Source organism: Bordetella genomosp. 13 (genome assembly GCF_002119665.1).
GTDB lineage: Bacteria > Pseudomonadota > Gammaproteobacteria > Burkholderiales > Burkholderiaceae_B > Bordetella.
This window is the reverse complement of the sequence record NZ_CP021111.1, coordinates 283126-338717: the sequence shown is the minus strand read 5'-3', so window position 1 is coordinate 338717 and position 55592 is coordinate 283126. Positions and strand designations below refer to the sequence as shown.

Sequence of the window (55592 nt, the reverse complement as noted above, 5' to 3'; positions counted from 1 at the left end):
CACGCCCTTGCCCTCGATGTGCGCCGCCGCACCCAGCAACGCGCCTATCGTCACCACGCCGGTGCCGCCCACGCCCGCCACCACCAGCCGGTACGCGCCGCCGTCCGGAATCACGGCGGGCTGCGCGGCCGGCGCCTCTTCCAGCGCGGGCGCCCCATCATGCCGGCGCGCCTTGCGCGGCTTCGCGCCTTCGGCCGTGACGAAGCTGGGGCAGAAGCCTTCCACGCACGAATAGTCCTTGTTGCACGAAGACTGATTGATGCGCCGCTTGGTGCCCATGGGCGTATCCAGCGGCTCCACCGACAGGCAGTTCGACTGCACCGAGCAGTCTCCGCAACCCTCGCACACCGCGGCATTGATGAAGGCGCGCCGCGGCGGGTCGGGATACTCGCCGCGCTTGCGGCGCCGCCGCTTCTCGGTCGCGCAGGTCTGGTCGTAGATCAGCACCGTGGTGCCCTTCACGTCCCGCAATACGCGCTGCACTTCGTCCAGCGAGCGGCGGTGATGTACCTGAATGCCCGCCGGCAGCGCCAGCGCGCCGATGTACTTGTCGGGCTCGTCCGTCACCACCACGGTTTGCGCCACGCCTTCGGCCTGCACCTGCGCGGCGATCTGGGGCACCGTCAGCGTGCCGTCGACGGGCTGGCCGCCGGTCATGGCCACCGCGTCGTTGTAGAGAATCTTGTAGGTGATGCTGGCGTGCGCCGCCACGGCGGCGCGTATCGCCAGCAGCCCGGAGTGGAAGTACGTGCCGTCGCCCAGGTTGGCGAAGATGTGCTTCTCGGACGTGAAGTCCTTCTGGCCCAGCCACGCCACGCCTTCGCCGCCCATCTGGCTGAAGGTGTCGGTATTGCGGTCCATCCACATCGCCATGTAGTGGCAGCCTATGCCGGCCACCGCGCGCGACCCCTCGGGCACGCGGGTGGACGTGTTGTGCGGACAGCCCGAGCAGAACCAGGGCTTGCGCTCTTCCACCAGCGTGGGCCGGTTGGCCTCGCGCTCCTTGGCGTCCAGCACGGCCAGCCGCGCGGCCAGGCGCGCGCGCAGCGCCTCGGGCAGGTCGGCGCGATCCAGGCGCGCGGCGATGGCGCGCGCGATGCGCGCCGGCGACAGTTCATGGCGCGCCGGCAGCAGCCATTCGCCGCGCGGCGTGGACCATTCGCCGCCGCCGTGCTCGCGCTCGTCGAACTTGCCGTAGATGCGCGGCCGCACGTCGTCGCGCCAGTTGTACAACTCTTCCTTCAACGCGTATTCGAGGATCTGCCGCTTCTCCTCCACCACCAGGATCTCCTTCAGCCCCGTGGCGAAAGATCGCGCGTCCTGCGCGTCCAGCGGCCAGATGCAGCCGACCTTCATCAGGCGGATGCCGGCGGCCTTGCAGGCCTCGTCGTCCAGCCCCAGGTCCTGCAGCGCCTGCCGAACGTCCAGATACGCCTTGCCGGCCGTCATGATGCCGAAGCGCGCATCCGGGCTGTCGAGCACCACGCGGTTCAGCCGGTTGGCGCGCACATAGGCCAGCGCGGCATACCACTTGTGATCCAGCAGGCGGGCCTCTTGCGCCAGCGGCGTATCCGGCCAACGAATGTTCAAGCCATCGGGCGGCAGCGCGTCCTGCGGCAGTACGACCTGCACGCGCGCGGGGTCCACCTCCACCGAGGCGCTGGATTCCACCACGTCGGTCACGCACTTCATGGCGACCCACAAGCCGGTGTAGCGGCTCATGGCCCAGCCGTGCAGTCCGTAGTCCAGGTATTCCTGCACGTTGGACGGATACAGCACCGGTATGCCGCTGGCGATCAGCACGTGTTCGGACTGATGCGCCACCGACGAGGACTTCGCCGCGTGGTCGTCGCCGGCCAGCAACAGTACGCCGCCATGCGCCGCGGTGCCCGCCGAGTTGGCGTGCTTCAACACATCCACCGACCGGTCCACGCCGGGCCCCTTGCCGTACCACATGCCGAACACGCCGTCGCGCGTGGCGCCCGGGAAGAGGCCCAGCTGCTGGGTGCCCCACACCGCGGTGGCCGCCAGGTCTTCGTTCAGGCCGGGCTGGAACACCACGTCGTGCGACTCGAGATGCCGCTTCGCCTTCCACAGGGCAAGGTCCAGCCCCCCCAGCGGCGAACCCCGGTACCCGGACACATAGCCGGCCGTGTTCAGGCCGGCCTGTCTGTCGCGCGACTTCTGCAGCAGGGGCAGGCGCACCAGCGCCTGCGTGCCGCTCAGATAGACGCGCCCCGTCTGGAGGCTGTACTTGTCGTCCAGGCTCAGGCCCTGGTCGTAAGTCGTGGCGGCTAGGGGGGTGTCCATGCTCGTGTCTCCTCGTCATGACGGCTTTTGCCGGCAGTGTAGGAACACGGTTGCCCATCGTATATTCATATGTTCAGGTACCTGATATATGGAAAACGCATGAGCAAGGACGTCAGCCTGCGCCAGCTGCGCTACTTCGCGGCGGCCGCCCGCACGGGCCGCCTGTCCATGGCCGCGGCCGACGAGCACGTATCGCAGTCGGCCGTCACCAACGCCATACTCTCGCTGGAGGCGCAGCTGGGCGTGCGCCTGTTCGACCGCCACGCGCACGGCGTCACGCTGACGCCCGAGGGTCACAACTTCCATCAGCGCGTGCGCGAGGTGCTGGACACGTTGAACGACGCGCTGCGCGAACCCGGCTTCCAGCGCTATGCGCTGCGCGGATCGGTGCGCCTCGCCGCCTCGTACACGATGCTGGGCTATTTCCTGCCCGAGCTGCTGGCGCGCTTCCGGCGCCGCTATCCCGACATCGTGCTCGACCTGATCGACATGGACCGCCCCGATATCGAGGCCGCCGTGGCCAGCGGCGACGTGGAGCTGGGCGTGGCGCTGATCTCGAACATGGAGAAGCGCGCGCGCTTCGGCCATCACGTGCTGGTGAAGTCGCGGCGACAGTTGTGGGCGGCGTCCGGCCATCCCCTGCTGTCGCTGCCCGCCCCCACGCTGGCGGACATCGGGGCGTATCCCTACATCCTGCTCGAGATGGACGAGGGCGAGCGATCGACCCTTGGGTATTGGCAGGCGCACGGCCTGAAGCCGGACATCGCCTTCCGCACCCGTTCGATGGAAGCGCTGCGCGGGCTGGTGGCGCACGGTTTCGGCATCACCGTACTGTCCGACATGGTCTACCGGCCGTGGTCGCTGGAAGGCAAGAAGATCGAGGCGGCTCCGCTGGCCGACGCCGTTCCGCCCATGGAAGCGGGACTGATCTGGCATGCACGCGCCGCGCTGGCCAAGCCCGCCAACGCCTTCCGGCAATTCATGATCCACGCGTGCGGCGGCTGAGGCGCCGTGCATCGCGCCGCCGACGCGCCATGGCGCCGGATCAGCCCAGCTTGCCCAGCAGCTCGATCAGCTGGCGCCGCTGCGCCGCGGTCAGGCCCGCGCTGATGCGCGCGTCGTGCTCGCGCACGGCTTTGGTGATGGCGGCCAGCGCCCGCCTGCCGGCGGCCGTCACCGTCAGCGCATAGGCGCGCCGATCGGCCTCGGTGTCGCGGCGCTCGGCCATGCCCAACGCCTGGAGCTGGTCCACGATCTGCACCGCGCCAGATCGCGCGATGCCCAGCGCTCGGGCCAGATCGGTCAGTTTCATGCCGTCGTTCTCGGCGATCAAAGTCAGCGCGGAGAACCGCTGCGGCGTGATGTTCCACGGCTCGAGCGCGGCCATGAAGTCCTCGTAGATCAGGATCTGCGCGCGGCGGATCGCATATCCCACGAGATCGTCCAGCGCGCCATAACGCAGGCCCGGGACATGAGGTTCGAAGTGCTCGCCGCGGGCAGCGGGACGGCGTGGGCGCAAGGCGGGAGTCCTGGACATAGGGAATCTTGGAGTGGGGTGTCTACCCTAACGCGCACACGCCTGTTCGCGCCAGCGATTTCGGGAAAACCCCGGCGATGCGCACCGGCTATTTAGTTATGATGCATAACAAATTAGCAAAACCACCCATCGAAGGGAACCGGAGCAGACATCATGCACATCGCCATCGCCGGCGCAGGCATCGGCGGGCTCACGCTCGCGCTGATGCTGCATCAGCGCGGCATCGACTGCCGCATCTACGAAAGCGTCCAGGAGCTGCGCCCTCTGGGCGTGGGGATCAACCTGCTGCCGCATGCGGTCGACGAACTGGAGCAACTGGACCTGGCCCATGCCCTGCGCGGCATGGCCATCGAGACCGCCGCGCTGCACTACTACAACAAGCATGGCCAGCCGATCTGGCAGGAACCGCGGGGCCTGGCGGCCGGCTATCCCGTGCCGCAGTATTCGGTGCATCGCGGTGAGTTTCAGATGCTGCTGGCCGAGGCCGTCAGGCAGCGGCTGGGGCCGCAGGCCATCGTCACCGGCGTGGCGCTGGAGGGCGCCCGCAACGATGGGGACCAGGCCGTAGCCGGTCTGCGCCGACGCAATGAGCCCGGCCTGCTGGAAGTGCGCGCGGACGCGCTGGTGGGCGCGGACGGGATCCATTCCGCCCTGCGCCGGCAGTTCTACCCCAGCGGCGACGAGCCCCGCTTCTCGGGCCGCATGCTGTGGCGGGCCGTCACCGAGGCCCCGCCGTATCTCGATGGCCGCACCATGTTCATGGCCGGCCACCAGGACCAGAAGTTCGTCTGCTACCCCATCTCCGAGCCCTTGCGCCGCGAGGGCCGGTCGCGCATCAACTGGATCGCGGAACTGGCCGTGCCCGACGGCAAGCTGCCCGCGACGGACTGGAACAGGCTGGTCGACGGGTCGGTCTTCGCGGCGCGCTTCGCCGACTGGCGCTGGGACTGGATCGACATACCGGCCATCATCGACGGCGCCCATGCCATCTACGAATTCCCGCTGGTCGATCGCGACCCGCTGCCGCGCTGGACTCGCGGTCGCCTGACGCTGCTGGGCGACGCGGCGCACCCCATGTATCCCATCGGCTCCAACGGGTCGGCCCAGGCTATCCTGGACGCACGCTGCCTGGCCGACTGCCTGGCGCAGTCGCAGGCCGGCGCATTGCGCTCCATCGAGACTGCGCTGCTGGAGTACGAGGCGCTGCGGCTGCCGCCCACTGCGGGCATCGTGCTGCGCAACCGGCTCAACGGCCCCGAGCAGGTCATGCAGATGGCCGAAGAGCGCGCGCCGCAGGGATTCGCGCACGTCCACGACGTCATCCCGCAAGAGGAGCTGCAGGCGGTCTCGCTGCGCTACAAGCGCCTGGCGGGCTTCGACCCCGCCGCGCTGCGCGCCCGCCGCGGAGAGCGCGCATGAGCCCCACGGACCGCTGCACGTACTCCGGCCCGACGCCGGCACTGGAGCACCTGGCCACGGTCGTGGTGCAGGTCGACCCGCCGCAGGAAGTGGGCGTCACCCCGCAGGGCAGGCGCAGGGTCATTCCCATCGTCGGCGGCACGGTGCGCGGCGCCCTGCTCAACGGCCGCGTGCTGCCTGGCGGCGCGGACTTCCAGTTGATCCGCAGCCCCACCTTCACCGACATCCACGCGCGCTATGTCATCGAGACCGACGAAGGCCATCGCGTGTATGTGGAGAACACCGGCATCCGGACAGGATCGGCGGAGGACATCGCCCGACTGGCACGCGGAGAACCGGTCGATCCGGCGCGCATCTACTTCCGCAGCTACCCGCGCTTCGAGACCGCCGCGCCCGAGCTGGCCTGGCTGAACGAGCATCTGTTCGTGGGAACCGGCGCGCGCTACCCCGACCGCGTCGAACTGAATTTTTTCCGCCTGGGCTGAAGCGGACGCCAGGCAGCGCCAGCGGCGCCGCATTCACTCCGCACACAAGACACGACCAAGGACCGAGGAGACAACCATGTCCGTCACGTTGCGCCGCCTGCTGGGCGGCCTGATACCCGCCGTATCGCTCTGCCTGCCGCTGCTGGGCTCTCCCGCCGCCGCGGAGCCTTATCCGCAAGGCCCGGTGCGACTGAACGTGGGCTTTCCGCCCGGCACCGGCCCCGACATCGTCGCCCGCACGCTGGCCCAGCACCTGGGCGCGCGGCTGGGCGAGAGCATCGTGGTCGAGAACAAGGTCGGCGCCGGCGGCCAGATCGCGGCCCAGTCGGTGGCGCGCGCGACGCCCGACGGACAGACGCTGCTGCTGGGGGAGGTTGGCTCCATCAGCATTGCGCCCGCCACGTACAACAATCTGAACTACGAGCCCGCGCGCGACTTCGCGCCGATCTCGGAAGTGGTGCGCGCCGACTTCGTGCTGGTCGTGCCGACCGCCGCGCCTCACGCGGACCTGGCGGCCTTCGTATCCGCCGGCAAGGCAGCGCGGGATCGCGTCAACTTCGCCACCTTCGGCGCGGGCACGCCGGGTCACTTCGGCGCGGAACTGTTCGCCCGGGAAGCGGGGCTGCAGATCGAGCCGGTGCACTATCGGTCCACGGGCGACGCCATCAGCGCACTGGCCTCGAACAGCGTCCAGGCCGCGTTCGTGACGACCGCGCTGGCGGCGCCGCAAGTGCAGGGCGGCAAGCTGCGCGCGCTGGCCACCACAGGCGCGCGGCGCTCGCCGGCCTTGCCCGACGTGCCCACGTTCGCCGAGCGCGGCATGCCCGCCATCGACTTCGGCGCATGGTTCGCATTGTTCGCGCCCGCCGGCACGCCCGATGCCGTACTGGACAGGCTGCAGGCCGACAGCGCCGCCGCGCTGCGCGAGCCCGCCGCGGCGCGTACGCTGGGCGATGCCGGATTCGTGGTGGTCGGCGGCGACCGCGCCGCCATGCGCCAACTGATGGAGCAGGAATCGAAGCGCTGGACGGACGTCGTCCGGGCAACTGGCTTCAAGGCGAATTGATCGTCGAAGGGCAGGTGCGAGCGCGCCTGCCCTTCAAAGCCCGCAGGCCGCTACCCACTGGCGGAACTGCGCCAGTTCGCGCGAGTGCCGCTTGTACGGATCCTGCGGCACCACGAAGTAATAGCTCTCGTCGCCCAGGTCCACACTGAGGCCGAACGGCGTGACCAGGCGGCCCTCGTCCAGCTCGCGCTGCACCATGGCCTTCTGGGATATCGCCACGCCATAGCCTTCCAGCGCGGCCTCGTACGCGAGCACGGACGATTCGTAATGCATGCCGCGGCCGTCGACCAGGTGAGGCACGCCGGCCGCGCGCAGCCAGATCTGCCAGTAGTCCGGCCGCGCCATGGTGTGCAGCAGGATCTGATCGGCAAGGTCGGCCGGCGTGCGCAGATGCCGCAGCTTCTCGGGCGTGCACACCGGTATCAGCTCGTTCGGCATGATCTTGTAGCTGAGCAGGCCCTTCCAGCGTCCGTTGCCCATGACGATGCCCGCGTCCACGTCTTCGCGTTCGAAGTCGGGCGGAATCAGCGACGTGTTGAGCTTCACGTCGATGTCGGGATAGTGCTGGTGGAAACTGGACAGACGGGGCATCAGCCAGCGCATGGCCACGCTGTGCGGCGCCTTGATGTGGAAGACCTTGCGGCGCGAGCGCTCCGCCAGGCCCGTCGTGGCACGCAGGATGCCGGCGAACGAACGCGCGATGTCGGCGTGGTATTCGCGGCCGGCCTCGGTAAGCACGATGCGCCGGTGCTGCCGCAGGAACAGCCGCATGCCCACGTGCTCTTCGAGCAGGCGTATCTGGCGGCTGACCGCGGCAGGCGTGACGCACAGTTCGGCCGCCGCCTCGGTGATGCTGCCCAGCCGGCCAGTGACGTCGAACGCCCGCAGCGCGTTCAAGGGAGGGAGGCCGTCCATCGGCTGGGCCCTGCGTTCACTTTACAAAAACTTAAGTGTGCCACAGATAAAGTTGGTTGAAAGGCGCCCCCGGTCATCGCACCATCCCTGGCAAAGCACCGCGACGTGATACGCGGGCTGGCAAACCTGGCAAGGGGAAAAGGCATGATCAGCAAGTTGTGGAAGGCCATCGCTTCGGTATGTTCGGTGGCGTGCGTCGGCATGGCGGCACAAGGGGCGGCGCAGGCTCAGCCCGCGTTTCCGCAGAAACCGGTAAGCATCGTGGTGCCCACCACGCCCGGCGGGACGGCCGACATCGTGGCCCGCCTGGTGGGACCCAAGCTGGCCCAGATCTGGGGGCAGCCCGTGGTCATCGAGAACAAGCCCGGCGCCGGCACCTTCATCGGATCGGACTACGTGGCCCGCGCCCAGCCCGACGGCCACACCCTGTTGCTTACCTTCAGCGAGCTGGCCACGCTGCCGTCGCTGAACAAGAACGTGAAGCTCGACGTGGTCTCGGGATTCACGCGCATCGGCCGCATCGGCAGCCTGCCGGTGGTGGTGCTGTCGCATCCCTCGGTGAAGGCCCAGAACATGCAGGAGCTGCTGGCCCTGCTGCGCGCCAATCCGGGCAAGTACACCTACTCGTCCAACGGCTCCGGCTCGGCGCTGCAGCTGTACACCGAGATCTTCCGCCGCGAGGCTGAGGTCGACATCATGCACGTGCCCTATCGCGGCGCGCTGGAGGCATCGCTGGCGGCGCTGTCCGGCGAAGTCAACCTGCTGGTGCAGTTCGCCAACGGCAACGTCATCAACTACATCACCAGCGGCAAGCTGCGCGCCTATGCGGTGGCCTCGCCGCAGCGCCTGGAGAAGCTGCCCGACGTGCCGTCGGCGCCGGAAGTCGGCCTGCCGGGCTTCCGCCTGGATGCGTGGTATGGCCTGTTCGGGCCGGCCGGCATGTCGAACGACCTGGTCCAGAAGCTCAACGACGACCTCAAGAAGGCCATGGCCTTCCCGGACGTGCAGGAGCGCCTGGGCGGCATGAACATGCTGCTGCAGCCCGGCACCCCTGAAGAGTTCGACACGTTCTTCAAGGCCGAATACACCCGCTGGGCCGAAGTCATCAAAGACGCCGGCATCGAAAGCAACCACTGAACGCAACACCGAAACACTCCGGAGCGAGACGTTGAGCTACGACCCCGCAACCCATGCTGGCCTGACTTTCTTCGATGCGCGCCAGCGCTTTCTCGACGGCGCCGACACGCCGCGCGACTACCTCGAACGCTGTCTCGAGACCATCGCCGAACGCGAGCCCGTGCTGCGCGGCTGGGTGACCCTGAACGAGGCGGGCGCGCGGCAGGCGGCCGACGAATCGTCGCGCCGCTATCGCGAAGGCCGGTCCTTGTCGCACGTCGACGGCATGCCCGTCGGCATCAAGGACCTGATCGAAACCAAGGACATGCCCACGCAGATGGGCTGCGAGGCGTACCGCGGCAACTTCCCGAAGAACGACAGCGCCGTCGTGCGCGCGCTGCGCGACGCGGGCGCGCTGATCCTGGGCAAGACGGTGACCACGGCCCTGGGCTTCCTGGATCCCGGCCCGACCACTAACGCGTTCGATCCTCGTCGCACGCCCGGCGGATCGTCCAGCGGCTCAGCCGCGGTGGTGGGCGCCGGCATGGTGCCGATGGCGGTGGGCTCGCAGCTGGTGGGTTCGGTGCTGCGTCCCGCGAGCTACAACGCCAACTGGGCGCTCAAGCCCACCTTCGGCGCGCTGAACCGCGGCGAGCGCCTCGGCTACAGCCAGTCGCATATCGGCATCCACGCGAACTCGGCGCAGGACATGTGGCATGCGGCCGCCGAGATCGCGCTGCGCGTGGGCGGCGATCCCGGCCATCCCGGCCTGTACGGACCGCTGGAACTACCCGACGCCAAGGCGCCGCGCCGACTGGCCGCCCTGCATACCGAAGGCTGGGCCCGCGCCGACGACGCCGCGAAAGAGGCGTTCGAACAGCTCGTGACGAAGCTGAGAAAAGCCGGCGTCGAAGTGGTTCAACGCTCGGACAACGCCCTGGTGGAACTGCTGGAGCAGGCCATCGCCGAGGCCTCCGCGCTGTCGCTGCGCCTGATTTCGTGGGAACAGCACTGGTCGCTCGAGAACCTGGTGGAGCAGCACCCGGGCACGCTGGGTCCGAGCCTGGTCCGGCAACTGGAGTCCGGCCGGCAGATGACCCTGCAGGCCTACCGCGACTGCCTGCTGCAGCGCGAGCATGCGCGGCAGCGTCTGGCCGCCCTGGCGCCGCACTTCGACGCGTGCCTCACGCTGAGCGCCTGCGGCGCCGCGCCCATCGCGGCCGAGGCGCTGAAGACCAGGTTCCCGACGGGGGACGTCGCCTTCGCCTGCGCATCATCGCTGCTGGGCGCGCCGGCCGTCACGGCGCCGGTGTTGCAGGCCGAGGGCCTGCCGCTGGGCGCGCAGGTGCTGGGTTTCGCACACCAGGACGCTGAGGTGACGGCGATCGCGCGCTGGCTGGGCGGCTTCGCGCGCGGCGGCGCGGCGGACTGAGGCTCGCCAAGAGCGCTTCGGCCAGTCATTCCAGGCCGAAGCCCCGCGCGGCAGGCCCAAGGCCCAGTTCCTGAGAGCAATACCCCTGCGGCGCCCGATGTCCTAGAATAGACGTTCACTAGGAGCTTTTGCCATGGGCGCAGTCCTTTCTCCCATCGTCTCGGAGTTCGAGACTGAAGAACATGCGGTCAGCTATGACCGCTGGTTCCGCGCGAAGGTACAAACCAGCCTGGCCGACCCACGCCCGAGCATTCCACATGACGAAGTGATGGCCCGCATGGATGCCATCATCAACGCCGCAGAAGAGAATCGTCAGCAGGGCCAAAAAGGCTAAAGAACGGCCCTATACGCAGTCGTGACGGCATTCTCGCTAATGCCATGTATCGCAAACACGACTAAGCAATCGCATGCTGAAAATCTCCTGGCGTCCGACGGCCACCGATGACTTGGCGGAAATCGTCGCCTTTATTGCCGAGCACAGCGTGCAGGCTGCACGTACCATCAGGCAGCGCATCGAAAGCGCCGTGCTGCCGCTGGCTGAACACCCGTACCTGTATCGCTCTGGCCGCGTGCCGGGCACGCGAGAGCTCGTCGCGCATCCCAACTACGTTGTGGTCTACCGCGTCACCGACACAGCAGTCGAGGTAGTCAACGTCTTGCACTCGCGCCAGGAATACCCCTGAACGTTGGCTAGCTAGACAGTTCGGTCTGTCGGTCAAGCCCCGCGGGGCACGTTCAACGTTTCGGTCAAGCGGCGCCCTTAGCGGCTTCAGTGGGCGGTGCGGGTCGATTCCCTTTCCACGATCTCGAAGCCTACGTCGATCACGGGCTGGCTGACCGCCTGGCCCGCGAATCGCGCCATCAGCAGGCCTGCCGCCAGTTCGCCGATGCGCGCGCCGTCGATGTGCACTGTCGTCAGCGACGGTGCCAGGTGCGCGGAAAAATCAGCGCCGCCGAAGCCGCATACCGCCAGGTCCTCGGGCACGCGCCGTCCCTGTACGCGCGCCTCGGTCAGGACGCCCTCGGCCAGGCCATCCGAGCTGCAGCAAATGGCCTGCACGTCCGGCACGCTGGCCAGCAGTTCGGCACAGGCGCGCCGACCCGATGCGACGTTGCTGGGAGCGGGCACGGTCGCCGTCGGCACCTGCCCCATCACGGACCGGAAGCCTTCGGCGCGCAGCATCGCGCGCCGGTCGTCGCCGGTGGCCAGGGCGACCCGGGTCCATCCCTTCTGCAGAAAGTATTCGGCCACCGCCCGGCCCACCTGGTGATGCGAGAAACCCACCACCATGTCCAGCGGATCGTCGACGGATTCCCAAGTCTCGACCACCGGGATATCCGACTGGCGCAGGCGCCGCGCGGCGGGGGAATCGCCCAGCATCCCCGCCACGACCACGCCGTCCACGCGGCGGCCGATCATCGCGTCCAGCAGCGCGGCCTCGCGCCCCCGGTCGTAGCCCGCCTGGCCCAGGATCAGCTGGTACCCTTCGCGGTCCAGGGCCGCCGTCAACGCTTGGATGGTGGGCAGGAACTGTGGCACCGAGATGATCGGCACCAACGCGGCGACGGTGCGGCTGCGGCGCGTCTTCAGCCCGCCGGCCAGCAGATTGGGCACATAGCCCACCGCGGCGGCGACTTCCTGCACGCGTTCGGCGGTCGCCTGCGACACACGGCCCGGATTGCTCAACGCCCGGGACGCGGTGATCAAGGACACGCCGGCTGCGCGGGCGACGTCGTGCAGGGTGATGGATTTGCTTTTCATGGGCGATGCGTAGAGCCAGGGTTTTCCCCAGCTTTGAACCGAAGGATGGACAACGTTATCCTAACTCTACCGAGTCGATTGCGGCAGTGGTAAGCCCCGGATTCTCCGGTCAGGCTCATCACCAGGCAAGCCAAGCGCTTGCGCCGTGCCAGACCGGTCTTTTATTTGCCCTCGACGGATAACGTTGTCCATCCCATGGACCGGACCGCGGAGACAACCTGGACTTCCCGCCATGAACACTGAATCCCCCGCCGATCGCATCGCCTGGATGCGGATCTCGTCCTGCTACCTGCCCCTGGCCACCCCCATCAGCGACGCCAAGGTGTTCACCGGCCGCCAGAAGCCGATGACCGAGGTCGCCATGCTGTTCGTCGAACTCCAGACCGAGAACGGCGACGAGGGCTTCGGCCTCAGCTACTCGAAGCGCGCGGGCGGCCCCGGCCAGTTCGCGCACGCCAAGGAGATCGCGCCCGTGCTGATCGGCGAAGACCCCAGCGACATCGGCCGCCTGTGGACGAAACTGTGCTGGGCGGGCGCCTCGGTGGGCCGCAGCGGCATGTCCACCCAGACCATCGCCGCTTTCGACGTGGCGCTGTACGACCTGAAGGCGCGCCGCGCCAACCTGCCGCTGGCCAAGCTGCTGGGCGCCTATCGAGATTCCGTGGCCTGCTACAACACGTCCGGCGGCTTCCTGCACACCCCGCTGGAGCAACTGCTGGTCAACGCCAGCGCCTCGCGCGAGCGCGGCATCGGCGGCATCAAGCTGAAGGTCGGCCATCCCGATCACCAGCACGACCTGAAGCGCGTCGAGGCCGTGCGCAAGCACCTGGGCGACGACGCGCCGCTGATGGTCGACGCGAACCAGCAATGGAACCGTCCCGCCGCGCAGCGCATGTGCCGCATCTTCGAACAGTTCAACCTGGTCTGGATCGAAGAGCCGCTGGACGCCTATGACCACGAGGGCCACGCCGCCCTGGCCACGACCTTCGACACGCCCATCGCCACCGGAGAGATGCTGACCAGCGCGGCCGAGCACTTCGATCTGATCCGCCATCGCGGCGCGGACTTCATCCAGCCCGACGCGCCGCGCGTGGGGGGCATCACGCCCTTCCTGAAGATTCTCGGCCAGGCGGAGCAGGCCGGCTGCATGCTGGCCCCGCACTTCGCCATGGAACTACACGTGCACCTGGCCGCCATCTATCCCACCGAACCGTGGGTGGAACATTTCGACTGGCTCGAGCCGCTGTTCAACGAGCGCCTCGAGATCCGCGACGGCCGCATGCTGGTGCCCAAGCGCCCCGGCCTGGGCCTGTCGCTGAGCGAACAGGCTCGCCACTGGACCCGCGAGCAGGCCGAGGTCGGCAAGCGGGCATGAGCATGAGCTCGCCAGAGCCGTCTCGAAGGCGAATGCCGGCGTGCGCAGCACGAAGGCTTCTTGATAAGCCCGCCGAGCCGCTTCTGCCTTGCGTCGCCCTCCACGAGGGGGCGGCGCTTGCCTGACCCGGGCGGCGCGCGGCGCCGCCCTCCCTTGCAACCGGCGCGCAGACGCCGCCATCGAAAACACCGGAGACACAGATGAAACGACTGCTAAGCACGTTGACGCTCGGCCTGGCCACCACCATGGCGCTTCCCGCCCTGGCGCAAACAGCCGGCAACTGGCCTTCCAAGCCCGTCACCTTCCTGGTGCCGTTCCCGCCGGGCGGCTCCACCGACCTCATCTCGCGCACCGTCGGCGCGAAGCTGCAGGAGAAGCTGGGCGGCACCTTCGTCACCGAGAATCGCCCGGGGGCCGGCGGCACCGTGGGCACGGCCCAGGCCAAGCGCGCCGCGCCGGACGGCAGCACCATCCTGGTATCGTCGCTGGGCCCGTTCGTGATCGGCCCGCACCTGGTGAAGGAAACCGGCTACGACCCGCTGAAGGACTTCGACTACATCACCGTCGCGGTGCAGGCGCCGAACGTGCTGGTGGTAAACGCCAACTCGAAGCTGAACTCGGTGCAGGACGTGCTGGCCGCGCTCAAAAGCGCCGATGGCCTGACCTTCGCGTCGGCCGGCAACGGCACCTCGGATCACCTGACGGCAGAACTGTTCTGGCAAGAGACCAATACCAAGGGCACGCACGTGCCCTACAAGGGCGGCGCCCCGGCCATCATCGACCTGTTGGGCGGCCAGGTGGATGCCAGCTTCAGCAACATCAACACCTGCCTCACCCACGTGCAGTCCGGCAAGCTGCGCGCGCTCGCGGTCACCAGCGCCAAGCGCTCGCCGCTGCTGCCCGACGTGCCCACCATGGAAGAACTCGGCTTCAAGGGCGTGACCGTGACCTCGTGGCAGGCGTTCGCCGCACCCAAGGGCCTGCCTACCGACATCCGCGACAAGCTGCGCAACGGCATCGTCGAAAGCCTGAACGATCCGGCGGTGAAGCCCAAGCTGCTGGAACTGGGCTTCGAAGTGGTGGGCAACACGCCCGCCGAGTTCACCAAGTTCCAGGCGGACGAGTTCGCGCGCTGGAAGAAGGTGATCGAGGTGGGCAGGATCACGGCGAACTGAACCGCGACTGCGGCCCGACGGCGGCGGCCTGCAGCAGGTCGTCGACGTGGACCATCAGTTCGCGTACGCGGCACAGCGTCGGATACTGATGCAGCACCGCGCGCCATTGCGGCGATGCCAGCAGCTGGTGCCACACGGGTTCGAGCTGCGGCGGATCCGCATCCCGCTGTGCGACACGGGCGCTGGCATACGCCACGCTGGCCTGCGCGGACAGCAGCTGCATGCGCGCGGCCGACCCCAGCAGACGCGGCATGGTGTCGGCCGACGCGTCGCAGCAATACAGCACCGTGTCCGCCACCCCGCCCTCGTCGGCCGGCAGCGCACGCAACGAGGCGCCGCGCAGGCGCACCGGTCCCTGGCGCGACGGGAAGGCGTAGATCTCGTCCTGCTCTGCCTGCGCAAGCAGGCGCAGCCCGCGCATCAGCCGAGGAAAATCGGTGCTTGCGGCCTCCACCGAGGCCTTGGCTTCCACCAGCAGGCAGACATCCCACACATCGGCGCCCGCCTGCGCCAGCAGCACACCGTCCCATTCGGTCTTGGCGCGCTCCGGATTGCCGGGCATCGACGACGGAACGCGCATCGACGTCACGACGCGATAAGGACCCGTTGCGCCGCTTGCCGCATTCAAGCGCCGCGCCAGCGCCTCCAACGCCCGGGTAGCCTGCGCTTCGACCGCATCGCCGCGCTGCTGCGATGCCGCGCCTTGCGCCACGGCGCCGGCGCTGCCCGGCGCGGGACCGTGGCGGCTCCACAGCGACTGGTACAGGCGCACCTGTTCGTCCGAGGCCAGTCGATCCAGGCGCTGCAGGCGGCCCAGTTCTGGCCCGTCGAGCAGCCGCTTCACGCCTCGCTGCAATGCCGGATCATTGTCGGCGCCAGGCAAGGCGAACAGTGCGCGCGCCGCGCTCTCCACCGCCAGCCAGGATGCCGAAGAAGCGGCGAGATGCAGAGACTCCAACGCCTGGGGCACCGGCCCCTGGCCGCTGCGCGCAGGCTTGGCCGGGTGAGCCACCGCATTGACCGCCGCATGGACCTGACGCCGGTCCTTGTCGGCGTGGGCCGCCAGCGAGGCGTACTCGCGCACCCGCGCCACCTGGTGCCGCAGCACCATCGCCTGGAAAACGGGATCGCCCGACCCTGGTTGCAACGCATCGTCGATGAGCCGCGCGAGGGCGTCGGTGAAGCCGTGCATCAGCGCCGCATCGGGCGTGTCGCCCCGCGCCAGCGCCCGGCGCGCCCGTTCTATCAGGATGGCGAGCGCGGCGGCCGGATTGCCGCTGCCCGCTCCGGCGGGCACGTCATCCAGCGACGGCGGCCGGTAGCGGCGGACGACGGCGCGCAGCGTATCGTCCAGCAGGGGATGCGATGAAGAAAGCGGGGACATTCCGCTACCTTACTCCGCCCCGACGCCGGCCCGTCGTTCGCGACGCGTCCTGGGCGGGATTGCTACCAACGCGGTACGTATGTAGGCAGTTCGGCCAGTAGAGGCTGAATGACCCCCGAGCTAGATTCCCTAGCTGGTTCGGGGCATCTCAGTCTGCCCCGCCCGCCTCACGTCCCAAGCATTTTCGCCGGGGAGCCTTGGACGACGCGCGTCACGCGCACACGCAGGGCGCCTGGGCCGGAGCAACGAACATGCCGGATCACCACCAGACGGACGAGTTCCTGCCGCTCAGCGTGAAGCTGCGCGATGGGCGCGGCGTGACCATACGGCCGATTCGGCCGGACGATAGGAACGAGTTCGCGGCCGCGTTCGAACGCCTCAGTGCGGAGGCGCGTTACTCGCGGCTGTTCACCGCGATGCGCGTCCTGCCGGAGAACATGCTCGATTCCGCGACGAACCCGAACCCCGACAGGGAGGTGGCGCTGGTCGCTGTGATCGCGCAGGAGGACCGGCAGATCATCGTGGCCGGCGCCCGGTATGTCTACGCCGCGGATCGCGGCGCCTGCGAATTCGCCGTGACGGTCGCGGAGGACTGGCACGCCCAAGGCCTGGGCCGGACCATGATGGAGCTGCTCATCCGCACCGCTCGCAAGCAACGTCTTCGACGCATGGAAGGCTTCGTACTGTCCACCAATTTCAGTATGCGCAGACTTGCCGAGCGGCTCGGCTTCGCTGACGCTCAGTGCCCCGGTGATAGCACACTGCGCCTGGTGACGCTCGAACTGTAAGGGCTCCAAGCCGATGCATCGCTTCAGGCAGGTCCGGGAGATTCAAGCATGGACGCGACAACCCAACCGAAACAGCTGTCGAGCACGGCCTCGAAGGTGGCAACGCTCCTGCGAAAGCGCATGGAGTTGGCCAACGAGAAACTGAAGCAGCGAGTGAACCCGGCCAGCGACGCGGAAGGCGCCCTGCCGGCGCTCAGCGCGCCTTTCACGATGGATCCGCGACACTGGTCCAGCTATGCCCTCGATGCCATGCAACGGTCCATACTGTTCTGGGACACGCTGCGACAGCGCGGCAACAACTTCGTGGACAACGCCGCGCAAGGCCTCAAGCCGGTGCTGCACTTCGATTCCGAGATCGTGGCCGATGGCCGCACGTTCGATCGCCCCGTCAATTACGCCCTGCTGCGCATCAAACCGCCGCCCGGCGTGACGGTCAATCCCAAGCAGCGGCCATACGTCATCATCGACCCGCGCGCCGGACATGGTCCCGGCATCGGCGGGTTCAAGGACGATTCGCAGGTGGGTGTCGCGCTGCGCGCGGGGCATCCCGTCTACTTCGTCATCTTCTTTCGCGATCCCGAGCCCGGGCAGACGGTGCTGGACGTCTGCCGCGCAGAACAGCGCTTCGTCAAACACGTACGCGCCCTGCACCCCGACGCCCCCAAGCCTGCCATCGTGGGCAATTGCCAGGGCGGCTGGGCCGCGATGATGCTGGTGGCCTCCGACCCGGACGAAACCGGGCCCATCGTCATCAATGGCGCGCCCATGTCGTATTGGGGAGGCGCGTGGAGCGAAGGAGAGGGCGACAACCCCATGCGCTACGCGGGCGGCATGCTGGGCGGAACCTGGCTTGCCACGCTGATGGCGGACCTGGGCAACGGCAAGTTCGACGGCGCCCACCTGGTGCAGAACTTCGAGAACCTGAATCCCGCCAACAGCCTGTGGGACAAGTACTACCACGTGTACGACAACGCCGACACCGAGCCTCCGCGTTTCCTGGAATTCGAGCGCTGGTGGGGCGGGTATTACCTGATGAACCGCGAAGAGATCGAGTGGATCACCCGCAATCTTTTCGTGGGCAACAAGCTGTGGAGCGGCGAAGTCGACGCCGCGGAAGGCAGAGGCTTCGATCTGCGCGACATCAAGTCGCCGATCGTGCTGATGGCATCCATGGGCGACAACATCACGCCGCCGCAACAGGCCTTCAACTGGATCCTGGATGTGTACGGCAGCACGGAAGAGATCAAGGCGCATGGTCAGGTCATCGTCGGCCTGCTTCACGAGAGCATCGGGCACCTGGGCATCTTCGTCTCGGGCAAGGTTGCCCGCAAGGAGCATGCGCAGATCGTGTCAGTGCTCAAGAGTATCGAAGGGCTCGCGCCCGGGCTGTACAGCATGTCCATCACCGAGACGACAGACGAACGCGGCGAACCGCAATACGAAGTGGACTTCGCGGAGCGTCGTCTCGAGGACATCGCACAGCGGCTCAACCGATTCGAGCGCGTGGACGAAAAGGCCTTCGAAGCCGTGGCCGGCGTGTCGGAGTTCGTACAGAAGGGCTATGAGCTGTATGCGCAACCTTTGGTACGCCTCATGTCCAACGACCATACGGCGAAGCAGCTGCGCGCCCTGCATCCGCTCAGGATGCAGAACTGGGCCATCTCGGATCTCAATCCATGGCTATGGTGGCTGGCGCATGCCGCCAGGATGGTGAAAGACAACAGGCGGCCGGTGACGGAGGACAACCCCCTGCGGCTCGCAGAGAAGAAGAACGCCGAACTGATCAGCGCATCGCTCGATTACTACCGGGCGACGCGCGACGCCATGACCGAAGCGGGCTTCTTCTCGATATACACCAATCCCCTGCTGAACTACTTCGTCGCCAAGGCGGCGCCGGCCCGCGATGGCGAAACCGAGGCCGAGGAAGAGCCGCGCCAGCTGGCGATCGTCCGCGATGCGCTGACCTTGACCGATAAAGGCGGCTACGTCGAGGCGCTGGCGCGCGTGGCGTACCTGCTCATGAACAAGGGAGTGCCATTGCCGCTGTCGCGCCTGGAACTGCGCCAGGAGCTCGCCGAGGAGTATGAGAAGTACCTGCCCGACATCGAGCCTCACGAGTGGCGCCGTGTTCGGGGCGAGCAGGAGATCATCACCCAGTACGAGCCCGAACGCGCCGTCGAGAGCCTGCCCAGGCTGCTTGCCGATGCGTCCGACCGCAAACGGCTGGTCACCCTGCTGGGGCGGCTGATGTCCGACGAGCGAGTACTTACCGCCTTTCCGACCGCGGGACAGATGGCGATGCTGGAACGCATACGCCATGTGCTGGCGCCCGCCCCATCGGCGAAGAAAGCGGCGAACGGCAGTGGCCGGGCGCGTCCCACCCGGCCGCAAAGACGGCCGCAGAAGCAGTCCCCGGCAGCGAACAGAACCGGCAGCCGTCGGTCCACGAAGGAGGCGAGATGAATCCCGACCATGCGAAGTATCAGCGCCTGATCGACTACTGCCAGACCATCCCCGCCACGCCCACGGCCGTCGTGTATCCGTGCGACCAGTCGTCGCTGGAAGGTGCGACGGAGGCCGCGCGGCTAGACTTGATCGCGGCCACGCTCGTCGGACCGCGCGACCAGATCCAGGCCGTGGCGGACCGGCACGGCATAGATGTGTCGGGCATGGATATCGTCGACGCGCCGGACGCCAAGGCCGCCGCCGAAGCCGCGGTGGCTCTGGTGCGGGAAGGCAAGGCCGAGGCGTTGATGAAGGGCAGCCTGCACACGGATGACCTGCTGGGCGCGGTGGTCAGGCGCGATACCGGACTGCGCACGTCGCGGCGCATCAGCCACTGTTTCGTGATGGACGTCCCCGGCCACGAGGACGCGCTGATCATCACCGACGCCGCGGTGAACATCGCACCCACGCTGGAAGAAAAGGCCGACATCCTGCAGAACGCCATCGATTTCGCGCACGCGTTGCGCGTGCCCGAGGTCCGCGTGGCGATCCTGTCGGCGATGGAGGTGGTCAATCCGAAGGTGCCCTCCACGGTCGAGGCGGCCGCGCTGTGCAAGATGGTAGACCGGCGCCAGATCACGGGCGCCCTCGTCGATGGCCCGCTGGCGCTGGACAACGCCATCGATATGGAAGCGGCGCGGACCAAGAAGATCGAATCGCCCGTGGCGGGACGCGCCAACGTGCTGCTGGTGCCCGACCTGGAGGCGGGCAACATGCTGGCCAAGAGCCTGTCGTTCCTCGCTGGGGCCGATGCCGCCGGGATCGTGCTGGGCGCGCGGGTGCCGATCATCCTGACCAGCCGGGCCGATTCGGTGCTGACGCGCCTCGCCTCCTGTGCCGTCGCGGTGCTGGTCGCCGCAGCCCGCCGCGAGGGCGACCGCATCCTGAGGTGACATCATGGCTGACGTGATTCTTGTGCTCAATGCCGGTTCATCCAGCATCAAGTTCTGCGTGTTCGACGCAGGCAGCGAGGCGCTTCCGATGCTGTTGCGCGGCCAGATCGAGGGTCTCTATACCGCCCCAAGCTTCAGGCTGAAGGACGTCGCCGGCGCCGACATCGAGGCGAAGCAATGGGAGAAGGGCGCCGAACTGGGGCACGCGGGCGGAGTGGCCTATCTTGTCGATTATCTGCGCAGCCAACGCGAGGGCCACAGGCTGGTGGCTGTCGGGCATCGCGTGGTGCACGGGGGTATCGCGTATGCCAGCCCCGTTCTCGTCACGCCCGAGGTGATGCGCGCGCTGGCGAAGCTGACGCCGCTCGCGCCGCTGCACCAGCCGCACAACCTGAAGCCCATCGAAGTGGTCGCGCAGTTGCGGCCCGACCTGCCGCAGGTGGCCTGCTTCGACACGGCTTTCCATCGACGCCAGCCCGAAGTGGCACAGGCCTTCGCGCTGCCCCGCTCGATCACGGGCCAGGGAGTGAGGCGCTACGGATTCCATGGACTGTCGTACGAGTACATCGCCAGCACGCTGGCGGAACTCGACCCGAAGGCCGCCTCGGGCCGCACCATCGTCGCCCACCTGGGCAACGGCAGCAGCATGTGCGCGCTGGTCGAGCGCCGCAGCGTGGCCAGCACCATGGGTTTCACCGCCGTCGACGGCCTGCCGATGGGCACGCGCAGCGGCAACCTGGACCCCGGCGTCCTGCTGTACATGATGGACGAACTGGGCATGGACGCGCGCGCCATCGAGAACCTCATCTACAAGCAGTCCGGGCTGCTCGGCGTGTCGGGCATATCGAGCGACATGCGCACCCTGCTCGACAGCGGAGAGGCGGATGCGCGCTTCGCGGTGGACCTGTACACGTATCGCATCGGGCGTGAACTGGGATCGCTGGTGGCCGCGGCACAGGGCATCGATGCGCTGGTCTTTACGGCCGGCATCGGCGAGCATGCGCCCACGATACGCGAACGGGTGTGCCGCGACGCGGCATGGCTCGGCATCGAGCTCGATGCGGCCGCCAACCGGAAGAACAGGCTGCGCATCCACGCGCCGGGCAGCAGGGTGTCGGCGTGGGTGATTCCCACCAACGAAGAACTGATGGTGGCGCGCCACACCTGGAAAACGTGCAGCCAGGCGTCGCCGAACACTGCCGTGCCGGACGCACCAGGAACGACATCATGACCAACCTAGCCCCACGCCCCATACTGGCCAACGCCCGCGCGTTGATCTGCGGCATCGCCAATGAACATTCGATTGCCTACGGCTGCGCGAAGGCGTTCCGCGAATGCGGCGCCGAACTGGCCATCACCTATGCCGGCGAAAAGACCCGAAGCTACGTGGAACCGCTTGCGCGCCAGCTGGCGGCGCCGATCTTCATGCCGCTCGACGTCTCCAACCCCGCTGATTTCGATGCCGTCTTCGCGCGGATCGAACAGGAGTGGGGCCGGCTGGACGTGCTGGTGCATTCCCTCGCGTGGGCGCCCAAGGACGACCTGCAGGGAGGCCTGCTGAACTGCTCGGCGGAGGGCTTCGGGCAGGCCATGGACATTTCATGCCATTCGTTCATACGCCTGGCGCGCAGGGCCGCGCCGTTGATGAAAGACGGCGGCGCCATGTTCACCATGAGCTATTACGGGGCGAACAAGGTGGTGCCCAACTACAACGTGATGGGTCCGGTGAAAGCCGCGCTCGAGGCGTCCGCGCGCTACCTGGCGTTCGAACTTGGCCCCAAGGGGATACGCGTACACCCTGTATCGCCCGGGCCGCTGCAGACCCGGGCCGCTTCCGGCTTGAAGGATTTCGATCTGCTGCTCAACGAGGCGGCGCAGCGGGCGCCCCTCGGAGAGCTTGTCGACATCATGGACGTCGGATTCACCTGCGCCTTCCTGGCGACGCCTTACGCCAGGCGCCTGTCGGGGGAAACCATCTATGTCGACGGCGGCGTGCACATCATGGCCTGATCTCGTGCACCGCCGGGGCGAAACGGCTCCCCTAGGTGCGGCGCGGCATCAGTGTGCGAACCACGGTGCCGTCGGGCAGCTGGTAGGTGCCATACCCCAGCCAACTGACGTCCTGTCCGTCCGGCAGGCAGCAGTAGAAAAACGCGCTTACGCCCTTGTCTCCCGGCAAGGCCCGATTGCGCCGTTCTATGCGGTACGTCGTCCCATCGTCTGCTGCTGCAATTACCGCGATAGGACGCTTCACTTGAGCTGCTGACATCATCTCACCTGTTCGGCTTAGTCGGATGAGGTTGTGATTCTGACGCTGTGGGTAGGGCTTCGTAAATTCGACTTATGGCTTCATCCAGAGTACAACCTTTGGATGATGCGAACAGGTCCGCATCTGGTGTCCGCCCGAACTGCCGGCGCGATCAGCTCGTTATCGCAAAAGCAAAAGCCTCTACGGAAATGGCCAAGTCAATCGAACGCCGCATACGGCACACCGTCATGGGCGCGGTCGCGACCACACTGTTCGTTGCCATCTTCAGCGTGCTGATCGCCAACGAGCGGCTGGAGCAGTCGATCGTCACCCTGGACATGCAGACCGAGCGTGATTTCATGCTCGAGCTTGCGCACCAGGACAAGCCCTTCCAGTGGACCACCGCGACATTGCAGGCCCTGTACATACCCAGGGCGCTGGTGGGTACCGTCGAGGTGCCGCAGATCTTCCGGCCGGAAGCGTTCCCCTTCGCCGGCGAGATCCACTCCGGCGACGCGACCTTCATGGTCGCCAGTTCCGAGACGGCCAACGGCCGCCTCTACCTGGCCAAAGACATCAGCAACTTCGAACAGCAGGAGGCGGTGTTCGCCCGCTTCCTTGCGATACTCAGCATCGCCATGGTCATTCTGGCCAGCCTGCTGGCGCGCTTCACGGGGCGCCGGCTGGCGGCGCCCTTGACCCGCATGGCCGAGCAGATCGCCATCACCGAGCCGGCGCCGGCCATGCCGAGAATATCCGTCCAGTACTCCGACCTGGAACTGCAGGAGATCTCGGGTTCGTTCAACCGTTTCCTCGACGAGATCGAGTCATACGTGCAGCGCGAGAAGTCGCTGCTGGGCATGGCCAGTCACGAACTGCGTACTCCCATCGCCATCATCGCCGGCGCCCTGGACGGCATCGAGACCCGCGAGCAATCTTCGCCAACGGACCAGAGGGCCTTGCGCCGCATCCGCCGCGCGGTCGACGAAATGGGCGCCAACGTCGACGTGATCCTCAAGCTGACCAGGCGCGAAGCCCATGCGCTTGCGCCGGTTGCGCTCGCCGGCACCATCGAAGACGTGCTCGACGACGCCACCACAGCGCGCGGCGAACGGGAGCGGGTAAGGTTCCACAGACTGGCTGAACCGGTCGTCATGGCCGATGCGGCGCTGGTGAAGATGCTGGTGCGCAACCTGCTGCACAACGCGCTGCAGCATACGCCCGGGACCGTGGAGGTGCGTCTGGACGCGCAGTGGCTCGAAATCGCGGACCAGGGCGCGGGCCTTCCGGAACCCTATCGACGCCAGCTTGCTGGCGACACGGCGCATGCCGCCTCGCAGTCGCGTTCAGGGCTGGGCCTGTTCATCGTGACCCTGGTGTGCGAGCGGCTGGGCTGGAAGCTCAAGGTGGGCGGTACGGAAGGCGCCGGCATGGCCGTGCGCGTGGCGTTCACGGCCGAGGCCGGGCAATAGCGGCCGGCGTCGAAACGCGCGAACAGCGCTGCGGACCTACTCCTCGCCCGGAGGCGCCAGCACGTAGCCTCGACCGTGCAGAGTCTTGACCAGCGGCGTTCCGTACGTCTCGAGAAACTGCTTGCGCAGCATGTATACGTGCGTGCGCAGCGTGTTGGCGTCCACGTCCCGGTCGGGCCACAGCAGTCCGTGCAGGGTCTCGTATGGCACGAAGCGCGGATGCGCCCGGATGATGGCCTCGAAAATGCGGGCTGCGGTGCCCGACAGCTCTATGCGGCCCTGGCCCAGCAGTTGCACCTTCAACGTGCCCGGGTCGTAGATCACCGGTCCGGCCTGCAGCACCTGGGCCGCGGTGCCGGGACGCCGCTTCAGGGCCTGGATGCGCACCACGAGTTCGCGCAGGTCGAAGGGCTTGACCAGATAATCGTCTCCGCCCAGCGTGAAGCCCTTGACCTTGTCTTCGATCTCGTCCTTCGCGGTCATGAAAATGATGGGCGTATGGACACGAAGATCCTGACGGATGCGCTGGCAGATGTCGAAGCCGGATACGCCGGGCACCATGACGTCCAGTACGATCACGTCATAGGTCTGGGTCGCCAGCAGATGAAGCGCTGTCAGTCCATCCGACGCGAAATCGAGCACGTAAGCCTCTTCGCCGAGAAACTCGAACAGGTTCTCCGCCAAGGCGACGTTGTCTTCTACGATCAGTACCCTGGTCTTGTCCTTCATCGGCATCCGCCTGCGGAAATCGAAGTCCTGGCTCGCGACCGCACCGGTCCCATCGACCCCGCGCTATTCGACAGTATGGGCATCAACGATATGACAGCGACGGTAATTGGTATCTTTCCGGGATGGTCGCCCGCGCAAGCACATAGCGCCGGCTCTGTGCGCCATCGATGATCTGCAGCTTCATGACTGCCCGCAGATGGTCCATGTCGGTGGGCGAAGCCGCGATGTAGACCGGCCCCTTCACGCTGGCCAGCCTTTCGGCGACCTGGCTGCGCGGTATCCGCTCGGCGTGCCCGTGGGAATAGTAGCGCGCCGAGAACGGGAGGGTCCCGACGTACCAGAGCCGCGCGCCCGCGGGGGCATTCGTGTCGACGTACTGGATGACCTCTCGTTCGCTCCTGGCCAATTGCGGCTCGATGGCCAATACGAGGGTGGCCGTCAGCATCGCGATGGGCGTTGCGCATGCCGCCGCCACGATGCCGCGCCGCGGCCACGCGCGTTTGCGCTGCGGCAACACCGCTCCCACGCGCCGCATGGCGATCGCCAGCGGCCGCGCCGCCAGAATGGCGAACGCCGGCAGCGCAGGCAGCACGTAGGTCCACAGTATGTTGCTGGATGCGGTGAAGAATGCGGGCGTAAAAAGCGCCCATGCCAGCAGATAGCCCGTCATCGGGCGGGCGACCAGCATGCGCAGCCGCCGTCGGCCGGATTCGCGGCGCAGCCCTGCCGCCAGCGCGGCCAGCGCGATCGGTCCCCAGGGCATGGCGGCCTGCAGCCAGCCCACCCATATGCCGCCGAAGGCGCTGCGATGCGCCGTGCCGTACATGTCGCCGCCCCAGCCGGGATCCAGGAACCGCCGCACATGTTCGCCCACGATGAAGTAATCCAGGAAGCCCGGCGTCTTCAGTTCGGCCACGATATACCAGGGTGCGGCCAGCGCCACCGCCAGGACGGCCCCAGAGAGAGCGCGCGCGAGCGGCACGCCGGCCCACTGGCGGCTGCCATAGCAGAGCCGATGCACGGCCAGCGGCCCCGCGACCAGCACGACGGCCAACGGACCTTTCGCCAGCAGTCCGATCGCCAACCCCGCCACCGCCAATATGCGCCAATGCCGTTGCGGCAGGACCAGGCCGGCCATCACCAGCGTCGTTCCCAAGGCGAGGAACGGGTCCGTAAGCACGGCTCCTGCCGTCATGTACGGAAGCGCGCAGGTCGTATACAGAAGCACGGCGCAGGCCGCGGCGCGCCGGCCTGCCCATGCCCTGGCCACCGCATGGATGGGGTACAGCGTCGCCAGCACGGCAAGCCAGGCGGGCAGGCGGCCCGCCATTTCGGAAAGGCCGAACAGCTTCATGGAAGCGGCCTGCAGCCAGAACGACAGCGGCGGCTTGCCCCAGAACGGAATGCCGGGTTCGAACCAGGGCGTGATCCAGTCCCCCGTCTGTACCATCAGGCGAGCGATCTCCGCGTAACGCGGCTCGGACGTATCCATGTAGGGCAGCCAGGCCATGCCCACCAGGCGCAGAGCCGCCAAACCCAGGGCAAGCGTCAGAATGCCGCGGGCCCGCGGCCCGAGAATGCGCAGCATCGCGTCTACTCCCGGCCCTGCAATGCCGGCTCGGCCAGGCCCAGCGTCAGTTCGCACACATCACGCACCACATACAGCGGCCGCTGCTTGGATTCGATGTAGATCTTGCCCACGTATTCGCCCAGCAGGCCGATGGAGAGCAGCTGCACGCCGCCAAGAAAAGTGATGACGGCGACCGTGGACGGATAACCGTTGACGATTTCTCCCGCGAAAAGCGTCTTGCCCACTATCCACAGCCCGAACGCGCCGCCTACCGTGGCGGCCACCATCCCTACCGCGCCGACCCAGCGCAATGGCGCCACCGAGAACGACGTCACGCCCTCGAGCGCGAGCCGGGTCAATCCCACGAAATTCCATTTGCTGGACCCCGCGGCGCGCGGGGCGCGATCATAGAGAATCTCGTGCGTGGGCAGCCCCACCCACGCGAACAGGCCTTTCATGTAGCGGCTGCGCTCGGGCATGCGCTTGAGCACGTCGACCGCACGGCGGCTCAGCAAGCGGAAGTCGCCGGTGTCGGAAGGGATCGGCAGCTCGCTCAGGCGGCGCAGCACGCGATAGAACACGTGTGCGCAAGCGCGCTTGAACCAGCTTTCCCCCGCCCTGCTGCGGCGCTTCATGGTCACCATATCGGCGCCCGCCCTCCACGCCTTCACCATGTCCGGGATCAATTCGGGCGGATCCTGCAGATCCGCGTCAAGAACGATCACTGCCATGCCGCGCGCATTGTCCAGCCCGGCCGTCAACGCGGCCTCCTTGCCGAAGTTTCGGCTCAGCCGTACTGCCCTCACATTGCGGTCCGTGTAGGCCAAAGCGGCCAGCTGGTCGGCACTGCCGTCGACACTGCCGTCGTCGACGAAGACGATCTCGTAGCGCAAGCCCAGCGACTCCATGACGCCGCGGATGCGCCGGTAGCACATGGGCAACACCAGCCGTTCGTTATAGACGGGGACGACGACCGACAGGACGGGATAGGCCTGTTCCGGTCCACGCGGATGCGCGTCGGGATCGTTGGAGGGCCGCATGGCGTCGGACGGGGCACCGATTGCCGCGGTCCGGAACATCGTTGGCGGCGTATCCAGCGCTCGATTCAATGCGCTGGTTGAAGTGCCTGGGTACCGGGCGTCCCGGTAACGGCCCATCAGGCGTCTCGGCTGGCTCATGCGTAAACCTTCGTTCTCAGGATGTGATAGTTCAGGACGGCGGTCGCCACGGTGGCGACGAACTGTGCCGATCCGGCCGGGACATGTCCCACGTGATAGAGGACCGAGAAACATCCCACGTTGAACACGCCGGTGAAGCCCATCGCAAGCACGTAGGGCGCCAACGCTGCACCGGCCGGCCGCTTCCGCGGAAAGACATAGCGTCTTTGCAGGACAAAATTGGCCAGCGCGCCGGCCGCGGCCCCGACGGCGGTCGCCGACGATGCCGCCCCACCGGCCGCCATCATCGCGGCCATGACGGCCCAATGAACCAGGGTGGACAGTCCCCCCGAGGCCAGGAATTGCGGGAATCGCGCCCAAGCGCTTGCCAGAGAGGCCATACGTCTGCCGGATCAACGGGATGACTCGATGACGGGCAGGATATCGAGCGGATCGCAAAAATCCCCTCAATCAGACAACAAGAAATCATCAAAATCCGGCGCCGCCGCCGACCAGGCGCGCGCCTTCTTCGAAGAACAACCGGGCGCTATCGGAACGACGTGCAAGCGGTGCCGGGGGGGGAGGCGCAGCGTGGCGGTGCAGATAGTGTGCGGGATGAGATTTGTGTTCTGGTGGCGACCCGGCGTGTCGGGATCCGGTCACGGTTTGTGTTCTGGTGGCGCCGCCTGTATGCCTGCAAAGTCTCGTCCTCGCGCTGCCGCGCTGCGGGCGCGACTTCTCCGGCATGCAGTCGGCTCACAGCATCGCAATGCCGCGATCGATATCACGGCAGTGTTCGCTCATTACGTCGGGCTCGGGCACTTTTCATCACATAGTGCTCGGCGCCCTTCATTGCGTGCTGCACCGTGCCGTGCGCTGCATAGTCATGCCGGCGTTCATTGCGTACGCATGGCGCTCGATGCACATGCATGGCCGGCAGCACGCCATCCGCGACGGGACGAACAGCGGTGCGGCTTGCCCATTTCGACGAAAGAAACGTTAGCGCGAGTGTGCGACTGGAGGCATCGAGATGTCTTGAGCCTGGGACATGGCGGAGGATTCGCGCCCGCAGCGCCCTTGGCGCGAGGACGAGAATCCGCAGTCATGTCCCAGGCGCTCAAGAACCCAGATACCCCCACCAGCCCAAACTCCCCCCCGCCAGTAGCCCCCCGTACAATCCCACCGAAATACACGCAACGCGAATGCGAGAGCGTCGCCATGAAGTCCCGCCATATGGCCAACCATGATTCCCCCCACCCGAGACACCCCTCCAATCGGTACGATCGGATGGAGTGGGCGGGCGCCTTCGGCGACCTGGGGACCCTGATTCCGTTCGTCGCGGCGTACATCGGCGTGCTGGGCATGGATCCCTTCGGCGTGCTGTTCGCCTTCGCCGTGCCCATGATCGCTTGCGGCCTTTACTACCGTACGCCCATTCCCGTGCAGCCCATGAAGGCCATCGGCGCCGTCGCGTCGATACAGGCGGTGCAGACGGCCGTCGTAACGCCAGGCGCGGTGCACGTCGCCGCGCTCGCCACGGGGCTGACATGGCTGGTGCTGGGCGCCACCGGTTTGATGCGGCACGTCGCGCAGCGCGTGCCCGCGACAGTGATCCATGCCATTTTGCTGGGCCTGGGCGTGGGCTTCATGCTGCAGGGCCTGAAGATGATGCAGGGGGACCTGCCGGTGGCGGTGGCCGCGGCGGCCCTGACGCTCGCTCTGCTGGGCAGCCGGCGCGTTCCGGTGATGTTCGTGTTGCTCCTGTTCGGCGCCGCGATCGGTATCTGGCGCCAGCCGTCCCTGTTGACGCAGCTGATGGCTACGCCGGTGGCGCTGCGCCTGCCCGCGTGGCAACTGTCGGGCATAGACTGGAACCAGGTGCTCGTGGGCGTGGTGCTGCTGGCCATTCCGCAAATACCGCTGACGCTGGGCAATGCCATTCTCGCCATCAGCCGCGAGAACAACCGCCTGTTCCCCAATCGGCCGGTCTCCGAGGGGCGCATGGCACTGTCCACGGGGCTGATGAACCTGTTTTCCAGCGCTGCCGGCGGCGTGCCGATGTGCCATGGCGCGGGCGGCATGGCGTCCCACGTCGCCTTCGGCGCCCGCACGGGCGGCTCGGTGGTCATCCTGGGCGGGCTGCTGCTGGTGCTGGCGCTGTTCTTCAGCGGCGCCGTGACGACGCTGTTCCAGCTGTTTCCGCCCGCGGTGCTGGGGGTGCTGCTGTTCATCACCGGCCTGCAGCTGGCCGTGGGCAGCGGCGGCCTGCCCGAGGCGCGCGACGAGCGCGCCGTGGTGCTGGCCACGGCGGCCGTCTGCATCTGGAACGTGGCGGCGGGCTTCGTCCTGGGCTGCGTGCTGCACTACGCGGCACGGCGCGGCCGGCTCCGACTGTAGCGTGCGCCGCCGCGGGCCTCGCGCGGGCCGCGCCGCTATACTGGCTACCCTGGCGCGCGTCGCGGCGCGCGGCCGACATTCACGAATTCGATGATAGACAGAAGCGAAATCACCGGGCTGATCCTGGCCGGCGGACGAGGCAGCCGCATGGGCGGCGTGGACAAGGGACTGCAGAATTTCCAGGGCATTCCCATGGCCATGCACGCCCTGTTGCGCCTGGGGCCGCAGGTCGGCCAGATCATGATCAACGCCAACCGCAACCTGGCCGCGTACGAATCCATGGGCGTGCCGGTATGGACGGATGCCACTGGCGATTTCGCCGGGCCGCTGGCCGGATTCGCCGCCGGACTCGAACGCTGCGAAACCGAGTACATGGTCACCGTGCCCTGTGACTCGCCGCTGTTTCCGCTCGACATGGTCGAGCGCCTGGCGGCCGCGCTGCACGAGGCCGACGCGGACATCGCCATCGTGGTCACGCGCGAGGGCGATGCGTTGCGCACCCAGCCCGTGTTCTGCCTGCTGAAGACCTCGCTGTTGACCAGCCTGCTGAACTTCCTGCACGAGGGCCAGGGCAAGATCGACATCTGGACCGCCAGCCACAAGCGCGTCGAGGTCCTGTTCGAGGACGCGCATGCGTTTGCCGGCGCGAACACGCCAACCGAATTGCAACAGCTCCAATCATGAGTACCGAACTGCCCGCCAGCCTCGCGGAGATCGCCTCCTGCGTCAACGGCTACGATCCCAACGCCCTGCCCATCGCGCAGGCGCGCGAGTTCATCGACCGCCTCGTGCCGCGCCTGTCCGCCACCGAAGTGTTGCCGCTGCGCAGCGCGCTGGGCCGCACGCTGGCCCGCGACGTGATCTCGGGCATTAATGTGCCGGCGCACGACAATTCGGCCATGGACGGCTACGCCTTGCGCGGCGCCGACCTGCGCGCCGACGGCGACACGGTGCTGCGGGTGGCGGGCAGCGGCCTGGCGGGCGACAACTTCCAGGGCGTCGCCGGCCCGGGACAATGCGTGCGCATCATGACCGGCGCCGTCATGCCCGCCGGCCTGGACACCGTGGTGCCGCAGGAATTCGTGCGCGAAGAGAACGGCGCCATCGCCATCCCGGCGGGCATCCTGCGCGCCGGAGACAACCGGCGCCTGGCCGGCGAAGACCTGGCGCAAGGCGAGGCCGCGCTGTCGGCCGGCCGCGTGCTGCGCCCCGCCGACATCGGCATGCTGGCCTCGCTGGGCCGCGGCGAAGTCGCCGTGCGCCGCCGGCTGCGCGTGGCCTTCTTCTCCACCGGCAACGAACTGCGCTCCATCGGCGAACCGCTCGACGAGGGCTGCGTCTACGACAGCAACCGCTACACGCTGTGGTGCATGCTGCAGCGCCTGGGCGTCGAGGTGCTGGACATGGGCGTGGTGCGCGACGACGAGGCCGCGCTCGAAGCCGCCTTCGCGGCCGCGGCCGCCAACGCCGATGCGGTGATCACCTCGGGCGGCGTCAGCGTCGGCGAGGCCGACTACACCAAGAAGGTGATGGCACGCCTGGGCGACGTGCTGTTCTGGAAGATCGCCATGCGACCCGGGCGCCCCATGGCCATCGGCCGCATCGGCCAGGCCATCCTGTTCGGCCTGCCGGGCAATCCGGTGGCCGTCATGGTCACGTTCTATGCGCTGGTGCGCGATGCGCTGCTGGCCATGGGCGGCGCGGCGCCGCAGGCGCTGCCCCTGTTGCGCTGCGTCACGCCCACGCCCATCCGCAAAAAGCCGGGCCGCACCGAATACCAGCGCGCCCTCGTCACGCGGGCGCCGGACGGCGGCTGGCAGGCCAGCGTCACGGGCTCGCAGGGCTCGGGCATCCTGCGCAGCATGAGCCAGGCCAACGGCCTGCTGGTGCTGGGACACGATCAAGGCAACATCGCGGCTGGCGAGTACGTCGACGTGCTGCCTTTCGACGGTCTGATCTGAGGCGCAGCATGACCCGAGTGATAGGTTTCGCCGGCTGGAGCGGCGCCGGCAAGACGCAGCTGCTGACCCGCCTGATCCCCGTGCTGGGGGCCCGCGGGCTCCGTGTTTCCACGCTGAAGCACGCCCACCATGCCTTCGACATCGACCGGCCGGGCAAGGACTCGTACCGCCATCGCGAGGCCGGTGCTCACGAGGTCCTGATCGCGTCGTCATCGCGCTGGGCGCTGATGCACGAGCTGCGCGGCGAGGCCGAACCGGGACTGGCCGAGCTGCTGGGCCACATGAGCCCCGTCGACCTGGTGCTGATCGAAGGATTCAAGCGCAATCCGCACGTCAAGATCGAGGTGCACCGCCAGGTCAATGGCAAGTCATGGCTCTATGTCGACGATGCCAGCATCCGCGCCATCGCCAGCGACGTGCCGCCGCCGGCCGATTGCGGTTTGCCGTGGGTGCGCCTGGACGACTACGAAGCGATTGCCGACCTGGTCCAGGACCACGCCTGGCCGCTGGACCAGGTGCTGGCCGCCCCCACGGCCTGAGCACGGTCCTTACTGGTTGGCGTTCGGGAAGAACAGCTGCTGGCCGTTGATCTTGTAGCTGGCGATCGCGTCCTGTCCCGCCTTCGACGTGACCCAGTCCGCGAACTTCTGCGCGGCTTTCGCCTTCACGTGCGGGAACTTGGCGGGGTTGACGACCATCACGCCGTATTGGTTGAAGAGACGCTTGTCTCCTTCGACCAGCACCGTCAGGTCGCCGGGGTTCTTGAAGCTCAGCCAGGTGCCGCGGTCGGACAGCACATAGGCGCCGGTGGACGATGCCATGTTCAGCGCCGGGCCCATGCCGCAGCCGCATTCCTTGTAGCCCGTGCCTTTGTTCTCGACGCCGGCCTGCTTCCAGTAGCGCTGCTCGGCCGCATGCGTGCCGCTCTTGTCGCCGCGCGAGACGAAGGCCGCATTGCCGGCCGCCAGCTTGTTCAGCGCCGCGACGATGTCGTTGCCCTTGACGCCCGCGGGATCCTTAGACGGGCCGATGAGCACGAAGTCGTTGTACATCACCGGGGAGCGCCTGGCGGCATAGCCCTCGGCCACGAACTTCTCTTCGGCGGCCTGATCGTGCACGAAGACCACGTCGGCGTCGCCGCGGCGGGCCGTGTCCAGCGCCTGGCCGGTGCCCTGCGCCACCACCTTGACGTCGATGCCGCTGGCCCGCTCGAAGGCCGGCAGCAGATGCGCGAACAGCCCGGACTGCTCGGTGGACGTGGTCGAGGCCATGGTGATGGTCTCGGCATGGACCGTAGCCGTCGCGAACGCGGCCGCCAGGCCGGCCAGCGCGGCGCCGCGCCGCAATGTATCGATCAGGTTCATAGGATTCTTTCTCCTTTCAGGAAGAGGCTCGCCGGTTCGGGGAGCGGGCCGTTGAAGAAGTCGTGCACCGGCAGGTCGGCCAGGATGCGGCCGTGGTCCAGGTAGACGACGCGATCGGCCAGGCGCTGCACCTGGCCGAGGTTGTGGCTTGCGAAAACCATGGTGGCCCCGTGGCTGGCGCTGAAGACCTGCATCAGCCGCTCGACCTCGCGCTTGGAATGCGGGTCCAGGCTGGCGGTGGGCTCATCCAGAAGCAGGGCCTCGGGGGCCTGCGCCCACGCGCGCGCCAGGGCCAGGCGCTGCTTCTGCCCGCCCGATAGTCCGCGCGCATTGCGGCCGGCCAGCTCTCTCATCTCGACCTGCTCCAGCGCCAGGGCGGCGCGCTGGCGGGCCTCGCGCCAGGGCGTGCCGCGCAGCCACAGTCCCAGCGCCACGTTGTTCAGCACCGACGTGCGCAGCATGTAGGGATGCTGGAACAGCATGGCCTGGCGCGTCGTGGGCAGGCAGCGCGCCAGGCCGGCGCTGGGGCGCGCCAGGCCGTGCAGCACGCGCAGCAGCGTGCTCTTGCCGCTGCCGTTGGCGCCCACCAGCGCGACCTTCTCGCCCGCGCGTATCGACAGCCGCGCATCGCGCAAGGCGTGGACCGGACCGTAGCGGACATGCACGCCGTCGAGGACGAACACCGCGGTCGCGGGCGTCCCGTCCTGCCGCCGCGCGAGGTCCTCCCCACGGAAGGGCGCGTGCTCGGGGTGGCGCATCGAGCTCATATCGCCTCCCCGACGTTGGCCGGTCCCGCATCCCGATGCTCGCGCCAACGCCGCACCAGCGCGCCGAGTACGTTCAGCAGCAGCACCACGGCCAGCAGCACCAGTCCCAGCGCCATGGCCATGGGCAGGTCGCCCTTGCTGGTTTCGAGCGCGATGGCGGTGGTCATGACGCGCGTATACCCGTCGATGTTGCCGCCCACCACCATCACCGCCCCGACTTCGGATACGGCGCGTCCGAACGCGGCGATCACGATGGTAATGAGGGTGAAGCGCTCGTCCCACAGCAGCATCAGCCCGCGCATGAATGGCCCCGCGCCCAGCGAACGCAGCTGCTCGCCATGGTCGGACTCGGCGTCGCCCACCGTCTGGCGCACCAGCGCGGTCACGAAGGGCAGCACCAGGATGGTCTGCGCCATCACCATGGCCTTGAAGGAAAACAGCCACCCCAGGAAGCCGAGCGGACCGGAATGCGACAGCAGCAGGTAGACGACCAGGCCGACCACCACCGACGGCAGGGCCAGCGAGGTATTGAGCAAGGTCAGCACGGCCGGCTTGCCGCGAAAGCGCGCCACGCCCAGCCAGGCGCCGGCCATCATCCCCAGCGCACAGGCCAGGGCACAGGCGCTGAGACTGACGGCGAGCGAGCGCCCGACGATGGCCAGCAACAGAGGGTCTAGGGAAAGAATGAGCCGCAAGGCGGTCAGCACGCTTTCCTGAAATGTGTTCATGCCTGTATTTCCGGGGGGCGGCGAGGCAGGGTATCGCAAGCATCGACGGCAGGCCATATGAAGCCATTTGCATAGCTGGCCGCAGCGCTTTGCGCTACGCTGCGGCAATGTGGTTCGCGGTCTTTTGAGGCATACTCGCCGCCGTGCATAGCATTGAACTGACCTATCTGCTGGGCGCCAACGGCGCGCAACCGGCGCTGATCCGCAACGCCCTGATGGATCTGCTGTTCGCGGTGCGCGAGCACGGCTCGATCTCGGCCGCGGCCAAGGCCATGGACCTGTCGTATCGCCACGTATGGGGCGAACTCAAGCGCTGGGAACAGACGCTGGGGCGCACGCTCATCGTGTGGGACAAGGGGCAGCCGGCCAGGCTCAATGAATTCGGCGAGAAACTGCTGTGGGCCGAGCGCCAGGCGCAGGCCCGGCTGGCGCCGCAGATCAGCGCCCTGCGCGCCGAACTCGAACGCACCTTCGCGGTCGCCTTCGACAACGCCGCGCACGTGGTGCCGCTGCATGCCAGTCACGACGACGCGCTGGCGGCCCTGCAAGAACACGCCGTCACTTCGGCCAAGCTGCACCTGGACATACGCTACACCGGCAGCCTGGACGCCATCAGCGCACTGAACGAGGGGCGCTGCGTGATGGCGGGCTTCCACACCCGCGACCAGCCGGTGCCGGGCTCGCGCAGCGAGCGCGCCTACAAGCCGCTGCTGCAGCCCGGCCTGCACAAGATCATCGGCTTCGCCCAGCGCGACCAGGGCTTCATCGTGCCTCGCGGCAATCCGCGCGGACTGCGCGCCATCGGCGACTTGCTGCAGCCCGGCCTGCGCTACGTGAACCGTCCCCTGGGAACCGGCACGCGCGTCCTGTTCGACGAATTGCTCGAGGAGTCGGATATCGATGCGGCCTCGATCCAGGGCTACGACCGCACCGAGCCTTCGCACAAGGCCGTCGCCCACGCGGTGGCGTCGGGCAGCGCGGACGCCGGCCTGGGCATCGCCTCGGCGGCCTTGCCGGAGCGGCTCGAGTTCGTGCCGCTGGTCAAGGAAAACTACTTCCTGGTGTGCCTGAAGTCCACGCTGGACCAGCCCTCTACGCAGGCATTGATGGAATTGCTGCGCAGCGCCTCGTGGCAGGACATCCTGGGGCGCATGCCCGGCTATACGCCGGCGCATAGCGGCGAGGTGCTGTCACTGCGCCGCATGCTGCCGTGGTGGGATTTCACCGGGCAGCCGAAGCGCCGGCCGGCCGCGAAGCGGGTGCGCAGGCCGACGGCCTGAACCCGCAAAGGCGCGGCCTGCCGCGCGGACAAACCTGCGCCCGGGCCCGACAATCGCGCCGGGTCGGCCGAGCCCAGCCGTGGCCGGCCGCACCTAGCCGGCCGCACCTAGCCGGCCGCCTTGCCTTTACGGCTTGGCCGGGGCCTGTTCCGCGTGGGGCTTGATGTCGCTGGGGGGCGACGAAGCCGTGCCGGCCGGGGAGTGCGCGCCGCTGGTCTCCAGCGGTTTCTCCTGGGGCTTCGTGTACGAGAAGGGGCCAGGGTCCTGGCAGGCCGTCGATTTCATCGGCGGCCGCGTGGGCTTGCCGCTGGCCTGCGCCTGCGCGTAGTACACCGCGGCGACGCGGTCCTGCGCCTGGCACAGATGGAAAGCATCGACCTTGGCGGTCCAGGCGGCCTTGGCGGCGGCTTCGTCGGCCTTGGCCTTGGCTTCGGGCGTGGGAGGCGGCAGCTTGGCATACGCCGGCGCGGCGGCCAGCACAAAAAGCAATGCAGCGATCTTTTTCATGCTAACTCCTGGTCAGGCGCCGGCCGGCCGCGTGGGTCGCGGCTTCGCCGTCTTGTCGGGGGTGCGCTGCGCGGGGATCTTGCCGGCCTTGACGTCGTCATACCAGAGCTCGTGGTGCTCGCGCGCCCAGGTCTCGTCCACATAGCCGGTCTTCATGGCCTTGAACGCGCCCTGCATGCCGATGGTGCCGAGGTAGATGTGGCCCATGATCATGCAGGTCATGAAGATGACCGACACCGCATGGATCATGTGGGCGATCTGCATGTTGCCGCGGGAATAGTCCAGGCCCGGCGCGACCTTGTCCAGGAAGAGCCCCGACAGCACGGCGATCAGGCCCAGGAACAGCATGCCGCCCCAGAACATCAGCTTCTCGCCCGCGTTGAAGCGGTGCGAAGGCACGTGCGCGCCGGTCAGCAGGCCGCCGCCCTTCTTCAGCCACAGGATGTCGTGGCGGCGCGGAATGTTGTCCTTGGCGAAGGTGATGAGCACGACGGCCAGCGACACCGCGAACACCGGTCCGACGAAGTTGTGCACCGTCTTCAGCACCCACGTCGTCCAGCCGAACAGCGCACTGCCCATGATGGGCAGCAGGAAGAACTTGCCGAACGCCATCACGATGCCGGACAGGGCCAGGATGACGAAGGCCGCGGCGTTCACCCAGTGCGCCGCGCGCTCGAAGTAGGTGAAGCGCTCGATGCGCCGGCCGGTGGGCGCGTCGTGCACTTTCATCGAGCCCTTGGCGGCGTAGAACAGCAGGATGGCCACCAGCACGATCAGCAGCAGCCCGCCGCCGTACGGGATGATCCAGTGGTTGCGGACCTGGCGCCAGGCCTCGCCCGCGGTCGTGTAGTCGGAACCGGGGTACTGCACGAAGCGCTGGATCAGCACACCAGCCTCGGGCGCCTCGCTCTTGGGCAGGCTGGAATACCCCGGTTCGCCTGAATTGACCTGCCGCCACATCGGGGCGTTGTTGCCGGGCTGGACCTTGGCACGCTCGGCGTTGGTCTGCTCCGCATAGCCCGGCTGCTCGTTCGCATCGGGCTTCACGTCGAAGATGTTGGCGCTTTGAATATTGCCCAGGCCGCCGGCCGCGGGGGCCGGTGCGGCCGGTGTGCCCGCCTGCTGCGCCGCCGCCGGCGCCAGGGCCGCGGCGCTGATCGCGAGCGCCGCGATGAGTGACCGTATCATGGCAAGCTCCCGCTCAATACACTCGCGTGTATTCGTTCTGACCACGCTGGTTGCGCGTCTTCAACTCTTGCTGCCAGCTGTTCTTGTCTCCCGGTTTCCACCCGGGAGCCATGAAGTTGCTGCCGGTGCCGTCGTAGTAAGGCTTGCCGACGTTGCCGGAGTGCTGCAGTTCCTGCGACGGTTCGGTGCACGCGCTCAGCGCCAGCACCGCCGCCACGATGAGCAGCCGCCCCGGCGCGCGGATGGACATGCCTGCTCGCGGCGCGCTCACGACTTCACCTTCGCTTCGGGTTGACGCTGCGGCGGCTGGCCGGCCTGCTGCGAGCCGTAGGCCGTGCCCCAGCCCCACACTTCGGCGCCCTTGCCGCGATGCAGCACGCGCGTGCGGAAGATGTCCGCCACCACGTCGCCGTCGCCGGCCAGCAGCGCCTTGGTCGAGCACATCTCGGCACAGGCCGGCAGCTTGCCTTCGGCCAGGCGGTTGCGGCCGTACTTCTCGAATTCTTCCGCGCTGCCGTGCTCCTCGGGACCGCCCGCGCAGAACGTGCACTTGTCCATCTTGCCGCGCACGCCGAAATTGCCCTGCGAGGGGAATTGCGGCGCGCCGAACGGACAGGCGTACGAGCAGTAGCCGCAGCCGATACAGGTGTCCTTGTTGTGCAGCACCACGCCTTCGTCGGTGCGATAGAAGCAGTTGACCGGGCACACGGCCATGCACGGCGCATCGCTGCAGTGCATACAGGCCACGGAGATCGACTTCTCGCCGGGCACGCCGTCGTTCAGCGTAACCACGCGGCGGCGGTTCACGCCCCAGGGCACCTCGTGCTCGTTCTTGCAGGCGGTGACGCAGCTGTTGCACTCGATACACCGCTCTGCATCACAGACAAATTTCATGCGAGCCATATTGCTCTCCTCAAGCTCTTTCGATGTTGCAGATGGTGGTCTTGGTTTCCTGCATCATGGTCACCGAGTCGTAACCATAGGTCGTGCCGGTGTTGATGGCTTCGCCGCGCACGATGGGCGCCGCGCCTTCCGGATAGTGCTCGAGCATGTCCTTGCCCTGCCAGTGTCCCGAGAAGTGGAACGGCATGAAGGCAGTGTCCGGACCCACGCGCTCGGTCACCAGCGCCTGCACGTTCAGGCGCGCGCCGGTGGGCGTGTGCACCCAGCAGCGATCGCCGTTGCGGATGCCGCGGTCGGCCGCCGCCTTGGGATTGAGCTCGACGAACATTTCCTGCTGAAGCTCGGCCAGCCAGGGGTTCGAACGCGTTTCCTCGCCGCCGCCCTCGTACTCCACCAGGCGGCCCGACGTGAGGATGAGCGGGAATTTCTCGTACATCTTTTCCGCGACGTTCTTCTTCTGCAGCGAGGTGTACACCGTGGGCAGGCGCCAGAACGTCTTGATGTCGGCCTGCGCCGGATACTTGTCGACGAGGTCGGGACGCGTGCCGTAGATGGGCTCGCGGTGCTGCGGGATGGCATCGGGGAAGTTCCACACCACGGCGCGCGCCTTGGCGTTGCCGAACGGATGGCACCCGTGCACCTGCATCGCCACGCGGATGATGCCGCCAGAAGGGTCGGTCTTCCAGTTCTTGCCTTCGGCGGCTGCCTTTTCCTCGGGCGTCAGGTCGTCCCACCAGCCCAGCTTCTTCAGCAGCACGTGGTCGAACTCGGGATAGCCGGTGGTAAGGTCGGCGCCCTTGGAATGCGAGCCGTCCTCGGCCAGCAGGCTCACGCCATTGCGCTCGACGCCGAAGTTGGCGCGGAAGTTGCCGCCGCCGTCCATCACGTGCAGGCTGGGGTCGTACAGATTGGCCGTGCCGGGGTGCTTCAGGCTGGGGTTGCCCCAGCATGGCCACGGCAGGCCGAAGTAGTCGCCCGTCAGGTCATAGCCGGTCTCTGCGTCCTTGCCGCCCTTGGCGCGCAGCGTCTTGACGTCGAACACGTGCATGTTGCGCATGTGCGCCTTCAGGCGCTCGGGGCTCTGGCCCGTGTAGCCGATGGTCCAGACGCAGGCGTTGATCTCGCGCAGGATGTCGTCGATGGAGGGCTCTTCCATGCCGCCCTTGGCCTTCTCCATCTTGTAGTTCTTCACCAGTTCCTTGCCGAAGCCCAGCTTCTCGGCCAACTGGTACATGATCATGTGGTCGGTGCGGCTTTCCCACAGCGGCTCGATGACCTGCTCGCGCCATTGCAGCGAACGGTTCGAGGCGGTACAGGACCCGCGCGTCTCGAACTGCGTGGCGGCCGGCAGCAGGTACACCGCGCGGTTGGGATTCAGGTCTTCGGGCTTGCCCGGCATGGCCGCCATGGCCGCGGTGGCGGACGGATACGGGTCGACCACCACCAGCAGGTCGAGCTTGTCCATCGCGCGTTTCATTTCCAGGCCGCGCGTCTGGGAATTGGGCGCGTGGCCCCAGTAGAACACCGCACGCAGGTTGGTTTCCTGGTCGATGAGGTCTGGGTTCTCGAGCACGCCGTCGATCCAGCGCGACACCGTGATGCCCGGCTTGGTCATCATGGCGGGCGAGGCGTAGCGGCTCTTGATCCACTCGTAGTCCACGCCCCAGGCGCGCGCGAAATGCCGCCACGAGCCCTCGGCCAGGCCGTAGTAGCCGGGCAGCGAATCGGGGTTGGGGCCGACGTCGGTGGCGCCCTGCACGTTGTCGTGGCCGCGGAAGATGTTGGTGCCGCCGCCGGAACGGCCGACGTTGCCCAGCGCCAGCTGCAGGATACAGGAGGCGCGCACGATGGCGTTGCCGATGGTGTGCTGGGTCTGGCCCATGCACCACACGACGGTGCTGGGACGGTTCTCGCTCATCGTCTTGGCCACGCTGTACACCGTGGCCTCGTCCACGCCGCAGGCCTCTTCCACCTTGTCCGGCGTCCACTTGGCCATCACTTCGGCCTTGACCTCGTCCATGCCGTACACGCGCGCCTTCAGGTACGCCTGGTCTTCCCAGCCGTTCTTGAAGATGTGATACAGCACGCCGAACAGGAACGGGATGTCCGTGCCCGAGCGGATGCGCACGTATTGGTCGGCCTTGGCCGCGGTACGGGTGAAGCGCGGATCGACCACGATCACCTTGCAGCCGGTTTCCTTGGCGTGCAGCAGGTGCAGCATCGACACCGGGTGCGCTTCGGCCGCATTCGACCCGATATACAGCGCCGCCTTGGCGTTCTGCATGTCGTTGTACGAATTGGTCATGGCGCCGTAGCCCCATGTATTGGCCACGCCGGCCACCGTGGTGGAGTGACAGATGCGCGCCTGGTGGTCGCAGTTGTTGCTGCCCCAGTAGCTGACGAACTTGCGCATCAGGTACGACTGTTCGTTGTTGTGCTTGGAGGATCCGATGAAATACACGGAATCCGGGCCGCTTTCCTTGCGCAGCGCCTGCATGCGGTCGCTGATTTCCTGCAGCGCGGTGTCCCAGCTGATGCGCTGGTACTTGCCGTTCACCAGCTTCATCGGATAGCGCAGGCGGTGCTCGCCGTGGCCGTGCTCGCGCAGCGAGGCCCCTTTGGCGCAGTGCGCGCCCAGGTTGATGGGCGAGTCGAACACCGGCTCCTGCCGCACCCAGACGCCGTTCTCGACGACGGCGTCGACCGCACAGCCGACCGAACAGTGACTACAGACGGTGCGGCGCACGGAGATCTTGCTGTCGCCCACCGCGATCTTGCCTTCGGCGGCTTCTGCGCGCGTGACCAGCGACAGCTGCGTGGCGGCCAGACCGGCGCCCACGCCCAGGCCCGAGCGGCGCAGGAACGTGCGGCGATCCATGGTGGGAAGGGCTTGCGACATGCCGCGGCGCAGGCTGCGGACAAAATGCGAATCGGCGGCGCTGTCGGCGGCGCCGCCGGATTTCTTGGTGAGCAACATGGCCTCGCTCCGAATTAAACGAGTGTGGTCTTGTAATAGCGTTTGACGTGTTCGCTGACGCGATAGCCGCCCCCGCGTTCGGGTGCGGGTTGCGCCTGCGGCGCGGCCTGCTGGGTCGACACGCCAGGCAGCACGACGACGCCTGCCGCGGCGGCTCCCACCGCCGCGGATCCGACAAAGAATTTGCGCCGCGAGCGATCAATGGGTTTTTGGGACATCGTCGTCTCCTGTACAGCTGGGTATGAAAAGCATTGCATAATGTACCCGCGCCGAAGGCCGGCAGCAACCGTCCCCATGGGAACGCGCTCGCTGCAGCGCAGCATTTATTGCCTGCGGCGGGGCGGGAATATCAGTTGTCTGGACGCTCGCCCCAGGCCTAGCCCAGCATGTCGAAGCCTTGCGCTTCCACGCTGGCAAAGGCCTGCGTGAAGGCCGCCACGCGCGCATAGAAGCGTGCCGCGGGATGCGCGATGATGGCCTGGCCCATGTCATGCACCCACGGCTGCACGTGCGTCGTGAAGAACGTCCGCTGCTGCGCCAGGTTGGCCACCGCCGCATCCTCGCCGGCGATCAGGTAGCGCATCACCTCGCACAGATACGCGATGTGGTCTTCCGTCTCGGGCATGCCCGGATCGCGCGCCAGTCCCAGCGCGGCCAGATCGTCGCGCAGGCCCACCAGCGGCTTCTCGTTCAGGAAGCCGGTCAGGTAGTGCGAGCCGAACAGATAGACCTCGGGTTTGCCGATGCCGCCGAACAGCGACTCGTACTCCGCCGCGATCGCGTCATCCGACATGCCGGCCGCCTCCTGCACCAGGTCGCGCCACGGCGCCTCGAGGAAAGCGCCGCTGGCCGGCGCCTCGGTGCCGGCCGCGCGCAGCGCGGCAAGCAGCTGCGGCGCGCGCGGGGCGTAGTACAGCTGCGCCAGAAGACCATAGATTTCGGCGCGGGCGACCTCTTCGTCGAATCCGGCGTGAGAAAGATCGGCTAGGGATACGGAAGCGGTCATAGTCGGGTGATCTGGACTTCGTTCTCGGACGAGTACATGTCGATGACGCGGCAATCGCTGCACATCTTCAGGCGCTCGAGCGCGGCGCCCTGGAACATGGCGTGGCCCGCCAGGCGCCCGACCATGGCGTCGATGGCCTTCACCGTGCCGAAGGGCTTGTTGCAGCGTACGCAATGGAATGGCTGGGTCTCGTTCACGACCACCGCTTCCTTGCGTTGCGGCGTGAGCAGCAGGCGCGGCACCAGTTCGATGGCGTCTTCGGGACAGGTGGTGGCGCACAGCCCGCACTGCACGCAGTTCTTTTCCAGGAAGCGCAGCTGCGGCGTCTGGGTGTTGTCGAGCAGCGCGCCCGACGGGCAGGCGCTGACGCAGCTCATGCAGAGCGTACAGGTGTCGCGGTTGACCTTCACGCCGCCGAACGGCGAACCCGCGCCGGGCTGTCCCGCCGGCATGACGATGGCCTCGGGCAGCGGCGCGGGCGCATGAGCGATCAGATGATCGAGCGCCAGCTCGAGCGTGCTGCGCTTCTCGGGCGCGACCGCATGTCGCGCGGCCACGCGCGGCGACTGAGGCACCTGGGCGGCCAGCGCCTGCAATTGCGCATCGAGTTCGGACACGTCCGCGGCATGCCGCAGGTGCAGATGCCGGCCGGCGTAGCCCAGGCCGTTCAGCACCGCCTGCGCCACGTCCATCTGGGCCTGCAGGCCATCGAGATACTGCGGGGCCTCTTCTGCCGTGGTCAGCACCACGACCTGCGTGGCGCCATAGGCGACGGCCGACAGCCACAGGTCGGCGCCCAGGCTGGCCGTGTGCCACAGCGCCACGGGAATCACGTTGGCCGGCACGCCATGCGCGCGGCCCAGCCGGGCCTGGCGGCCCAGGGCCTCGACCAGGCCTTGTCCCGCCTCCTGGCTGTGCAGCAGCAGCACGGCGTCGCGGCCGCCGGCCGAGGCGTACGTGGACAGCAGCGTGCGCAGGCGCGCGCCCTGGTCCGGGCTGCGTGGGTAGCTATAGGTCAACGCGCCCGAGGGGCACACCGTGGTACAGGCGCCGCAGCCGACGCAGAGATTCGGATTGACCTTGATCTGCTGGTTGCGCACATCGCTGGAAATGGCCTGCGCCGAGCAGATCTGCACGCAGGCGTCGCAGCCCACGCTGCCGTTGCGGCTGTGTGCGCAGAGCTTCTGCTTGTAGTCGAAGAACTTCGGCTTCTCGAACTCGCCCACCATGTCGCGCAACCGCAGCAGCGTGGCGGGATCGTTGTCCGTCCAGCGGAAATAGCCCTGGGGCGGCGCATGCCGCGTGAAGACGGGCTGCTCGCCAAGATCGAGGATCAGGTCGAACGTTTCCGCGTAGGTTTCCGGCGGGCGGCTGAAGTCGATCGCGCCCGCCACCGTACAGGACGCCGCGCAGTCGCGGTGATTGCGGCACCGGTCGGGGTCCATCTGGTAATCCAGCCCCACCGCACCTTCGGAACAGGCCGTGATACAGGCATTGCAGCGAGTGCACAGATCGAGGTCGATCGGGTTGTCCTGCGTCCATTGCACCTCGAACGCGCCCAGCCAGCCGGTGACGCCGCCGAGGCGGCCCGCCACCGTGGGAAAGCGCCGGACCTGCGCGCCGCCGCGGGCGCCAGGGCCCTGCGAGAACAGCGTGACGTTGAGCACGTCGTCCAGCAGCGCGCCCGCCTGTTCGGCACGATCCAGCGGGCCGATGATGAGCAGCCTGCCGGCGCTTTTATAGGTGACCGTGGGAACGGGATCGGGCTCGGGCAGATGGGCCGCGGCCAGCAGCGCCGCGATCTTCGGCATGGCCTGCGACGCATCGCGGCTCCAGCCGCCCGTCTCGCGGATGTTGACGAATCGCACCGGCGCGACGGCGCCCTCGGTGGCGGCGCCCAGTTCGCCGAACAGGCGCTTTTCCTGGGTACAGGCCACCACCACGTCGCTGTCGCCGCGCACGGCCTTTTCGTACGAGCCGGCTTCGCGGCGGCACAGCGTGGAATGCAGCGCGAGCTTCTCGCCCAATGCCTCGCCCAGCGCGTCAGCGGCCAGGGGCATCGTGCGATTGCAGTCGCAGATGAGTGTCGTCATGATCAGGTTCTTGCAATCGGGTCGCGCTCGGGCAGGACGACGGCCGGAACATCGGCTGCGGCGTCCGCCGCCGGTTCGGCAGGCGCGGGCAGCGCGCAGGCTACCTCATTTTGGGCATCGGGCGCTTCGCCCTCGTCCGCCTCGGGCAGGCTTTCATGGGCCGCGGCCACCGGCGGCGTCGATGCCCCGGCGGGTTCGCCCGAGGCGTCCAGCATCGCGCCGGCCGCGCAGCGGGCCTCTTCCTCGAAGAAGCCGAACACCTTCGACACCGCCATCTTGCGCAGCATGGATTCCGGCAGCGGCTCCATTTTCGAGTAGTCGTCGATATAGATGTCCAACCCGTCCATCACGTTGTAGTGCGGGTCGGAGAACAGTTTCTTCAGCGCCGCGTTCTTCACCTCGGGCGCCACGCCGCGGGCCACGAAGGGACTGAAGTCGGAATCCGACGTCAGCGCGCGCACGTCGTCCAGCGTGGGCAGCTTGGGTTCCGCCGGCGGCGCGGCGTCCTGCGCGAGCGGCATGCCGGGCTGTTGTTGCAGCGTGTCGGCAGAAGGTTCCGCCTGCGGCGCGGGCGCCGCCTCGGGAGGCTGCGAGGCGGCCTCGCGGGCCTCGATCTTGCGCCGCGACCAGCGATGCAGGAAGCCGGAACGGGGTTCCGTGCTCATGGCTGGCCACCGCCGAATTTCTTGACGGTGCTGACGGACGCGGGATTGCCGAAGCGGTCCTGCAGCGACTGGAAGCTGGCGGGACGGCGGCGGCGCTTGGGCTCGGGCACGTAGTGCTCGGCCACGAAGGCCTCGATCCAGGCCACGATGTCCGGCGGCGCGGGAATCTGCTCCACCGTTTCCTGCGCGTCCAGCCAGCGTCCGGCGTCGTGGTAGCTGAGGGTGACGATCTCGGGCCGCGCCAGCGGCTCGTCGGCCACCGACGGGCTTTCTTCCATGCGCCACAGCACGAACCAGCACGGCGAAGGCGCGGAGGCATTCAGCAGATAGCCTTCCGCATCGTCCTTGAACAGCCGCACCGTGAACCCGGGATGCAGCCAGCGCTGCTGGTTCTCGTCGGCATACAGCCGCCGCGGGGCCTCGCCGAAGCCGGGCTCGTTGACCACCACGTCCTCGAGCACCCAGCGCCATTCCTGCCAGCGGCTCATCGCGCCGACGATGCGCTCTTTGCGCATCAGGACGGCGACGTCCATCGTCAGGGGTACGGGCCCGGTATCCATGGCAGTTGCCGTCAGGCCCGCTTGATCGAAATGGCCGAGAACTTGGACGAATAGTCCTTGCCCATCTCGGACACCGCCACGGCCACCTGCCGCGCCAGGGACTTGTACAGGCCGGCCACCTCGCCGTCGGGGTCGGACACCACCGAGGGCCGCCCGCTGTCGGCCTGCATGCGAATGTTGATGTCCAGCGGCAGCGCGCCCAGGTACGGCAGCCCGTAATCGGCGGCCATCTTCTGCCCGCCGCCCGAACCGAAGATATGTTCGACGTGGCCGCACTGGCTACAGACGTGCACCGCCATGTTCTCGACCACGCCCAGCACGGGCACGCCGACCTTCTCGAACATCTTGAAGCCCTTGCGCGCATCGAGCAGCGCGATGTCCTGCGGCGTGGTGACGACGATGGCGCCGGTCACGGGCACCTTCTGGCTGAGCGTGAGGTGGATGTCGCCGGTGCCCGGCGGCATGTCGATGACCAGGTAGTCGAGGTTCTTCCAGTTGGTCTGGCGCAGCAGCTGTTCGAGCGCCTGCACGGCCATGGGGCCGCGCCAGATCATGGCCTCGTCGGCGTCCACCAGGAAGCCGATGGACATGACCTGGACGCCGTAGTTTTCCAGCGGCTCCATGGTCGTGCCGTCTTCGCTTTGCGGACGGCCTTCGATGCCCATCATCAGAGCCTGGCTGGGGCCGTAGATGTCCGCGTCCAGCAGGCCCACCCGCGCGCCTTCGGCGGCCAGCGCCAGCGCCAGGTTGACGGCCGTGGTGCTCTTGCCCACGCCGCCCTTGCCCGAGGCGACGGCGATCACGTTCTTCACATTGGGCAGCAGCGCGATGCCGCGCTGCACGGCGTGAGACGTGATGACGCTGTGCACGTTGACCGACACGTTCTGCACGCCCGGCACCGCCTTCGCGGCCGCGATCAGCGCGCGGCGCAATGCGGGAATCTGGCTTTTGGCCGGATAACCGAGCTCCACGTCGAACGACACGTCGCCGTCGGCGCTGATGTCCAGGTTCTTGACCGCGCGCGCGGAAACAACGTCTTTGCCCGTGTTGGGATCCACACAGGATTGCAGGGCTTTGAGGAGGGTGTCGGAGGCGACCATGAGGGTCTTTCTAGGAATAAATCTGGGGCGTTGAGGCGCGTCCGGGTGCTTGCCCGGTGGCCCGGACAAATTATGTTAGCAGAGAGGGCAGGAAGGGCCGGGCGGAGGAATGGCCGCAGTAGGGGTATTGCGGCGCGGCGCGCAAGGCGGTGCAGCCGGGGCGGCGGCCTTTCGTTTTTCCGATGGACGGCATCAATATCCACAACGCGCCAGCGCCGGTCCCTTGCCGTACTCTCATGGCACCCCAAGATACCCGCCGAGCCCCCGCCGCCATGCAGAACAGCCCCTCGTCCCCGGAATCCACCCATGCGGTCAGCCTGGAAGGCGTGGTGAAGAAATACCGCGACCAGACTGTGCTGCACGAGGTGTCGCTGAAGATCCGGCGCGGCGAATTCCTGACGCTGCTGGGCCCGTCGGGCTGCGGCAAGACGACGCTGCTCAACCTCATCGCGGGCTTCGCGGACGCCGACAACGGCGAGATCTTCATCGACGGGCAACTGGTCACGTCCCTTCCGGCTTATCAGCGCGAGATCGGCATCGTGTTCCAGAACTACGCGCTGTTTCCCCACATGACCGTCGAGCGCAACATCGGCTATGGCCTGCGCATGCGGCGCATCCCGGCCGATGACATCGCCCGGCGGGTGCGGGAAGTCATGGCGCTGGTGAAGCTGGACGGACTGGGCCAGCGCAAGCCCCGCGAACTGTCCGGCGGCCAGCAGCAGCGCGTTGCGCTGGCCCGCGCCCTGGTCATCCGCCCCAAGGTCCTGCTGCTGGACGAGCCTTTCTCGGCGCTGGACAAGAGCCTGCGCGGCGCCATGCAGGTCGAGATCCGCGAGATCCAGCGCAGGCTGGGCGTGACCACGGTGTTCGTCACGCACGACCAGGGGGAGGCGCTCAGCATGTCCGATCGCATCGCGGTGATGTCGGCCGGCGTCATCCGGCAGATCGCCACGCCGGACGAGCTGTATCGCAATCCCCAGGATCCCTTCGTCGCGTCCTTTCTTGGCGACGTCAACATCCTGCCGGCCCACTACCACGGGGCCGACCCCGACGGCATCCAGCTGCGGCTGGGGGCGGGCCTGCTGCACGTGCCGCGCGAGCGATTGGTGGGCGGGTCGCACGAGGGCCGTCGGCTGGACATCTACGTGCGCCCCGAGCAGATCCGCCTGGAAGCGCTGCACGGCGGCTCGGTGCTCAGCGGCACGGTGGTCAGCCACGTGTTCCAGGGTGACCACGTCGATTCGTACGTCGACGTGGACATTCCGGTGGCCGGCCACCAGCGCGTGATGGTGCGCAGCGCCGGGCTGGGGGCCATGCAGCAATGGCCCGTGGGCGCCGTCGCGGGACTGCAGCTGCCCGGCCAGGGCATCAGCGTCTTCAACGCCGCGGCCTGACCCCGGCCCATCCGCCAGGCCGCCACGGCGCCCGGCCTGATTCCCCTCAAGCAATCCGCACAGCCCATGCACACTCCACCCACCACCATGCAAGCCGTCATCGCCCGCGAACCAGGCGATGCCGGCGTGCTCGCCCTGGCCGAACGGCCCGTGCCCGTCCCGGGTCCCGGAGAAGTTCTGCTGCGCGTACTGAGCGCCGGCGTCAACCGGCCCGACATCATGCAGAGGCAAGGCCTGGCCAGGCCGGCGGCCGGCGTCACGGACGTGCTGGGCCTGGAAGCATGCGGCGAGGTGATCGCCTGCGGCCCGGGCGTATCCGAGGCCCTGCGGGGCCAGCGGGTGATGAGCCTGCTTCCAGGCGGCGGCTATGCGCCGTGGTGCGTCGCGCGCGCCGATCATTCGCTGCCCGTGCCCGAGCAGCTGGACGTCGCCTCGGCGGGAGCCCTGCCCGAAGGGCTCTTCACCGTGTGGCACAACCTGTTCGAACTGGGCGGACTGCGCATAGGAGAAACCGTGCTGATACACGGCGCCGCCGGCGGCATCGGCACACTGGCGGTACGCATGGCCCACGCGGCGGGCGCCCGCGTGATCGCCACCGCGGGCCGCGAGGAGCGCCTGCCCGCGCTGCGCGAGATGGGCGCCTCGCACGCCATCTGCTATCGCGACACCGACTTCGTGGCCGCCTGCCACGCTTTTACGGCAGGACGGGGCGTGGACGTGGTGCTGGACATGGTCGGCGGCGACTACGTGCGCCGCAACCTGCAGGCGCTGGGCTTTGGCGGACGCCACGTCAGCCTCTCGTTCCTGCAGGGCTCGACGGTGGACATCGATCTGCTGACGCTGATGCAGAAGCAACTCAGCCTGCATTCGTCCACCATGCGGCCGCAGAGCCCGGCCGAGAAGGCGCGCATGGCGACGGCGATCGCGCGGCACGTGCTGCCGCTGGTGTCCGACGGCCGCGTCACCCCGCGCATCCATGCGCTGCTGCCGCTGGCCGAGGCCGCGCACGCGCATCGCCTGCTGGAAAGCGGCGAGGTGTTCGGCAAGATCGTGCTCACGCCCTGAGCGAGGACCCCTGATGAAGCTGCTCTACGCCCCGACATCCCCTTACGTGCGCAAGGTCATGGCCTGCGCGCACCTGTGCGGCGTCGACGACCGCATCCAGTGGCTGGACAGCGCCGCCAACCCCGTGCGGCGCGATGCGCGCATTGCCGAGCACAACCCGCTGGCCAAGGTGCCCACCCTGATCCTGGCGGACGGCCGCGCCCTGTACGACAGCCGCGTCATCTGCGAATACCTGGCCAGCCTGGCCGGCAACGACCATCTCTTCCCGGCGGACGGCGACGCGCGTTGGCAGGCGTTGACGTTGCAGGCGCTGGGCGACGGCATGCTGGACGCGGCCCTGCTGGCACGCTACGAACGCACCGCGCGTCCCGCCGAATGGCAGTGGCCCGCGTGGCGCGAGGCGCAGCTGGTGAAGGTCGCGGCCGGCCTGGAAGCGATCGAAGCCATGGCCGGCAGCCTGGCCCGCCGCAGCCCGACCATCGGCGAAGTGACGATAGGCTGCGCGCTCGGCTACCTGGACTTCCGCTTTCCCGAACTCGACTGGCGCCGCGAGCATCCGCGGGCGGCGCGCTGGAATGAAGCGTTCCAGGCCCTGCCCGCCATGCAGGCCACCATCCCCCACGAAGCCTGAGATTGCGCACCATGAATGCTCCCACCGATACTCGATCCACGGCCGGCGATGCGGGCCCGGCCACCGTCTGGTTCCTGAACGGCCCCAACGCCAATCTGTATGGCCTGGATGCCAACCAGGTCTATGGGTCCGAGAGCTTTCCCGTACTGCGGCAGCGCTGCGAAAAAAAGGCGGCCGACCTGCGGATGACGCTGAACTTCGTGCAGTCCAACCACGAGGGCCAGCTGGTCGACTGGATACAGGAAGCCCGCGGGCAGGCGCAGGGCATCATCATCAATGCCGCGGGGCTGACGTACTCCTCCATTCCGCTCCTGGACGCGCTGCTGTCCTTTCCCGGCCGCATCATCGAGGTCCACATGAGCAACATCTGGCGGCGCGAAAGCTTCCGCCATCACTCGTACATATCGAAGGCCGCGGACGGCGTGATCGCGGGACTGGGCGGAGAGGGCTACGAACTGGCCATCGAAGCCATGTCGCGCCTGATCCGCCGGACAGCGTGAGGGCCACGCCGAAATGAGCGCCCCCGATACCGCCATGGATGCCGGCTCGCTGGTCTTCTACAGCCAGTTCGACGACTACGCCACCTGGAAGAACGCCCTGCGTGCAAAGCTGCCGCGGCTGCGCATCGTGCATGCGAGCGAGGCGATCGACCCCGCCGACGTCCATTACGTCCTGACATGGAAGCCGCCGGAAGGCTTCTTCGACCGGATGGCCAACCTGCGCCTGATCGTCAACCTGGGCGCGGGCGTGGACTCGCTGGTCGGCCGCAAGGACCTGCCCGCCGGCGTGCCCATCACGCGCATCGCCGATCCCAACATGTCCCGCATGATGGCAAGCTACGTGCTGTTCGCCACGCTGCGCCATGCCCGGGAGATTCCGTACTTCGAGCAGGCGCAACGGCGCGGCCAGTGGGCCTATCGGCATCCTCGCGCGCCCGAAGAGACTCGCGTCGCCGTGCTGGGCCTGGGCGAGCTGGGAGCCTATGCCGCGCGCGAGCTGCGGCGCCAGGGCTACACCGTCCTGGGGTGGTCGCGCAGCCAGCGCCAGATCGAGGGCGTGCAGTGCCATGCCGGCATGGAAACGCTGGACACCGTGCTGGGCCAGGCGGACATCCTGGTGATCATGCTGCCGCTCACGCCGCAGACCCGCGGCCTGCTCGGCCGCGAACGGCTGGAACGGCTGCCGCGCGGCGCGGCGCTGATCAACGTGGCGCGCGGCGCACTGGTGGACCAGGCCGCGATGACGCAGCTGCTGCAAAGCGGCCATATCGGGTCGGCCACGCTGGACGTGTTCGAGCGCGAACCCCTGCCGGCGGACGATCCCCTGTGGGGCATGGAGAATGTGCTGATCACGCCGCACCTCGCGTCCGTGGCCATTCCTTCGTCGGCAGCGACCCAGATCGCCGACAACATCCTGCGGGTCTCGCGGGGCGAGGCGCCCGCCAACCAGGTGGATCCCGCGCGCGGATATTGATGCCTCGCGACCTCGGCGTCCGCCATGGCGGACGCCGGCCGACGGAAACGAAGAAAAGGGCGGGATCCCGCCCTTTCTGTCGTTGTCCGGCCCGTCAGCGGTTCTCTTCGATGTTGAGGATCCTGCCGAGTCCCAGGAAGTAATTGGCCAGCGTCAGCAGGCTTGCCGTCACGGCGATGTACACCACCGACAGCGCGGCCAGTGTGGGGTCGGCGAACTCGCGCACATAGTTGTACATCGCCACCGGCAAGGTCTGGGTGGCCTGCGTGGTGATGAACAACGAGGCGGTGAACTCGCTGAACGACATGATGGCGGCGAACAGCCACCCGCCGAACAGGCCGGGCGCCAGCAGCGGCACGGTCACCGTGAACAGCACCCGCCACGGCGACGCGCCCAGGCTGGCGGCCGCCTGCTCCAGCCGTTCGTCCAGGTTCTCCATAGACACGTAGACGCTGCGCATCACGAAAGGCAGCACCAGCATCACGTGGCACAGGATCACGATGGCGTAACCGCGCTCGACGCCCACCTGCGCCACCAGGATCAGCAGTCCCAATCCCAGGGTGAAATGCGGGATCACCAGCGGGGACAGCAGGATCGCCTGCAGCAGTTCCTTGCCCGGAAACTGCAGCCGCTTCACTGCGATGGCCAGGGCGGTGCCGATGGCCAGCGCCAGCAGCGACGACCACATCGTCACGACCATGCTGGCATGAAAGCCCTGCTTGAAGTCCGGATAGGTGAACACCCGCTCGAACCAGCGCCACGACCAGGTCGCGGGGGGGAACGTCAGCAAGGCCTTGTCGTTGAACGAGGCCAGCGTGACCACGACCACCGGCAGCAGCAGGAACGCCAGGATGAGCACGATCAGCGTGGGGCCAGCCACGCGCAGCGGCAGGGGCAGCGTATTGCGTATCTTCATGCTAGTGGCCTCCCATGGCCTTGAGCCGGCGCGTCGCGCGGCCCAGCAGCACGAGCGAGACGGCCGTCAGCGCCAGGCCGACCACGCTGAGGCTGGCGGCCAGCGGAAAATTCATGGACGAGAAACCAAGCTGGTACACCAGCGTGGAGACGGTGGGCACGCGCCCGCCGCCGATCATCTGCGGCGTGGCGAAGGCGCTGAACGTCCACGCGAACGAGGTCGTCACGCTCGCGATGATGCCGGGCATCGACAGGGGCAGCGTCACAGTCAGGAACGTGCGGACCGGCCCCGCCCCCAGGCTTTGCGCGGCCTTCTCGTAGTCGCGGTCGATGTGGGAAATACCGGTGGCCAGCATCATCACCACGACGGGTATCGTCACGTGCACCAGCGCCACCAGCACGCCCAGGTGCGTGAACATCAGGTTCAGCGGCCACTCGATCACCCCTAGCTTGCGCAGCACCGTGTTGATGAAGCCATTGTTCCCCAGGACGATGATCCACGAGTACGTGCGCACGATCTCGCCCAGGAACAGCGGCGTGATGGACACGATCAGGATGAAGGACTTGAGAAAGCGGTTGCGCACGCGCACCAGCGCGTACGCCAGCGGATAGGCCAGCAGCAGCGAGAAGATCGTCGTCTCGATGCTCAGCAGCAGCGTGTTGGCGAAGGCATCCAGGTAGATCGGCTTGTCCAGCCCGGTGAAGTTCGCCAGCGTGAATCCGCCCACGTCCATCGAACCCGGTATGAAGGCGCGCACGCTGTACTGGAGTACCGTGGCCATCGCCACGCAGATGCATAGCGCAATGAAACTTGCTGGCGAGACCAGCCATCCTCTCAGCCTGGAGCGCGCATCCATAGATCGACCGTCTTCGTCCGTTTTGCTTCTGTTCGGTAAAACGCTAGCGCCCCGGCGGCGGCAAAGCCTCCGGGACGCCGGCGCGGGGTGGGCGCGTGCCGTCAGTTCATGAGGTTTTCAGTGAACCACTTGCGCCATTCGGCCGTCTTCTCCGCGCGCAGCTTGTGGTCGATGACGATGGCCTGGGTGTCCCATTGCGCCTTGGTCGTGAACACGCCGGGCAGCGCCGCGTCCTCGGCGGACACCTTGGCGTTGTCCACCACCGGGCTTGCCTTCTTGGCGGCCACGATCCTGGACTGCACTTCCGACGACAGCGCGATGTCCATGAACTTGTAGGCCAGGTCGATCTTCGAGCTGCCCTTCATGATGCCCATGGTGTCCACGCCCAGCACGGCGCCTTCCTTGGGCATCACCACCTTGATGGGCACGCCCTGGCCGATCATGTAATAGGCATTCATCGACAGCAGGACCTGCACCGGCGTCTCGCCCGTGGCGATCAGCTGCTGGCTGTTCGCGTCATTGGTGTAGAAGGCCTTGAAGTTGGGCTTCAGCGCCTTCAGCTTTTCCTCGCCCTTCTGCCAGGTGGCGGCATCGCCGCCCGACAGCATGGCCGAGACGGTGATGATGTGGCTGGGATCGAAGTCAGGCGACGACAGACGGCCCTTCAGGGCCGGGTTCCACAGGTCGTTCCAGCTGTCGAACTTGATGCTCTGCGGCACCAGATCGGGGCGATAGCCGATCGTGTACACGTAGGCCCAGCTGCCGATGTGGTACGGGCTGATCCTGGCCTGGTCGACCAAGTGCGAATAGTTCGACAGCCTGGCCGTGTCCAGCTTCTCGAACAGGTTGCCGTCGGCGTACAGCCAGCCGATGTGCGAGGTGGTGAACGTGATGTCGCTTTCGGGTGTGGTGGCCAGCTTGGCCTTGTTCAGGCGGTCGATCGTGCCGCCGGTGATGTACTTCACCGGCACGCCGGTCTGGCGCGTGAATTCCTTGCCGATGTTTTCGTCGATCAGGTCGCGGAAGCTGCCGCCCCAGGTGCTGACCACCAGCGCGTCCTGGGCCGACGCCGCGCTGGCGAACATGGCGGCGGCAAGCACACCGGCCGACACGAGCTTTCGAATCATTGCAAACCCCTTGTGTTGTGTAGACGTGCCGGATCGTCCGACTTGAGCGCAGATGATGGGAGAGGCGCATCCAGGGGCCAAGTCGCCTTTTCCTTAGGCCTCCCCCGGAAAAAACAAATAGGCGTCGCCGCCGCCTCGGCCGACGATGGCAGACATCTCGACGGTGGGCCGGCCGCCGGGCGCGGCATTGCGGCGCCGCGGCGGCCGCCCGAATCCTTCTTCCAGGCGACCATGAAACACACCCGCATACGCACCTTCAACACCAAGGCCACCTATCCCGAACAGAATCTGGACAATGACCTGTGCCAGGCCGTGGTCGCACGCGGCAGCACCGTGTTCCTGCGCGGGCAGATCGGCCAGAACCTGGACACCTCGGAAAGCGTGTGCATCGGCGACGCAGCCGGCCAGGCCGAGCAGGCCATGGCCAATATCGCCATGCTGTTGAAAGAGGCAGGCGGCGAGCTGGAGCACATCTGCAAGATCACCATCTACATCATCGATCCCCGCTACCGCGAGGCCGTGTACCGCGTGGTAGGCCGCTGGCTGAAGGGCGTGTATCCCGTCTCCACCGGCATCGTGGTGTCGGCGCTGGCCCGCCCCGAATGGCTGGTCGAGATCGACGCGACCGCCGTCATCCCCGACTGATCCGCGCCAAGGCCCTATCCATGACCTTCTCGATCATCGCGCGCTGCCCCGCTTCCGGCCAGTTCGGCGCCGCGGTCTCGTCCTCCTCGCCGGCCGTTGCCTCGCGCTGTATCCGCGCCCGCGCGGGCGTGGGCGCGGCGGTCAGCCAGAACATCACCGACCCGGCCCTGGGTCCCCTGGCGCTGGACCTGATGGCAGGCGGCCACACGCCAGAACAGGCGCTGGCGCAGCTGCAGCGGCGTCCGTTCATCGCGTACCGCCAGCTCATGGCCATCGACGCCGCGAATGCGCCGGCGGTGTACACGGGGGCCAGTGCCCTGGGCACGCTGGCCAGCGCCGCCGGCGAACACGCGGCCTGCGCCGGCAACATGCTGGCCTCGCTGGAAGTGCCCGCCGCCATGCTGGCGGCGTTCGACCGCGCCGAGGGGCCGCTGGCCGAACGCCTGATGCAGGCGATGCTTGCGGGACAGGCCGCCGGCGGCGAAGAAGGCCCGGTGCACTCCGCCGGGCTGCTGGTGTACGGAGACATGGACTGGCCTATCGTGGACCTGCGCCTGGATTGGGTGGAAGACGATCCCGTCCAGGCGCTGTATCAGGTGTGGAAGGTCTACGAACCGCAGGTGCAGGACTACATCACGCGCGCGAAAGATC

Annotated in this window: 54 protein-coding genes (2 of these 54 only partly in view); 28 read left to right on the top strand and 26 right to left on the bottom strand. The window is 67.5% G+C overall.

The genetic code is table 11. From position 1 onward, the window contains the following. Positions 1-2310, bottom strand: the 5' portion of a protein-coding gene (locus tag CAL15_RS01550) for an indolepyruvate ferredoxin oxidoreductase family protein (RefSeq protein WP_086077020.1). It extends 1230 nt beyond the left edge of the window; the window shows 2310 of its 3540 coding nt (coding positions 1-2310); the start codon lies at positions 2308-2310; the stop codon falls past the left edge of the window. Positions 2311-2409: 99 nt separating this feature from the next. On the opposite strand from CAL15_RS01550, the gene CAL15_RS01545 reads away from it, so the two are divergent. Further along, positions 2410-3315: a LysR family transcriptional regulator gene (locus CAL15_RS01545; RefSeq protein WP_086077019.1), complete on the top strand. Its 906-nt coding sequence runs from the start codon at positions 2410-2412 to the stop codon at positions 3313-3315. Positions 3316-3355: 40 nt separating this feature from the next. Here CAL15_RS01545 and CAL15_RS01540 read toward each other — a convergent pair whose 3' ends face one another. Further along, complete coding sequence (locus tag CAL15_RS01540; RefSeq protein ID WP_086077018.1) at positions 3356-3847, bottom strand: MarR family winged helix-turn-helix transcriptional regulator; 492 nt, start codon at positions 3845-3847, stop codon at positions 3356-3358. A gap of 153 nt (positions 3848-4000) precedes the next feature. Between CAL15_RS01540 and CAL15_RS01535 the strand changes: the two genes are divergently transcribed. From CAL15_RS01535 to CAL15_RS01525, 3 genes are all read left to right on the top strand, one after another. Beyond that, the gene (locus tag CAL15_RS01535) at positions 4001-5266 is read left to right on the top strand and encodes a flavin-dependent oxidoreductase (RefSeq protein ID WP_086077017.1); all 1266 of its coding nucleotides are present in this window, start codon (positions 4001-4003) and stop codon (positions 5264-5266) included. Continuing rightward, positions 5263-5751, top strand: a complete 489-nt coding sequence (locus tag CAL15_RS01530; protein WP_086077016.1) for a DUF3237 domain-containing protein — start codon at positions 5263-5265, stop codon at positions 5749-5751. Before CAL15_RS01535 ends, CAL15_RS01530 begins: the two co-directional genes overlap by 4 nt. Before the next feature lie 76 nt (positions 5752-5827). Next, complete coding sequence (locus CAL15_RS01525; RefSeq protein WP_086077015.1) at positions 5828-6817, top strand: Bug family tripartite tricarboxylate transporter substrate binding protein; 990 nt, start codon at positions 5828-5830, stop codon at positions 6815-6817. A 33-nt stretch (positions 6818-6850) separates the two neighbouring features. On the opposite strand, the gene gcvA is transcribed toward CAL15_RS01525, so the two are convergent. Further along, the gene (gene gcvA, locus CAL15_RS01520; protein ID WP_086077014.1) at positions 6851-7732 is read right to left on the bottom strand and encodes a transcriptional regulator GcvA; all 882 of its coding nucleotides are present in this window, start codon (positions 7730-7732) and stop codon (positions 6851-6853) included. Positions 7733-7876: 144 nt separating this feature from the next. Here gcvA and CAL15_RS01515 point away from each other — a divergent pair, with 144 nt between their 5' ends. From CAL15_RS01515 to CAL15_RS01500, 4 genes are all read left to right on the top strand, one after another. Continuing rightward, positions 7877-8869 carry a tripartite tricarboxylate transporter substrate binding protein gene (locus CAL15_RS01515; protein WP_232468098.1) on the top strand — a complete coding sequence of 331 codons (993 nt, stop codon included), beginning with the start codon at positions 7877-7879 and terminating at the stop codon, positions 8867-8869. A gap of 31 nt (positions 8870-8900) precedes the next feature. Next, positions 8901-10280 carry an amidase gene (locus CAL15_RS01510; protein WP_086077013.1) on the top strand — a complete coding sequence of 460 codons (1380 nt, stop codon included), beginning with the start codon at positions 8901-8903 and terminating at the stop codon, positions 10278-10280. 133 nt (positions 10281-10413) lie between these two features. Then, positions 10414-10614, top strand: a complete 201-nt coding sequence (gene relB, locus CAL15_RS01505) for a type II toxin-antitoxin system RelB family antitoxin (RefSeq protein ID WP_086077012.1) — start codon at positions 10414-10416, stop codon at positions 10612-10614. 73 nt (positions 10615-10687) lie between these two features. Continuing rightward, positions 10688-10963 (top strand): type II toxin-antitoxin system RelE/ParE family toxin, encoded by a 276-nt coding sequence (locus CAL15_RS01500; protein WP_086077011.1) that lies wholly within the window; start codon positions 10688-10690, stop codon positions 10961-10963. Positions 10964-11049: 86 nt separating this feature from the next. On the opposite strand, the gene CAL15_RS01495 is transcribed toward CAL15_RS01500, so the two are convergent. After that, complete coding sequence (locus CAL15_RS01495) at positions 11050-12042, bottom strand: LacI family DNA-binding transcriptional regulator (RefSeq protein ID WP_086077010.1); 993 nt, start codon at positions 12040-12042, stop codon at positions 11050-11052. Between the two features lie 232 nt (positions 12043-12274). Between CAL15_RS01495 and CAL15_RS01490 the strand changes: the two genes are divergently transcribed. Continuing rightward, positions 12275-13417 carry an L-talarate/galactarate dehydratase gene (locus CAL15_RS01490; protein ID WP_086077009.1) on the top strand — a complete coding sequence of 381 codons (1143 nt, stop codon included), beginning with the start codon at positions 12275-12277 and terminating at the stop codon, positions 13415-13417. Positions 13418-13617: 200 nt separating this feature from the next. Then, positions 13618-14592, top strand: a complete 975-nt coding sequence (locus CAL15_RS01485) for a Bug family tripartite tricarboxylate transporter substrate binding protein (RefSeq protein WP_086077008.1) — start codon at positions 13618-13620, stop codon at positions 14590-14592. On the opposite strand, the gene CAL15_RS01480 is transcribed toward CAL15_RS01485, so the two are convergent. After that, entirely contained in the window at positions 14579-15976 is a 1398-nt protein-coding gene (locus CAL15_RS01480) for a 3-deoxy-D-arabino-heptulosonate 7-phosphate synthase (protein ID WP_086077007.1), read from the bottom strand. The genes CAL15_RS01485 and CAL15_RS01480 overlap by 14 nt on opposite strands. 251 nt (positions 15977-16227) lie before the next feature. Between CAL15_RS01480 and CAL15_RS01475 the strand changes: the two genes are divergently transcribed. The 6 genes from CAL15_RS01475 (at position 16228) to CAL15_RS01450 (ending at position 23882) form a co-directional block, all read left to right on the top strand. Continuing rightward, complete coding sequence (locus CAL15_RS01475; protein WP_086077006.1) at positions 16228-16764, top strand: GNAT family N-acetyltransferase; 537 nt, start codon at positions 16228-16230, stop codon at positions 16762-16764. Positions 16765-16812: 48 nt separating this feature from the next. Continuing rightward, positions 16813-19227 (top strand): DUF3141 domain-containing protein, encoded by a 2415-nt coding sequence (locus tag CAL15_RS01470; protein WP_420042526.1) that lies wholly within the window; start codon positions 16813-16815, stop codon positions 19225-19227. Further along, positions 19224-20162: a phosphate acetyltransferase gene (locus CAL15_RS01465; RefSeq protein ID WP_232468096.1), complete on the top strand. Its 939-nt coding sequence runs from the start codon at positions 19224-19226 to the stop codon at positions 20160-20162. Before CAL15_RS01470 ends, CAL15_RS01465 begins: the two co-directional genes overlap by 4 nt. 4 nt (positions 20163-20166) lie before the next feature. Beyond that, positions 20167-21393 (top strand): acetate/propionate family kinase, encoded by a 1227-nt coding sequence (locus CAL15_RS01460; protein WP_086077005.1) that lies wholly within the window; start codon positions 20167-20169, stop codon positions 21391-21393. Then, a complete protein-coding gene (gene fabI, locus CAL15_RS01455) occupies positions 21390-22172 on the top strand; it encodes an enoyl-ACP reductase FabI (RefSeq protein WP_086077004.1) in 783 nt (260 codons plus the stop codon). The genes CAL15_RS01460 and fabI overlap by 4 nt, the downstream gene beginning before the upstream one ends. A gap of 447 nt (positions 22173-22619) precedes the next feature. Beyond that, positions 22620-23882: a sensor histidine kinase gene (locus CAL15_RS01450; RefSeq protein ID WP_198299123.1), complete on the top strand. Its 1263-nt coding sequence runs from the start codon at positions 22620-22622 to the stop codon at positions 23880-23882. Positions 23883-23918: 36 nt separating this feature from the next. Here the strand turns inward: CAL15_RS01450 and CAL15_RS01445 are convergent, their stop codons facing one another. The 4 genes from CAL15_RS01445 to CAL15_RS01430 all read right to left on the bottom strand — a co-directional run bounded on the left by CAL15_RS01445 (position 23919) and on the right by CAL15_RS01430 (position 27739). Beyond that, positions 23919-24611, bottom strand: coding sequence for a response regulator transcription factor (locus tag CAL15_RS01445; RefSeq protein ID WP_232468095.1), 693 nt, complete (start codon positions 24609-24611; stop codon positions 23919-23921). Positions 24612-24693: 82 nt separating this feature from the next. Then, entirely contained in the window at positions 24694-26199 is a 1506-nt protein-coding gene (locus CAL15_RS01440; RefSeq protein ID WP_086077001.1) for an ArnT family glycosyltransferase, read from the bottom strand. Between the two features lie 5 nt (positions 26200-26204). After that, positions 26205-27221 (bottom strand): glycosyltransferase family 2 protein, encoded by a 1017-nt coding sequence (locus CAL15_RS01435; RefSeq protein WP_086077000.1) that lies wholly within the window; start codon positions 27219-27221, stop codon positions 26205-26207. A gap of 134 nt (positions 27222-27355) precedes the next feature. After that, entirely contained in the window at positions 27356-27739 is a 384-nt protein-coding gene (locus CAL15_RS01430; RefSeq protein ID WP_086076999.1) for a GtrA family protein, read from the bottom strand. Positions 27740-28625: 886 nt separating this feature from the next. On the opposite strand from CAL15_RS01430, the gene CAL15_RS01425 reads away from it, so the two are divergent. From CAL15_RS01425 to mobB, 4 genes are all read left to right on the top strand, one after another. Next, positions 28626-29735: a putative sulfate/molybdate transporter gene (locus tag CAL15_RS01425; RefSeq protein WP_086076998.1), complete on the top strand. Its 1110-nt coding sequence runs from the start codon at positions 28626-28628 to the stop codon at positions 29733-29735. Positions 29736-29825: 90 nt separating this feature from the next. Continuing rightward, entirely contained in the window at positions 29826-30419 is a 594-nt protein-coding gene (gene mobA / locus CAL15_RS01420) for a molybdenum cofactor guanylyltransferase MobA (protein WP_086076997.1), read from the top strand. Next, the gene (gene moeA, locus CAL15_RS01415; protein ID WP_086076996.1) at positions 30416-31696 is read left to right on the top strand and encodes a molybdopterin molybdotransferase MoeA; all 1281 of its coding nucleotides are present in this window, start codon (positions 30416-30418) and stop codon (positions 31694-31696) included. The genes mobA and moeA overlap by 4 nt, the downstream gene beginning before the upstream one ends. 8 nt (positions 31697-31704) lie before the next feature. Beyond that, a complete protein-coding gene (gene mobB, locus CAL15_RS01410) occupies positions 31705-32235 on the top strand; it encodes a molybdopterin-guanine dinucleotide biosynthesis protein B (RefSeq protein ID WP_086076995.1) in 531 nt (176 codons plus the stop codon). 9 nt (positions 32236-32244) lie between these two features. Here mobB and CAL15_RS01405 read toward each other — a convergent pair whose 3' ends face one another. The 3 genes from CAL15_RS01405 to CAL15_RS01395 are packed head-to-tail and all read right to left on the bottom strand — an operon-like array spanning position 32245 to position 34555. After that, on the bottom strand, positions 32245-33060 hold the full coding sequence (locus CAL15_RS01405) for an extracellular solute-binding protein (protein ID WP_086076994.1): 816 nt from the start codon (positions 33058-33060) through the stop codon (positions 32245-32247). Next, positions 33057-33818 carry an ABC transporter ATP-binding protein gene (locus CAL15_RS01400; RefSeq protein ID WP_086080864.1) on the bottom strand — a complete coding sequence of 254 codons (762 nt, stop codon included), beginning with the start codon at positions 33816-33818 and terminating at the stop codon, positions 33057-33059. Before CAL15_RS01400 ends, CAL15_RS01405 begins: the two co-directional genes overlap by 4 nt. Before the next feature lie 5 nt (positions 33819-33823). Beyond that, on the bottom strand, positions 33824-34555 hold the full coding sequence (locus CAL15_RS01395) for an ABC transporter permease (protein WP_086076993.1): 732 nt from the start codon (positions 34553-34555) through the stop codon (positions 33824-33826). A 143-nt stretch (positions 34556-34698) separates the two neighbouring features. Between CAL15_RS01395 and CAL15_RS01390 the strand changes: the two genes are divergently transcribed. Further along, positions 34699-35835, top strand: coding sequence for a substrate-binding domain-containing protein (locus tag CAL15_RS01390; protein ID WP_086076992.1), 1137 nt, complete (start codon positions 34699-34701; stop codon positions 35833-35835). A gap of 126 nt (positions 35836-35961) precedes the next feature. Here the strand turns inward: CAL15_RS01390 and CAL15_RS01385 are convergent, their stop codons facing one another. From CAL15_RS01385 to apbC, 11 genes are all read right to left on the bottom strand, one after another. Then, positions 35962-36342 carry a hypothetical protein gene (locus CAL15_RS01385; protein WP_086076991.1) on the bottom strand — a complete coding sequence of 127 codons (381 nt, stop codon included), beginning with the start codon at positions 36340-36342 and terminating at the stop codon, positions 35962-35964. Positions 36343-36354: 12 nt separating this feature from the next. Then, on the bottom strand, positions 36355-37530 hold the full coding sequence (locus CAL15_RS01380; protein WP_086076990.1) for a formate dehydrogenase subunit gamma: 1176 nt from the start codon (positions 37528-37530) through the stop codon (positions 36355-36357). Between the two features lie 13 nt (positions 37531-37543). After that, the gene (locus tag CAL15_RS01375) at positions 37544-37780 is read right to left on the bottom strand and encodes a hypothetical protein (RefSeq protein ID WP_420042525.1); all 237 of its coding nucleotides are present in this window, start codon (positions 37778-37780) and stop codon (positions 37544-37546) included. Positions 37781-37797: 17 nt separating this feature from the next. Further along, positions 37798-38433 (bottom strand): formate dehydrogenase FDH3 subunit beta, encoded by a 636-nt coding sequence (gene fdh3B / locus CAL15_RS01370; protein ID WP_086076989.1) that lies wholly within the window; start codon positions 38431-38433, stop codon positions 37798-37800. Positions 38434-38443: 10 nt separating this feature from the next. Next, positions 38444-41410, bottom strand: a complete 2967-nt coding sequence (locus CAL15_RS01365) for a formate dehydrogenase subunit alpha (protein WP_086076988.1) — start codon at positions 41408-41410, stop codon at positions 38444-38446. A gap of 14 nt (positions 41411-41424) precedes the next feature. Beyond that, positions 41425-41628: a formate dehydrogenase gene (locus CAL15_RS01360; protein WP_086076987.1), complete on the bottom strand. Its 204-nt coding sequence runs from the start codon at positions 41626-41628 to the stop codon at positions 41425-41427. 158 nt (positions 41629-41786) lie between these two features. After that, complete coding sequence (locus CAL15_RS01355; protein ID WP_086076986.1) at positions 41787-42416, bottom strand: TorD/DmsD family molecular chaperone; 630 nt, start codon at positions 42414-42416, stop codon at positions 41787-41789. Then, entirely contained in the window at positions 42413-44509 is a 2097-nt protein-coding gene (locus tag CAL15_RS01350) for a 4Fe-4S binding protein (RefSeq protein WP_086076985.1), read from the bottom strand. Before CAL15_RS01350 ends, CAL15_RS01355 begins: the two co-directional genes overlap by 4 nt. Before the next feature lie 2 nt (positions 44510-44511). After that, the gene (locus CAL15_RS01345; RefSeq protein ID WP_086076984.1) at positions 44512-45174 is read right to left on the bottom strand and encodes a DUF3306 domain-containing protein; all 663 of its coding nucleotides are present in this window, start codon (positions 45172-45174) and stop codon (positions 44512-44514) included. Then, positions 45171-45734 (bottom strand): DUF3305 domain-containing protein, encoded by a 564-nt coding sequence (locus CAL15_RS01340; RefSeq protein ID WP_086076983.1) that lies wholly within the window; start codon positions 45732-45734, stop codon positions 45171-45173. Before CAL15_RS01340 ends, CAL15_RS01345 begins: the two co-directional genes overlap by 4 nt. An 11-nt stretch (positions 45735-45745) precedes the next feature. Next, positions 45746-46834, bottom strand: coding sequence for an iron-sulfur cluster carrier protein ApbC (apbC, locus tag CAL15_RS01335; protein ID WP_086076982.1), 1089 nt, complete (start codon positions 46832-46834; stop codon positions 45746-45748). Between the two features lie 272 nt (positions 46835-47106). On the opposite strand from apbC, the gene CAL15_RS01330 reads away from it, so the two are divergent. From CAL15_RS01330 to CAL15_RS01310, 5 genes are all read left to right on the top strand, one after another. Further along, on the top strand, positions 47107-48228 hold the full coding sequence (locus CAL15_RS01330) for an ABC transporter ATP-binding protein (RefSeq protein ID WP_086076981.1): 1122 nt from the start codon (positions 47107-47109) through the stop codon (positions 48226-48228). Between the two features lie 66 nt (positions 48229-48294). Beyond that, the gene (locus tag CAL15_RS01325; protein WP_232468093.1) at positions 48295-49293 is read left to right on the top strand and encodes an NAD(P)H-quinone oxidoreductase; all 999 of its coding nucleotides are present in this window, start codon (positions 48295-48297) and stop codon (positions 49291-49293) included. Between the two features lie 13 nt (positions 49294-49306). Further along, positions 49307-49924, top strand: a complete 618-nt coding sequence (locus tag CAL15_RS01320; protein ID WP_086076979.1) for a glutathione S-transferase — start codon at positions 49307-49309, stop codon at positions 49922-49924. Between the two features lie 11 nt (positions 49925-49935). Then, on the top strand, positions 49936-50424 hold the full coding sequence (locus CAL15_RS01315) for a type II 3-dehydroquinate dehydratase (protein WP_086080862.1): 489 nt from the start codon (positions 49936-49938) through the stop codon (positions 50422-50424). Between the two features lie 13 nt (positions 50425-50437). Next, the gene (locus CAL15_RS01310) at positions 50438-51397 is read left to right on the top strand and encodes a 2-hydroxyacid dehydrogenase (protein ID WP_232468092.1); all 960 of its coding nucleotides are present in this window, start codon (positions 50438-50440) and stop codon (positions 51395-51397) included. A gap of 94 nt (positions 51398-51491) precedes the next feature. Here the strand turns inward: CAL15_RS01310 and CAL15_RS01305 are convergent, their stop codons facing one another. The 3 genes from CAL15_RS01305 to CAL15_RS01295 form a co-directional block, all read right to left on the bottom strand. Then, complete coding sequence (locus CAL15_RS01305) at positions 51492-52313, bottom strand: ABC transporter permease (protein WP_086076977.1); 822 nt, start codon at positions 52311-52313, stop codon at positions 51492-51494. A 1-nt stretch (position 52314) separates the two neighbouring features. Continuing rightward, positions 52315-53169, bottom strand: a complete 855-nt coding sequence (locus CAL15_RS01300; RefSeq protein ID WP_086076976.1) for an ABC transporter permease — start codon at positions 53167-53169, stop codon at positions 52315-52317. 101 nt (positions 53170-53270) lie between these two features. Then, a complete protein-coding gene (locus CAL15_RS01295) occupies positions 53271-54296 on the bottom strand; it encodes a polyamine ABC transporter substrate-binding protein (RefSeq protein ID WP_086076975.1) in 1026 nt (341 codons plus the stop codon). 231 nt (positions 54297-54527) lie between these two features. Between CAL15_RS01295 and CAL15_RS01290 the strand changes: the two genes are divergently transcribed. Further along, positions 54528-54941, top strand: a complete 414-nt coding sequence (locus tag CAL15_RS01290) for a RidA family protein (RefSeq protein WP_086076974.1) — start codon at positions 54528-54530, stop codon at positions 54939-54941. A gap of 20 nt (positions 54942-54961) precedes the next feature. Then, positions 54962-55592 carry the 5' portion of a DUF1028 domain-containing protein gene (locus CAL15_RS01285; protein WP_086076973.1) on the top strand. 41 nt of this gene lie beyond the right edge of the window, so only the first 631 of its 672 coding nucleotides appear in the window; it begins with the start codon at positions 54962-54964; the stop codon falls past the right edge of the window.

Excerpts from the sequence above, each read along its gene's own strand:
- CAL15_RS01545 (WP_086077019.1), top strand. The coding sequence starts at position 2,410 with ATGAGCAAGGACGTCAGCCTGCGCCAGCTGCGCTACTTCGCGGCGGCC.
- CAL15_RS01540 (WP_086077018.1), bottom strand. The coding sequence starts at position 3,847 with ATGTCCAGGACTCCCGCCTTGCGCCCACGCCGTCCCGCTGCCCGCGGC.
- CAL15_RS01535 (WP_086077017.1), top strand. The coding sequence starts at position 4,001 with ATGCACATCGCCATCGCCGGCGCAGGCATCGGCGGGCTCACGCTCGCG.
- CAL15_RS01530 (WP_086077016.1), top strand. The coding sequence starts at position 5,263 with ATGAGCCCCACGGACCGCTGCACGTACTCCGGCCCGACGCCGGCACTG.
- CAL15_RS01525 (WP_086077015.1), top strand. The coding sequence starts at position 5,828 with ATGTCCGTCACGTTGCGCCGCCTGCTGGGCGGCCTGATACCCGCCGTA.
- gcvA (WP_086077014.1), bottom strand. The coding sequence starts at position 7,732 with ATGGACGGCCTCCCTCCCTTGAACGCGCTGCGGGCGTTCGACGTCACT.
- CAL15_RS01515 (WP_232468098.1), top strand. The coding sequence starts at position 7,877 with ATGATCAGCAAGTTGTGGAAGGCCATCGCTTCGGTATGTTCGGTGGCG.
- relB (WP_086077012.1), top strand. The coding sequence starts at position 10,414 with ATGGGCGCAGTCCTTTCTCCCATCGTCTCGGAGTTCGAGACTGAAGAA.
- CAL15_RS01500 (WP_086077011.1), top strand. The coding sequence starts at position 10,688 with ATGCTGAAAATCTCCTGGCGTCCGACGGCCACCGATGACTTGGCGGAA.
- CAL15_RS01495 (WP_086077010.1), bottom strand. The coding sequence starts at position 12,042 with ATGAAAAGCAAATCCATCACCCTGCACGACGTCGCCCGCGCAGCCGGC.
- CAL15_RS01490 (WP_086077009.1), top strand. The coding sequence starts at position 12,275 with ATGAACACTGAATCCCCCGCCGATCGCATCGCCTGGATGCGGATCTCG.
- CAL15_RS01485 (WP_086077008.1), top strand. The coding sequence starts at position 13,618 with ATGAAACGACTGCTAAGCACGTTGACGCTCGGCCTGGCCACCACCATG.
- CAL15_RS01480 (WP_086077007.1), bottom strand. The coding sequence starts at position 15,976 with ATGTCCCCGCTTTCTTCATCGCATCCCCTGCTGGACGATACGCTGCGC.
- CAL15_RS01475 (WP_086077006.1), top strand. The coding sequence starts at position 16,228 with ATGCCGGATCACCACCAGACGGACGAGTTCCTGCCGCTCAGCGTGAAG.
- CAL15_RS01470 (WP_420042526.1), top strand. The coding sequence starts at position 16,813 with ATGGACGCGACAACCCAACCGAAACAGCTGTCGAGCACGGCCTCGAAG.
- CAL15_RS01465 (WP_232468096.1), top strand. The coding sequence starts at position 19,224 with ATGAATCCCGACCATGCGAAGTATCAGCGCCTGATCGACTACTGCCAG.
- CAL15_RS01460 (WP_086077005.1), top strand. The coding sequence starts at position 20,167 with ATGGCTGACGTGATTCTTGTGCTCAATGCCGGTTCATCCAGCATCAAG.
- fabI (WP_086077004.1), top strand. The coding sequence starts at position 21,390 with ATGACCAACCTAGCCCCACGCCCCATACTGGCCAACGCCCGCGCGTTG.
- CAL15_RS01450 (WP_198299123.1), top strand. The coding sequence starts at position 22,620 with ATGGCCAAGTCAATCGAACGCCGCATACGGCACACCGTCATGGGCGCG.
- CAL15_RS01445 (WP_232468095.1), bottom strand. The coding sequence starts at position 24,611 with ATGAAGGACAAGACCAGGGTACTGATCGTAGAAGACAACGTCGCCTTG.
- CAL15_RS01440 (WP_086077001.1), bottom strand. The coding sequence starts at position 26,199 with ATGCTGCGCATTCTCGGGCCGCGGGCCCGCGGCATTCTGACGCTTGCC.
- CAL15_RS01435 (WP_086077000.1), bottom strand. The coding sequence starts at position 27,221 with ATGCGGCCCTCCAACGATCCCGACGCGCATCCGCGTGGACCGGAACAG.
- CAL15_RS01430 (WP_086076999.1), bottom strand. The coding sequence starts at position 27,739 with ATGGCCTCTCTGGCAAGCGCTTGGGCGCGATTCCCGCAATTCCTGGCC.
- CAL15_RS01425 (WP_086076998.1), top strand. The coding sequence starts at position 28,626 with ATGGAGTGGGCGGGCGCCTTCGGCGACCTGGGGACCCTGATTCCGTTC.
- mobA (WP_086076997.1), top strand. The coding sequence starts at position 29,826 with ATGATAGACAGAAGCGAAATCACCGGGCTGATCCTGGCCGGCGGACGA.
- moeA (WP_086076996.1), top strand. The coding sequence starts at position 30,416 with ATGAGTACCGAACTGCCCGCCAGCCTCGCGGAGATCGCCTCCTGCGTC.
- mobB (WP_086076995.1), top strand. The coding sequence starts at position 31,705 with ATGACCCGAGTGATAGGTTTCGCCGGCTGGAGCGGCGCCGGCAAGACG.
- CAL15_RS01405 (WP_086076994.1), bottom strand. The coding sequence starts at position 33,060 with ATGAACCTGATCGATACATTGCGGCGCGGCGCCGCGCTGGCCGGCCTG.
- CAL15_RS01400 (WP_086080864.1), bottom strand. The coding sequence starts at position 33,818 with ATGCGCCACCCCGAGCACGCGCCCTTCCGTGGGGAGGACCTCGCGCGG.
- CAL15_RS01395 (WP_086076993.1), bottom strand. The coding sequence starts at position 34,555 with ATGAACACATTTCAGGAAAGCGTGCTGACCGCCTTGCGGCTCATTCTT.
- CAL15_RS01385 (WP_086076991.1), bottom strand. The coding sequence starts at position 36,342 with ATGAAAAAGATCGCTGCATTGCTTTTTGTGCTGGCCGCCGCGCCGGCG.
- CAL15_RS01380 (WP_086076990.1), bottom strand. The coding sequence starts at position 37,530 with ATGATACGGTCACTCATCGCGGCGCTCGCGATCAGCGCCGCGGCCCTG.
- CAL15_RS01375 (WP_420042525.1), bottom strand. The coding sequence starts at position 37,780 with ATGTCCATCCGCGCGCCGGGGCGGCTGCTCATCGTGGCGGCGGTGCTG.
- fdh3B (WP_086076989.1), bottom strand. The coding sequence starts at position 38,433 with ATGGCTCGCATGAAATTTGTCTGTGATGCAGAGCGGTGTATCGAGTGC.
- CAL15_RS01365 (WP_086076988.1), bottom strand. The coding sequence starts at position 41,410 with ATGTTGCTCACCAAGAAATCCGGCGGCGCCGCCGACAGCGCCGCCGAT.
- CAL15_RS01360 (WP_086076987.1), bottom strand. The coding sequence starts at position 41,628 with ATGTCCCAAAAACCCATTGATCGCTCGCGGCGCAAATTCTTTGTCGGA.
- CAL15_RS01355 (WP_086076986.1), bottom strand. The coding sequence starts at position 42,416 with ATGACCGCTTCCGTATCCCTAGCCGATCTTTCTCACGCCGGATTCGAC.
- CAL15_RS01350 (WP_086076985.1), bottom strand. The coding sequence starts at position 44,509 with ATGACGACACTCATCTGCGACTGCAATCGCACGATGCCCCTGGCCGCT.
- CAL15_RS01345 (WP_086076984.1), bottom strand. The coding sequence starts at position 45,174 with ATGAGCACGGAACCCCGTTCCGGCTTCCTGCATCGCTGGTCGCGGCGC.
- CAL15_RS01340 (WP_086076983.1), bottom strand. The coding sequence starts at position 45,734 with ATGGATACCGGGCCCGTACCCCTGACGATGGACGTCGCCGTCCTGATG.
- apbC (WP_086076982.1), bottom strand. The coding sequence starts at position 46,834 with ATGGTCGCCTCCGACACCCTCCTCAAAGCCCTGCAATCCTGTGTGGAT.
- CAL15_RS01330 (WP_086076981.1), top strand. The coding sequence starts at position 47,107 with ATGCAGAACAGCCCCTCGTCCCCGGAATCCACCCATGCGGTCAGCCTG.
- CAL15_RS01325 (WP_232468093.1), top strand. The coding sequence starts at position 48,295 with ATGCACACTCCACCCACCACCATGCAAGCCGTCATCGCCCGCGAACCA.
- CAL15_RS01320 (WP_086076979.1), top strand. The coding sequence starts at position 49,307 with ATGAAGCTGCTCTACGCCCCGACATCCCCTTACGTGCGCAAGGTCATG.
- CAL15_RS01315 (WP_086080862.1), top strand. The coding sequence starts at position 49,936 with ATGAATGCTCCCACCGATACTCGATCCACGGCCGGCGATGCGGGCCCG.
- CAL15_RS01310 (WP_232468092.1), top strand. The coding sequence starts at position 50,438 with ATGAGCGCCCCCGATACCGCCATGGATGCCGGCTCGCTGGTCTTCTAC.
- CAL15_RS01305 (WP_086076977.1), bottom strand. The coding sequence starts at position 52,313 with ATGAAGATACGCAATACGCTGCCCCTGCCGCTGCGCGTGGCTGGCCCC.
- CAL15_RS01300 (WP_086076976.1), bottom strand. The coding sequence starts at position 53,169 with ATGGATGCGCGCTCCAGGCTGAGAGGATGGCTGGTCTCGCCAGCAAGT.
- CAL15_RS01295 (WP_086076975.1), bottom strand. The coding sequence starts at position 54,296 with ATGATTCGAAAGCTCGTGTCGGCCGGTGTGCTTGCCGCCGCCATGTTC.
- CAL15_RS01290 (WP_086076974.1), top strand. The coding sequence starts at position 54,528 with ATGAAACACACCCGCATACGCACCTTCAACACCAAGGCCACCTATCCC.